The sequence below is a fragment of the Pseudomonas sp. GW821-FHT07G06 genome (genome assembly GCF_058986625.1).
Genome location: NZ_JBYSVW010000001.1, coordinates 55959 through 113629, shown reverse-complemented (window position 1 = coordinate 113629; position 57671 = coordinate 55959). Strand labels below are relative to the sequence as shown.

The window sequence follows — 57671 nt, the reverse complement described above, 5'->3', positions numbered from 1 at the left end:
CAACCAACCGATGAGCATTGCGATCATCGGTGGCGGGCAGAGCGCCGCCGAGGCCTTCATCGATTTGAACGACAGCTTCCCGTCGGTGCAGGTGGACATGATCCTGCGCGGCTCGGCACTCAAGCCGGCCGACGACAGCCCCTTCGTCAACGAAGTGTTCTCGCCGGAGTTCACCGACCTGGTGTTCCAGCAGCCTGACAGCGAGCGCGAGCGCCTGGTCAACGAGTACCACAACACCAACTATTCAGTGGTGGACATCGATCTGATCGAGCGCATCTACGGCATCTTCTACCGGCAGAAGGTCTCGGGCATCGCCCGCCATGCGTTCCATACCCTGACCACGATCGAAAGGGCCACCGCCAACGAGCACGGCGTCGAACTGGTGCTGCGCAACAACGCCACCGGTGAAGTCACGGTGCGTCACTACGACGCCGTGGTCCTGGCCACCGGTTACGAGCGGCAGATGCACCGCAAACTGCTGGCACCGCTGGAAGCGTACCTGGGTGACTTCGAAGTCGATCGCAATTACAAACTGATCACCGACGAGCGCTGCAAGGCCGGCCTCTACATGCAGGGCTTCTGCCAGGCCAGCCACGGGTTGAGCGACACCCTGCTGTCGATCCTGCCGATCCGTGCCGATGAGATTGCCGGGTCGCTGTATGAGCATGGCAAGCATCGCGGGCATGGGCGGTCGGTGGTGGATCTGTTGTTGGCCACGGCCAGCTGACTGTTGAAAAGATCGCAGCCTTCGGCAGCTCCTACAGGCCTACGCCATGCCCCTGTAGGAGCTGCCGCAGGCTGCGATCTTTTGCTTTTCCTGAACCCTTCCTGAAGAACCCCACGTTTCCCCCAGCAAGACTTTGTAACGGGTTTACTCTCCAAACATCGGGGCGTAAGCTTCGCGCGTTTTCATCCATTACGGAGACCCACAGTGGGTACTTGTTCGAGTGACAGTTGTCGGCCGGTCTCGGTAACCGGCATTTTCTCGGCAAGATAACGCGCAGTCTCCTGTGCCGTTGTCTCGCCGACAAGCGAGCAGCGGCATCCTGATCATGGCCAGTCCTGGCTGTGTCCCGACGTCCCTCTCATCGACACTGAACAGTGCGTGGTTTCGACTTTTTGTCGTGGCCGCCGCTCTATCGACACGCCTGTCATTAGTGACCGGCGCGCCAGGCCTTGCCTTGCCGGTTGTTCCGGCGGCAAAGGCATGGACCTGCCTGCTCGACGGTTTCCCGGCTGACCAAAGGGGCACCAGCCATGAAACTTACCCTCAAGGAATTCTTCGCAGGCTTCCTGCGTAACCGCCACATCGCCCGGCACTTCCGTCGCCTGGCGTTGCTGGAAACCTTCACCGACACCACGGTCAGCCGTGAAGTCCCGCCCACCCTGGCGCAAACCCTGGTAACCGCTGCCGGCAGCGACACCGGCCAGTTGCTCGACACACTCGGCTCTCACACCGATGGCTTGAGCGAACCTGAAGCCGATGCCCTGCGCGAGCGGTTCGGCCTCAATGAAGTCGAGCACGAACAACCGCTGCCCTGGTGGACGCACCTGTGGCACTGCTACAAGAATCCGTTCAACCTGCTGCTGACCTTGCTGGCGGTCATCTCCTGGCTGACCGAAGACATGAAAGCGGCCATCGTGATTTTCTCCATGGTGGTGCTCTCGACCTTGCTGCGTTTCTGGCAGGAAACCAAATCCAACCAGGCCGCCGATGCCCTCAAGGCCATGGTCAGCAACACGGCCACCGTGATGCGCCGGGACCTTGAGGAGCGCCGCGCGCAGCGCATCGAGTTGCCGATCAAACAACTGGTGCCGGGCGACCTGATCGTGCTGTCTGCCGGGGACATGATTCCCGCCGATTGCCGGGTGCTCAGTGCCAAGGACCTGTTCGTCAGCCAGGCGGCCATGACCGGTGAATCGATGCCGGTGGAAAAATTTCCCCGCCAGCAGGACCGCGACACGCTCAACCCGCTGGACCTGGACAACATCCTGTTCATGGGCACCAACGTGGTGTCCGGCACGGCCATGGCGGTGATCCTCACTACTGGCAACAGCACCTATTTCGGTGCCCTGGCCCAGCGGGTCGGTGCGACGGATCGCGCGCCGACTTCGTTCCAGACCGGGGTCAACAAAGTCAGCTGGCTGTTGATCCGCTTCATGTTCGTGATGGCGCCGCTGGTGTTGTTCATCAACGGTTTCACCAAGGGCGACTGGACCGAAGCGCTGCTGTTCGCGCTGTCGATTGCCGTGGGCCTGACCCCGGAAATGCTGCCGATGATCGTCACCTCGACCCTGGCCAAGGGCGCGGTGTTCCTGTCGCGCAAGAAAGTCATCGTCAAACGCCTCGACGCGATCCAGAACTTCGGCGCCATGGACGTGCTGTGCACCGACAAGACCGGCACCCTGACCCAGGACAAGATCTTCCTGGCGCGCAACGTCGACGTCTGGGGCAACGATTCCGATGACGTGCTGGAAATGGCCTACCTCAACAGCTACTACCAGACCGGCCTGAAAAACCTGCTGGATGTGGCGGTGCTCGAGCACGTCGAAATCCACCGTGAACTGAAAGTCGGCACGGCGTTTCGCAAGGTTGATGAGATCCCGTTCGACTTCACCCGCCGGCGCATGTCGGTGGTGGTCGCCGAGCGCGATCAACCGCACCTGCTGATCTGCAAGGGGGCGGTGGAGGAAGTGTTGGCGGTGTGCTCGCGGGTGCGTCACGGCGAAGTCGATGAGGCCTTGAGCGAAGAACTGCTGGCGCGCATCCGTCAGGTCACGGCCACCTTCAACGCGGAGGGCCTGCGGGTGGTGGCGGTTGCAGCGCGGCCGATGATCGAAGGCCGCGACACCTACAGCCTGGCCGATGAACAGGCCCTGACGCTGATCGGTTATGTGGCCTTTCTCGATCCGCCGAAAGAAAGCACCGCGCCGGCCCTCAAGGCGCTGGCGGCCCATGGCGTGGCGGTGAAAGTGCTGACCGGCGACAACGAGCTGGTGACGGCGAAGATCTGCCGCGAAGTCGGCCTGGAGCAGCAGGGCCTACTGATGGGCAACGACATCGAGCGCATGACGGATGCCGAGCTGGCGAAGGCGGTGGAGACCACCAACGTCTTCGCCAAACTGACGCCGTCGCACAAGGAACGCATCGTCCGTCTGCTCAAGGGTAACGGCCATGTGGTCGGTTTCATGGGCGACGGCATCAACGACGCCCCGGCCCTGCGCACGGCCGACATCGGTATTTCCGTGGACAGCGCCGTGGACATCGCGAAGGAGGCGGCCGACATCATCCTGCTGGAAAAGAGCCTGATGGTGCTGGAGGAGGGCGTGCTGGAAGGGCGCCGGACCTTCGCCAACATGCTCAAGTACATCAAGATGACCGCCAGTTCGAACTTCGGCAACGTGTTCTCGGTGCTGGTGGCCAGTGCGTTCATCCCGTTCCTGCCGATGCTGCCGATGCACCTGCTGGTGCAGAACCTGCTCTACGACATTTCGCAGATCGCCATTCCGTTCGATAACGTCGACGACGAGATGCTCAAGCAACCGCAGCGCTGGCAGCCGGCGGATGTCGGGCGCTTCATGCTGTTTTTCGGGCCGATCAGCTCGATCTTCGACATCACCACGTTCGCCTTGATGTGGTACGTGTTCGATGCCAACACCCCGGATCACCAGACCCTGTTCCAGTCCGGCTGGTTCGTGGTCGGGCTGCTGACCCAGACACTGATCGTGCACATGATCCGCACGCCGAAGATCCCGTTCCTGCAAAGCCGCGCGGCCATGCCGTTGCTGGTGATGACCGGGTTGATCATGGCCGTGGGGATTTTCCTGCCGATGGGCCCGCTGGCGCACTACTTCAAGCTGCAGGCGCTGCCGTCGCTGTACTTCGTGTTCCTGCCGGTGATCCTGCTGGCGTACATGGCGCTGACCCAGGCGGTGAAGGGGTTCTACATCCGACGGTTTGGCTGGCAGTAATGCTGCCAGATGTAGGAGCGAGCCTGCTCGCGATGGTCGTTAACGATAACGCGTGTTTACTGGCTAAACGCGGCGCTCTTGAGACCATCGCGAGCAAGCTCGCTCCCACAGTGGATCGTGTATTTTTCAAGGATTTCATCATGCAAGCCATCAGCAACCTCAACCTGACCTCCCTGCTCGACACCCTGGTCAGTCTCAGCGCGGCCTTCATCCTCGGTGGCCTGATCGGTTTCGAGCGCCAGTACCGGCAGCGCACCGCCGGCCTGCGCACCAACGTGCTGGTGGCGGTGGGCGCGGCGATTTTCGTCGACATGGCCAACCGGCTCGCCGGTGCCGAAGGCGCCGTGCGGGTCGTAGCCTACGTGGTTTCCGGTATCGGTTTTCTCGGTGCCGGGGTGATCATGCGCGAGGAGGGCAATGTGCGCGGCCTCAATACGGCCGCCACCCTCTGGACCTCGGCGGCGGTCGGTGCCTGCGCCGGTGCCGACCTGCTGGCCGAGGCTTTGCTCGGCACGCTGTTCGTGCTCGCGGCCAACACCTTGCTGCGGCCGATCGTCAACAACATCAACCGTCAGCCGCTGGATGTGATTTCGGCGGAAGTCACCAACATCGTCTATGTCATCGCCCGGCGTACGCAGCAAAAAACCGTGCTGGCCTTGCTCGAAGCCGAGCTGGAACGCAGCAACTACCCGGCCAGCGATGTCGATGTGCACGCTTTCGGCACGGATGAAATTGAAATCGAAGCCACCCTGGCGACCACCTCGGTCGATGGTGATGAGCTGGATGCGCTGGTGGCACGGATTTCGACCTCGACCCTGGTGGTGCAGGCGTTCTGGAGTCCGAGTACTACGGAGTGAAGACCAAGGTTTCCCCGGCAAGCGTCAGACTAACCGGCAATTCTTTAGGAATATTCCTACATAAACCTAGGGCGGTGTTCCGTAGGCTTTGCGACCTCTTGAAACCGACATCCTTTTGGAGGTCACCTTGCCGGATAAATCCTTGCGCATCCTGATCGCCGATGCGCAGCACTTCAACTGCCTGCGGATCGAGCGGCTGTTCAACCAGCTCGGCTACTTTCGGGTGGCACCGGTGCACAGCCTCGACGAGCTCCTTCCCCTGGTGGAGTACGCTGGCGAGCCTCTGGATCTGGTGCTCGTCAATGGGGCGATGGCCAGCGAAGGGCTGGACCTGCTCAGTTTCCTGGCCGACAACCCGCAGGTTCATCACGGGTTTATCTTCAATGAACAGCAGGCGCGGGTGCCGCCTGTCGCGGGCAAGGTCCAGGTCAGCCAGGCCGCTCTGCCTGACCTGGCGTCGATTACGCAGTTGATGAGCGCCATTGATTGTGGGTTACCGTTCGTCGGAACTGTCATTTCTGTCAGGTAGTTCTTTCCAGCCTTCCATGCAAAAGTCTATGCGCAGCGTTGTGCCCAGCTGCTGCGGTGCCTGGAGGGCATTTTTTTGCCCGATCGTGTTGTTTTGCACGGGAGTTGTCATGAAGTCAGCACTGATTGTGGAAGATCATCCGGTGGTTCGCTCCATGATCAAACTCGTACTCAAGGGCGAAGGATTCAAGCAGATTTACGAGGCCTCCCGTGGCGATGAGGTCCTGTCGTTGATCCGGGAGCATCAACCGGATGTCGTGCTGCTTGATCTGGGTCTTCCCGGTGTGGCGGGGCTTGAGGTGATGGATCGCATCAAGGCCGAAAACACCCGATGTCGTGTGGTGGTGTTCACCTCGCTGGAGGCGCAGTTTTATCAGGACCGCTGCATGCGTGCCGGGGCTGTGGCCTATGTATCCAAGAGCAAGGACCTGGATGACCTGAAGGCGGCGGTGAATTCGGTGATGGCCGGCTACACCTATTTCGCCCAGATCCCTTCGAGTTCCGTGGCGATGGGGGAGTTGCAACGCAGTGAAAAGCAGCTGATCGACAAGCTCTCCAATCGTGAACTGACCATTCTGCAGTACCTGGCCCGGGGTTCGAAAAACCTGGAAATCGCCGAGCTCATGCACCTGAGCTACAAGACCGTCAGTACCTACAAGACCCGACTCACCCTCAAGCTCAACATGAGCTCGTCGGTGCACCTGAGGGATTTCGCCCTGCGCAATCATCTGATCTGAATGAACCTTCTCCGACGGCTGGCGGGTTGGGTGCTGACGGGCCTTCTGCTTTGGGCACCGAGTGTCGGTGCGCAACAGTCGTTGACCTTGTTGGGACGCTCGAGTGCCGAAGGCCTGAGTGCCGGGTTGTCGGACACCGAGTTGCGCTGGCTGCAGCAAAAGGGCCGATTGGTGCTGGCTGTCTCGGCACCGGACTATCCCCCCTTCGAATTCAATACGGCGGGCAAGGTGTTCGAAGGCCTGACAGCCGATTACGCCGGGTTGCTCGAACAGTTGTTGAACGTCGTCGTAGAGGTGCACTGTTATCCGTCGCGAGCCGACGCGGTGCAGGCCATCAAGGAAGGGCGGGCGGACCTGCTGGGAACGGCCAATCGATTTGAAGCCGAAGATCCGCAGTTACAGATGTCCAGTGCGTATGCGGTCGATCAGCCGGTGCTGGTCACGCGTACCGATTTCCCTCCGGTGCTCGACCCGACGCTGGCCGGCAAGCGGTTGGTGATGCTGTATCACTACTTGCCCGAATACAGCGTGCAACAGTTCTACTCCAGGGCGCAGGTCCAGCTGTTTCCCTCGACACTGGCGGCGATGGGGGCCGTGGCTTTCGGCCAGGCCGATGTCTACCTGGGCGATGCGATCAATGCCCACTATCTGATCAGCAAGAACTACCTGAACAACGTGCAACTGACCGACTTCTCGCCCATGGAGTCCGGGCGTTTTGCCTTTGCGATGGCCCGCGACAACGATTCGCTGTTGCACATCGTCAACAAGGCCCTGGCGGCCATCACCACCAATGAGCAAATGAACATCCTGCGTCGTTGGGGGGCAAACGGGGTGTCTATCCCCGGCACCCAGTCATTGCAATTGAGTGTGGCCGAACAGCACTGGCTCGAGCGCCATCCGCGCGTGAGGGTCGCGATCAACGAAAATATCCCGCCGATTTCATTTATCGACAGCGAAGGCAAGTTTCGCGGCATCGGCGTCGATGTGCTGGCGAAAATCAGTGTGCGCACCGGGCTGCAATTTGACATCCGCGGCATGAAGTCGGTGGCCGAGATGATGACCGGCATCAGGAATGGGCAGATCGATGTGCTGGCCGGTATCGGCCTCAGTTCCCAGCGTGAAGATGAACTGCAGTTCACCCGGGCGTTTCTGAGCAGCCCTTCGGTACTGGTGACTCGCGTAGCCGCGGACAGTCCCAGGACGCTGGATGACATGGCGGGTAGGACGCTGGCGTTGACCCAGGGCAACATTGCCGGTGAGTACCTTCGCAAGCATCACCCGCTGATCCAGCTGGTGGACGCGCCACTGTCGACGGACGCCATGGAAATGGTCGCCCAGGGCAAGGCTCACGGCGGCATCAACTCGTTGATCAGCGCCCGTTACCTGATTTCCCGGCAGTATCGCGATCGCCTGCAAGTGACCAGCACTGTGGGCACCGACCCCGCCCGAAGCACCCTGGCGACCAGTCGCGAGGCTAGCGAGCTGCATTCGATCCTGGACAAGGCGCTGCTGAGCATCCCGCCCGAAGAAATCGACGAGCTGACCCAGCCCTGGCGCTACGACTCGATGGTCGAGCAGAGTTACTGGCTGCGACACCGACAGGCGATCGTGCAGGCGTTTGCGCTGGCGGGTGTCTTGCTGTTGCTCGCGTTGGCCGGGATCGTCTGGCAGCGGCGGCAGATTCGTCAGCGCCAGCAATTGCTCGGGCAATTGCAGGATGCCAAGGACGCGGCGGACGACGCCAACCGGGCCAAGACCACGTTCCTGGCCACCATGAGCCATGAGATCCGCACGCCGATGAACGCCTTGATCGGCATGCTCGAACTGGCGCTGAAGCGGGCCGATGAAGGGGTGACCGACCGTGCCGCCATCGAGGTGGCGTCCAACGCCGGGCAGCAGTTGCTGGATTTGATCGGCGACATTCTGGACGTCGCCCGGATCGAATCGGGGCATTTGTCGTTGGCGCCGGAGCGGGTCAATCTACACACGCTGGTGACGTCGGTCTGCCGGGTTTTCGAAGGGCTGGCGATCCAGAAGAATCTGCAATGGCGGGTCGAGCTCGCCGAACACAGTGACCGCGATGTGATGCTCGATCCCGTGCGCTTCAAACAAGTGCTGTCCAATCTGCTGAGCAACGCCATCAAGTTCACCCGTGAAGGCCAGGTGAGCCTGACACTGCGAGCGCGGCCGCAAGCTCCGGCGCATCTCGCCGTCAGCGTACGGATCGAGGACAGCGGCATCGGCATCAGCGCTATCGACCAGCAACGCCTGTTCAGTCCGTTCGTGCAGGCCGATAACAATCAGCAGACTGCCCGGCAAGGGTCCGGCCTGGGCCTGGTGATCAGTCGTACCCTGTGCGAAATGATGGGCGGGCAGTTGCATCTCGACAGTGAGCCCGGGCGCGGCACGCGGGTGGACATCAGCCTGGTGCTGCCCGCCCTGCAAGCGTTGCCCGCGGGGGAGATGCCCCAGGACTCGGCGCAGCTCACGACCCGGGCATTGTCGATCCTGGTGGTCGACGATTACCCGGCCAATCGCCTGCTGCTCTCGCGGCAGCTGAGCTATCTGGGCCACAGAGTGGTGCTGGCGGAGGATGGGGCGCAGGGGCTTGAACAGTGGCGCGGACAGAGTTTCGAACAGAGTTTCGAACTGGTCATTACCGACTGCAGCATGCCGGTGCTCAGCGGTTACGAATTGGCGGGCGCGATACGTGAGCAAGAGCGGGAGCAGGGGCTGTCGCCGACGCTGATCCTGGGCTTTACCGCCAATGCGCAGGCCGAGGAAAAAGCCCGGTGTCAGGCGGCGGGTATGGACGATTGCCTGTTCAAACCCATTCGCCTGGTGGATTTGCAGGCGTGGCTGGCCCAGCGGTTTTCCAGCGCATCCCCGGCGGCAAATGACGATCCAGGCTTGGCCGGGTTCGACTTGAGCGGGCTGGAGCGTTATGCGGATTCGGATCCTGAGCTGATCGATCAACTGCTGCACGATCTGGCGCTGACCAACCGCGAGGACCGCGTGCATTTGCTGGCCTTGCACACCAGCGGCAATCGCCCGGGTTTGCAGACGCTGGCACACCGGATCAAGGGCGGGGCGCTGATGGTGCGAGCGCTTGGCCTGGTTGAGTGTTGCGAACAACTGGAGCGGGCGTGCAATGACGGCCGCGCGGCACTGATCGACGCCGCCGTCGACCAGTTGCAACAAGCCATGGCCCGCCTGGACCAGCGTCTCGAGCAGGACTGAGGCTCAATCCCAGTTCGGGGCGATGCCTTTTGGACTGGTCAACCGGTGGCCGCGATCCAGTGTTGCGATCAAGGCCATGTCGGCCTCGCTCAGGGTCAACCCGCGAGCCTTCAGGTTGCTTTCGAGATTGGCCCGGCGAGTGGACGACGGGATCACCGAGTAACCCGATTGCATGGCCCACGCCAGGGTGACCTGAGCCGGCGTCGCTTGCAGGCGTTCGGCGATCTGCTGGATGAGCGGGTCCTTGAGGACTTCACCGTAAGCCAGGGTCATGTAGGAGGTGATGCCAATGCCCTGGCTCTGCGCGAACGCGACGACCTTGCGGTTTTGCAGGTACGGGTGCAGTTCGATCTGGTTCGTGGCGATGTGCTCGGCGCCGATGGCTGCAATCGCCTGTTTCATCAGGTCGAGAGTGAAGTTGGACACGCCGATCTGCCGGGTCAGGCCCATGCGTTTGGCTTCAAGCAGGGCGCCCATGAACGCTGCGACAGGCACTTGATCGTCCGGCGACGGCCAGTGGATCAGGGTCAGGTCCAGGTAATCGGTCTGCAGTTTGTCCAGGCTTTCCTTCAGGCTGTCGATCAGTCGATCACCGGACAGGTTGGCGACCCAGATCTTGCTGGTGATGAACAGGTCCTCCCGGGCGATGCCGCTGGCGGCGACAGCCTCGCCGACCTCGGCTTCGTTCTCGTAGATTTGTGCGGTATCGATCACCCGGTAACCGAGCGCCAGGGAGGTGCTCACCGAATCGATGACCACCTGGCCTTGCAAGCGAAACGTACCCAGACCGAAGGCGGGAATGGACATTGATGACTCCAGAGGTTGCAGTGGGAATGGGCGGCAGTATCCGCGCCTGCATCCGTGAGAAAAACCGCTGGATTGGCAAAGCAATGTTTACCGCAAATCAAGAATCATCGGCAGGTTGCGGCAATGATGGTGTTTGTCCCGGCCTCATCGCGAGCAGGCTCGCTCCCACATTGGATCTATATGCACTACAAATCCCCTGTGGGAGCGAGCCTGCTCGCGATAGCCATCACTCGGTCTAAAGACTCACCCCCGAGGCTCAAGAATCATGCAAGTGGTGGTCCCCGTCGCATACAACCGCCCATCCACATCATAAATCCGCCCCTCAGCCAGCGCCGTCGAACGCCCCAAGTGCACAATCTTGCCCTCGGCACGCACCGGTCCACTGGCATTGTTCAGCGCGCGGACGTAGCTGATGCGCAGATCCAGCGTGGTGTAACCCTGGCCTTTTTTCAGTTGCGTATGGACTGCGCAACCCATGCATGAATCCAGCAAGGTCGCGGCATAACCGCCGTGGACCGTGCCCAGCGGGTTGTAGTGCCGGGCATCCGGCGTGCCCTGGAAGATGAACAGCCCGGCCGACCATTCGATGGGGATGAAATCCATCAGCGTGCCAATCGGCGGGGAGGGCAATTCGCCGTTGCCGATGCCTTCGAAAAACTCGGCGGGGGACAACGCGCTGACCTCGGCCATGGACAGACTGCCGGGTCCGGCGAGGCGGGCGCGCATGGCCTGTTCCTGGGCGATCCATTGGGCGAGGGTGGCGTCGCGGTTGGGGCTTTGCATGAATAGGTCCTCGGGCGGTAGCGATATTATGGTTGTAATTTAAGATAATATTATGTCTGAAATAAAAACTACGCCAGTCCCATGTGTCGCCTGCCTCAAGCAATATCACTGCGGCTGAATTCCTCCCCGAGAAAATCGATCAACGTGCGCACCGACGGCAGCAACCCCCGACGCGAGGGGAAGATCGCATGGATCACACCGCTCTTCGGTGCCCAGCCCGGCACCAGTTCCACCAGTTGCCCGGCAGCGATTTCATCGCGCACCACCACGCTGGGCAGGTGCACGATGCCGATCCCGGCGACCGCCGCATGGCGCAAGGCCAACAAGTCATCGGTGACCATGCGCGGGGCATGCCGGATCATCGCCGTGCTGCCATCGGCGCCGAACAGTTCCCACTGATATTCGCGCTGCGCCGCGCCCCAGTGCAGGCTCGGCAGGCCGCTGAGGTCGGCCGGGGAGGCCGGTGTCGACAGGCGCGATAAAAAGGCCGGGCTGCCGACCACGCTCTGGGTGCTGTTGCCCAGCACCTTCATCACCATGTCGGTGTTTTCCAGGGGTGGAAAGCGTACCCGCAGGGCAATGTCGAAGCCTTCGTGAATCAGGTCGACCCGGCGGTTGGTGCTCTCGATGAACACTTCCACCAACGGGTACTTGAGCATGTAGCGGGTCAGCATCGGCCCGACCCAGGTGTTGAGCAGCGCCGTCGGGCAACTGATACGCACCATGCCCTGAGGCTCGGAGCGGTTGCGCTCGATCAGTTCGGCAGCGCTTTCCGCCTCCACCCGCATGGCCAGGCAGCGCTGGTAATAGGCCTGGCCGATTTCCGTCAATGAGCAATGCCGGCTGGTGCGGTGCAGCAGGCGCACGCCGAGGCGTTCTTCAAGCTCGGCAATGCGTCGGCTGAGCTTCGACTTGGGCATGTCCAGTGCCCGGCCGGCCGCAGCGAAACCGTGATGCTCCACCACCTGGGTGAAGTAGTAGAGGGTGTTGAGGTCTTCCACCATCGTTCTCCAAATAGAACGCTAAAGCTGATTTTTGCAGTCTAGCGCAGCAAAGGTCACGGTTTTAAGCTTTGTCCATGGCTTCACCCCCCTCATCAGGAGACACCATGAAAAACATCATCGGTATCTACACCAGTCCACGGACCCATTGGGTTGGCGACGGTTTTCCGGTTCGCACGCTGTTTTCCTACGACAACCTGGGCAAACACATCAGTCCGTTCCTGTTGCTCGATCACGCCGGCCCCGCTGAATTCACCCCGACCACCGAACGACGTGGCGTTGGTCAGCATCCTCATCGTGGCTTTGAAACCGTGACTATCGTTTACAAGGGCGAACTGGAGCACCGGGATTCCACCGGCAGCGGCGGCAAGATCGGCCCCGGCGATGTGCAATGGATGACCGCGGCCTCGGGGATCCTGCACGAAGAGTTTCACTCAGACGGTTTCGCCAAAAGCGGCGGCACCCTGGAGATGGTGCAACTGTGGGTCAACCTGCCGGCCAGGGACAAAATGGCCGACCCCGGCTACCAGACGATTCTCGATGCTGACATCCCGAGCATCGCCTTGAAGGACAACGCCGGCAGCCTGCGCCTGATCGCCGGTGAATTCGACGGCCACAAGGGCCCGGCACGCACCTTTACCCCGGTCGACCTGTGGGACATTCGTTTGAATGCCGGCAAGTCGCTCACCCTGGACCTGCATGAAGGGCGCAACACCGCACTGGTGGTCTTGCGTGGCACGGTTCAGGTCAATGGCCTGGAACCGGTGCGCCAGGGGCAACTGGCCCTGTTCGATCGCAAGGGCGATCAGTTGACCCTCGAAGCCAGCGAAGACTCGGTGGTGCTGTTGCTCAGCGGCGAGCCGATCGACGAGCCGATCGTCGGTCACGGGCCGTTCGTGATGAACACCGAGCAAGAAATCCACCAGGCCTTCGCCGACTTCCAGTCCGGACGCTTTGGCCGGATGCACGCTTAATTCGCAGCGCTTTAACACCCGACTCTACACAGGATGAGTAGGCCGGTTTTCAGGCCAGGGATGGCTGTTGCCCAAAAGAAAGAGGAAACGCACATGAGTACTGTCTACGCGGCCAACTTCAACGGCCAGAAACCGACCATCGATCCCAATGACAGCGCGATGCTGTTGATCGATCACCAGAGCGGACTGTTCCAGATCGTCAAGGACATGGACGTGCCGCAACTGCGCGCCAACGCCATTGCCCTGGCCAAGGCTGCAACCTTGCTGAAGATGCCGGTGATTACCACTGCCTCGGTTCCGCAAGGACCGAACGGGCCGTTGATCCCGGAAATCCACGAGGCCGCCCCCCATGCGCAGTACGTGGCGCGCAAAGGCGAAATCAATGCCTGGGACAACCCGGAGTTTCACGCGGCGGTCAAAGCCACCGGCAAGAAAACCCTGGTGATCGCCGGCACCCTGACCAGCGTGTGCCTGGCGTTCCCGTCCATCGCCGCCGTGCATGAAGGCTACAAGGTGTTTGCGGTGGTCGACGCCTCCGGCAACCACTCGAAACTGGCCACCGACCTGACCGTTGCCCGCCTGGCCCAGGCCGGGGTGGTGCCGATCGACATCATGGCGACGCTCTCCGAGCTGCAAGGCTCGTGGAACCGCCCCGATGCCGAACAGTGGGCCGCTGTCTACGCCCAGGCCATGCCGCATTATCAACTGCTGATCGAGAGCTACCTCAAGGCCCAGCAAGTGGCGAACGAACACGAGGTGCTGGATTCCCAGCGCTAACCGAATCGGCATCGATAACCTGCGAGGATTACTGCAATGACTACTTCCTACAAGCGTCTGGACAAGGACAACGCCGCCGTTCTGCTGGTGGATCATCAGACCGGCCTGTTGTCACTGGTCCGCGACATCGATCCTGATCGCTTCAAGAACAATGTGCTGGCCCTGGCCGACCTGGCCAAGTACTTCAAGCTGCCGACCATCCTTACCACCAGTTTCGAAACCGGCCCCAACGGCCCGCTGGTGCCCGAACTCAAGGCGCAGTTCCCCGACGCGCCGTACATCGCTCGCCCTGGCCAGATCAACGCCTGGGACAACGAAGACTTCGTCAAGGCGATCAAGGCCACCGGCAAGAAGCAACTGATCATCGCCGGCGTAGTGACCGAAGTCTGCGTGGCGTTTCCGGCACTGTCGGCGCTGGCCGAAGGCTTTGATGTGTTCGTGGTCACTGACGCGTCCGGCACCTTCAACGAATTGACCCGCGAATCGGCATGGAGCCGCATGACCGCCCAGGGCGCGCAATTGATGACCTGGTTCGGCCTGGCTTGTGAACTGCACCGCGACTGGCGCAACGATGTCGAAGGGTTGGGCACGCTGTTCTCCAACCATATTCCGGACTACCGCAACCTGATGACCAGCTACAGCACGCTGACCAACAGCAAATAACTTCGGCATCACACATCCCCCCTGTGGGAGCGAGCCTGCTCGCGATGACGGTAGACCAGACACTGTTGCAGTGACGGTCAGTCCGCCTTCGCGAGCAGGCTCGCTCCCACATTGGTTTTGTGGTGTTTTTGGGAGGGTGTTCATCCCGCCAAATCAATTGCTCCTACACTAGTGCCAATCCACGCTATCTTCGCGTCATTGGCCCTGGCTGGAGTTGCTTGATGCTGTCATTGCTCACTGAACACCCATTGATCTGCGCCATGGCGCTGATCCTGATCGATCTCGGGTTGTGGTACTTGCTCAGCGCCGCTGGCAGTGCCTGGCGGCTGTTGGTGCGGGTGGTGATTTTCTCGTTGTTCAGCCTCCTGTTGTTCAACGAAGGCCTGAACCCGATGGAGCCGCCACCCTGGGCCGATAACGTGCCGCTGCACCTGGCCGCCACCGGCTTGCAGATCGGCTGGTGGTTGTTCGGCGCGCGGACCCTGACCGTACTGATCGGCGCGGTGATGATGCAACGGGTCGGGCATACCGGGCGCTTGCTCCAGGATTTGCTCGGTGCTGTGATTTTCCTGATCGCGGTGATTGCGGCCCTGGCCTATGTGCTGGACCTGCCGGTCAAGGGCGTGCTGGCCACCTCCGGCGCGTTGGCGATCATCGTCGGTCTGGCCTTGCAAAGCACCCTCAGCGACGTGTTCTCCGGGATCGTCCTCAACACCACCAAGCCCTATCAACTCGATGACTACATCTCCATCGACGGCATGGAGGGCAAGGTGACCGACATCGACTGGCGCGCCACCCGCCTGCAGACCTCCCAGGGTTGCATGGCGGTGATTCCCAACTCGTTGGCGGCCAAGGCCAAGATCATCAATTTCAGCAGGCCGAACGACATGTTCGGTATTTCCGTATCCCTGGAAGTGAGCCCCCACGCGAGGCCGAACACGGTGATCGACGCGTTGGAGCGGGCCATGCAAGGTTGCCGTGCGCTGCTGGATACACCGTCGCCCAGCGTTGGTCTCAAAAGTGCCAGCAACACTGGCGCGGTCTACGAAATCAACGGTTTTGTCGCGTCGATGGACGAGAAGCGTTCAGTGCGCAACCAGCTGTACGACCTGGCCTACCGGCACTTGCAGGCCTCCGGGGTCAATTTGTTGTCGAGCGTGGAACCCAGCCCGCCGATCAACTCGACACGCAAACGGGCCTTGCTGGACAGCTCGCCGATTTTCTCCACCCTGCGTCAGGAAGAGAAAGACACGTTCAGCCAGAACATGACCCTGCAAACCTTTCGCGCCGGGGAGGTGATCCTGGAAGCGGAGGAGGTCAGCGATCACTTGTTCATTATCGAATCCGGCGTGATCTCGGTGACCTTGATGCGTCACGGAACACCCTACGAATCCGGACGCATGGGGCCGGGGGAGGTGATCGGCGAGGCGGGTATTCTCACCGACAGCGCGCTGCCTGCGCAGTTTACCGCCAAGACATTCTGCGGCCTGTACCGCATCGAAAAGTCCTACCTCAAACCGTGCCTGGATGCCCGTCACGACATCAACGATGCAATGAAAGCCTTGCTCGATTACCGGCTGCAAAAAGCCAAAATCCTCACTCAGGAGTTGCCGGTGGCGGTGGAGAAAAAGGGCTTTCTGCGCTGGTTGCGCAATCGGGTTTGAGCTCGGTGGTGAATGGCCGCTGCGCGGATCGCGAGCAAGCTCGCTCCCACATTTGAGTGCATTTCCCTGTGGGAGCGAGCTTGCTCGCGATGACGGCAGTGAATTCACCAAAAGTGAAGAGTGAAACCCATCACACCCGCGCCAATGGCCTCCTCGACTTCTGGAATATTGGCTATTTGTGTAAACCGGTCGAGGGACTAACGTAGCGACACACCCACTTGCCCTGGAGCACGTCATGCAACCCCGTATCGATTTCTACACTGCCAGCCCCGACGCCCTCAAGGCGATGATCGCCCTGGAAACAGCAGTGTCGAAGCTGCCGCTGGAAAAAAACCTGATTGAACTGGTCAAACTGCGCGCTTCGCAGATCAACGGCTGTGCCTTCTGCATCGACATGCACACCACCGATGCGATCAAGGGTGGCGAAACCCCGCGTCGTCTGTTCGCCGTGACGGCCTGGCGCGAGGCGCCGTTTTTCACCGATCGTGAACGCGCTGCGCTGCTGTGGACCGAATCCCTGACCCAGCTCAGCCTGACCCACGCCCCGGACGAAGACTACGAAGTGGCCAGCGCACAGTTCACGCCCAAGGAAATGGTCGACCTGACCGTTGCGATCTCCACCATCAACAGCTGGAACCGCCTGGCGGTCGGCTTCCGTAAAACGCCTCAGGCCTGATGTTGAGCAAACCGCCGATGCCTCAATGGGCATCGGCACTCGGCGCGGCCGGTGGTTGCACCTTGCGCATCAGGGGCACCATCGCCGTGGCGATGACGAAGCACACCCCGATCATCAGAAACGCGTCGCCATAGGTTTGTGTCTGGGCTTCGCGGTAGGTCAGCAACCATAGCTGATGCAGGCTGGCGGTGACCCCGGCGTCACCGCTCTGGCCGAGGGCGGCGAAATTGCTGCCGACCTGGGACAGCCATTGGTTGAGCGCCTCGTTGGTGCTGTTGAGGTTCTCCGCCAGGCGGGTGAAATGCAGGTTGGTGCGGTCGTTGAGAATGGTCGCACAGGCGGCGATACCGATAGCCCCGCCCAGGTTGCGCATCAGGTTGAACAGCCCCGAGGCATGTTTGAGCCGCGCCGGTGCCAGGCCGCCGAGGGTCAGCGTCACCGCGGGCGGCACCGCCAGTTGCTGGGCAATCCCGCGCAAGGCTTGCGGCAACATCAACTCCCTGGCTCCCCAGTCATGGGTGATCGGGCTGAAATCCCACATCGATAACGCGAACAGCCCGAGGCCGGTCATCATGATCCAGCGCAGGTCGACGCGGTTGGCAAGAAAGGCGTACAGCGGAATCGCCATGATCTGGAACACCCCGGTGGAGAAAACCGCCAGACCAATGTCCAGCGCTCCGTAGCCACGCACCCGGCCGAGAAACAGCGGCGTCAGGTAAATGGTGGCGAACAGGCCGATGCCGGTGACGAACGAGAAGAAGCAGCCCAGGGCAAAATTGCGATCCTTCAGGGCGCGCAGGTCGACAATCGGATTGGCCACATGCAGGGTCCGGCCGATGAACGCCAGCCCGGCCAGGCCGCTGATCCACGCGGTGGTCAGGATCGTGCGGTCGCTGAACCAGTTCCAGCGCGGGCCTTCTTCGAGGGTGTATTCCAGGCAGCCGAGGAACAGTGCCAGAAACACCATGCTCAAGTAATCCGCGCCTTTGAGCAGCGACAGTTCCGGCTGGTCGATTTTCACCAGCATCGGCACGGCCACGGCGACAAAGATGCCGGGGACCAGGTTGATGTAGAACAGCCAGTGCCAGGACGAGATGTCGGTGATCCAGCCACCGATCACCGGCCCCAGTGTCGGTGCCAGGGACGCCACTGCGCCTATGGTCGCGGCGGCGATCACCCGTTGCTTGCCGGTGAAGAACACGAAGGCCGTGGTGAACACCATCGGGATCATCGAACCGCCGAGAAAGCCTTGCAGGGCGCGGAAGGCGATCATGCTCTGAATGTTCCAGGCCACGCCGCACAGCAGGCTGGTCAGGGTAAAGCCGACCGCCGATGCGCAGAACAGCCAGCGTGTGGAAAACACCCGGGACAACCAGCCCGACAGCGGAATCACGATGATCTCGGCGATCAGGTAACTGGTTTGCACCCACGCGGTTTCGTCGGTGCCGGCGGAGAGCCCGCCGCCGATGTCACGCAACGAGGCCGAGACAATCTGGATATCCAGCAGCGCAATGAACATGCCGATGCACATGCTGGCAAAGGCGAAGACCTTGGTGGCCGTCGCCATGGTCGCGGCATTGAACGGTTGTGCCGGGGCGGCGAGGGCGCGGCTCATGGCGCGCTGGCCACGGCGGGCGCATCAGGCGCCTTGCGTGTGTCCACTTCAGCGGTCACCGACAACCCCGGACGCAGGTGGCCGAGCACACTGTCGGCCGGGTCGAGGTGAATCCGCACCGGCACCCGCTGCACGATCTTGGTGAAGTTGCCGGTGGCGTTTTCCGGTGGCAATACGCTGAATTGCGAACCGCTGGCAGGAGCGAGGCTGTCCAGGTGACCGTGGAACTCCTGCCCCGACAGCACGTCGGCCCGGATCACCACCCGTTGCCCCGGCACCATGTGCGCCAGTTGGTCTTCCTTGAAGTTGGCGTCGACCCACAGGCCGCTGGCCGGCACCACCGAGAGCAATTGCGAGCCGGCCTGGGCATAGGCGCCGACCCGTGCCCGACGGTTGCCGATCACGCCGTCGACCGGTGCCTTCAGTTCGGTGTAGCCGACATTCAATTGCGCCAGGTCGCGCTCGGCCCTGGCCTGGATCAAGGCGGCCCTGGCCTGTTGTTTCTGGGTGTCGATCACATTCAACTGGCGCTGCGCGGCCAGCAATTCCGCCTGGGCGCGGTTGCTTTGCGCCTGGGCGGTCTTGAACGTGGCGTTGGCCCGCTGGGCGCTTTCCACCGAGACGGCGTTGGTGGACACCAGTTTTTTGTAGCGGGCATCGTCATCCCGCGAACGGGTGGCTTCAGCACCGGCGGCGTCGATGCCGGCGCGGGCCTGGCCGATGACGGCCTGTTGCAGTTGTTCGGTGGCGTCGAGGTTGGCCAGCAAGGCTTCCTGGGCGGCCACTGCGCCTTCGGCCTTGGCCAGGTTGGCGCGGTAGTCGCGCGAATCGAGACGGATCAGCACATCGCCGGCCTTGACCTTCTGGTTGTCGGTCACCAGCACTTCGTCGATGTAACCCGCCACCTTTGGCCCGATCACCGTTACGTCACCGCCGATGTAGGCATCGTCGGTTTCTTCGATGAAACGCCCGGCCGTCCACCAATGCGCGCCATACACCCCGGCCAACACCAACGCTGCAATCCCCATTGTTGGCAGAAGCAGGCGCTTGAGCAGGGGGCGTTTTGCCGGTTGCACCGGGGCGTCCAGGTCGGGTTCTACGGTGGACATGCTGGTCATGGAGGGATACCTGTCGGGCGGCGTTTAATTATGATGCCTGTAATATGACGTATGTAATATTTTGTGGCAAATGGTTTTTTCTGCCGGTCGTCAGGTGCTTTGTTCAGAGAGAAGGAGATTCTGCATGCGCTAGAGAACCACTGTGGGAGCGAGCTTGCTCGCGATAGCGGTAGTCCAGTCAACAATGATGGTGCCTGACATGCCGCCATCGCGAGCAAGCTCGCTCCCACAGGGGATCGCGACTGATTTACTGGAATGAAAAAGGCCGGTGATCTGCGCGATCACCGGCCTTTTTTTGCGGCTATTGCTTAGACGCGTTCAAAAATCGCCGCAATGCCCTGGCCGCCGCCGATGCACATGGTCACCAGCGCGTAACGGCCGCCGGTGCGGTGCAGTTCGTGGATGGCCTTGGTGGCGATGATTGCGCCGGTCGCGCCCACCGGGTGGCCCAGGGCGATGCCCGAACCGTTCGGGTTGACCTTGGCCGGGTCGAGGTCCAGTTCCTGGCTGACGGCGCAGGCCTGGGCGGCGAAGGCGATGTTGGCTTCGATCACGTCGAGGTCGGCGACGGTCAGGCCGGCGCGCTTGAGCGCCAGGCGGGTGGCCGGGATCGGGCCCAGGCCCATGAATTCCGGTTCGACGCCGGCGTGGGCGTAGCTGACCAGGCGGGCCAGTGGCTTCAGGTTATTGGCCTGGACCGCGTTGCCGCTGGCCATGACCAGCGCGGCGGCGCCGTCGTTGAGGCCCGAAGCGTTGCCGGCGGTGACCGAGCCGTCCTTCTTGAACGCCGGCTTCATGGCTGCCAGCTGTTCCAGGGACGTGGCGCGCGGGTGTTCGTCGACGCTGAACAGTTTGACGCCTTTGCGATCCTGAATTTCCACGGTCGCGATCTGCTCGCTGAAGTAGCCGTTGGCAATCGCGTGGGCCGCGCGATTCTGGTCTTCCAGGGCCAGGGCGTCCTGCATTTCGCGGGTGATGCCGTTGCGCGCGGCGACGTTTTCGGCGGTGATGCCCATGTGGATGCCATGGAAGGGGTCATGCAGGATGCCGAGCATGTAGTCGATGACCTGGGCGTTGCCCATGCGCGAACCCCAACGGGCGGACGGCATCAGGTACGGGCCACGGCTCATGGATTCGGCACCGGCACCGACGACGATGTCGGCATCGCCGAGCATCAGGGTCTGGGCGGCGTTGATGATCGCTTGCAGGCCGGAACCGCAGAGGCGGTTGACGTTGTAGGCCGGGGTTTCCTTCGGGATGCCGGCGTTCATCGCGGCGACGCGGGAGATGTAGGCGTCGCGGGTTTCGGTCGGGATCACGTTGCCCATCACCAGATGGCCAACGAGCGCCGGGTCCACGGCGGCTCGTTCCAGGGCGGCTTTCACGGCCGTGGTCGCGAGGTCGGCCAGGGGCACGTCCTTGAGCGAACCGCCGAACGTACCGATGGCGGTACGGGCGGCGCTGACGACGTAGATTTCTGGAGTGTTCATGGATGGTTTCCTTTCGGTGGATTCTTGTCTGTACTGCGATTGAGCAGGGCGTTCAAGGCGTTTTTCGCCTCGTCGGTATTCAGGCGCTGGATGAACAGCGTGTTTTCTTCGCGCAGGGTGGCTTCCAGTTCCGGCAACGTCGCCTGTTTCATCAACTGCCGGGACTGGCGCAAGGCCTCCTGGGGCAGGGCCAAAAAGCGCTGGGCGATTTTTCTGGCCGCTGCCAGGCATTGCTCGCCATCATCGAAGGCTTCGTTGGCGATGCCCCAGTTCACCGCGTCGTTGCCGTCCAGGCCGTTGCCCAGCAGGAGCAGGCTCGCGGCACGGGCGTGGCCGAGTAGGCGTGGCAGCAACAGGCTGGCAGCGAATTCCGGGCACAGGCCGATGTTGACGAACGGCATGCGCAGCTTGGCGTTGCGGGTGACCAGCACCTGATCGCAATGCAGCAGCAACGTAGTACCAATGCCGATGGCCGCCCCGCAGACTGCCGCGATCAGCGGCTTTTGCAGGTGCGTGACGACTTTCATCAGGCGAAACGCCGGGGCGTCCAGATGCGTCGGCGGATGCTGGAGGAAATCCACCAGGTCATTGCCACTGGTGAAGCACACCGGGCCGCCGGTGAGGATGATCACGCCGGTCTGCGGGTCTTCGTCGGCGGCCAGCAACAGCTCGGCCAGTTGCGTGTACATGGCGTTGTTCAGCGCGTTGAGCTTGTCCGGGCGGTCGATGGTCAGCGTCAACACGCCGTCGCGTTGCTCGTGTTTGATCAAATCTGTCATCGCAGGCTCCGCAGGGTCGGTTCAGGCTGCCACTTTAAGCGCCGGACAAATCCCGATCTATGGCAAAACGGGTCAACTGCGCTGCCGCTTTTTGCCATGCCGGTGTGCCAAAAACGACACACACCCATTCGGGGTATGGTTCCGCCCGGCCAATCGACCAATAGTGGAGGCATCCGCTCATCCAGAGCCGAACTCGCTATAAGGTGCATTTGCTATGGGCAAGACACTGCTTAAGGTGATTTCCAGTCTGTTTGTTGTACCGCTGACCTTTCATGCCTACGCCGCACAAGTGGACGAGAGCAATACGCTGCGGCTCTATAACTGGGCGGATTACATCGGTGAAAAAACCATCGCCGACTTCGAAAAGGCCACCGGTATCAAGGTGGTCTACGACACCTTCGACTCTTATGAAACGGTGCAGGCCAAGTTGCTCACCGGCCATTCCGGCTATGACCTGATCGTGTTGAACGCCTCGCTCGCGCCCCCCCTGATCAAGGCCAAGGTGTTCCAGCCGCTGGACAAAAAACAGCTGCCGGGCTGGAGCAACCTCGACCCGCAAATCCTTGAGGATCTGCAGGGCTATGACCCCGGCACCCAGTACTCGGCGCCCTACACCTGGGGCAGCAACGGCGTGACCTACAACGTCGACAAGATCAAGGAGCGCATGCCGGACGCGCCGATCGGTTCGCTGGCGATGATCTTCGATCCGAAGATCGTCTCGCGCTTCGCCGACTGTGGCGTGACCCTGCTCGATGCGCCGACCGAAGTCATCCCCATGGCCTTGACGTACCTGGGACGCGACCCCAGGAGCGCCGCGCCGGAGGATTTGAAGGCCGCCCAGGACTTGCTGTTGTCGGTGCGGCCCTACATCCGCAAATTCGACTCGGTCAATTACCTGACCAGCCTGCCCAACGGCGATGTGTGCATGGCCATGACCTGGTCCGGCGACTACGCCACGGCCATGGCCCGCGCCGCAGAAGCCAAGAAGCAGATCAACCTGGCGTACTTCATCCCCAAGGAAGGCTCGCTGATCTGGTTCGACAACCTGTACATCCCGGCCGATGCGACGCACGTCGCCAATGCGCACAAATTCCTGGAATACCTGATGCAGCCGCAGGTGATGGCGGATGTGAGTGACTACATCAATTACGCCAACAGTAACGCGGCGGCCACGCCCCTGTTGAACGCCGAAGTGCGCGACAACCCGGCGATCTACCCCGATGCACAGACCCGCAAGCGCCTGTTCCCGCAGAAGACCCAGGACGCCAAGGACATGCGGGCGATTACCCGGGTCTGGAGCACCGTGAAAAGCGGCATCTGATTTGTTCGATCGTGAGTCATTTCGGTTAGAGGTTCATTTATGGCGACGCCAACACGCAGCGTTTTTTCCCCAGCGGACGAGTCCCGGCTGGTCAAGGCCGACAAGGCCCATCACATGCACGGCTACCACATGTTCGACGAACACGCCGAACAAGGCTCGTTGAACATCGTTGCCGGCGATGGTGCCTACATCTACGACACCCAGGGCAACCGCTTTCTCGATGCGGTGGGCGGCATGTGGTGCACCAACATCGGCCTGGGCCGCGAGGAAATGGCCGAGGCCATCGCCGATCAGGTGCGCCAGCTGGCCTATTCGAACCCGTTTTCCGACATGTCGAACAACGTCGCCATCCAGCTGTGCGAAAAACTCGCCAGCCTGGCCCCCGGCGACCTCGACCATGTGTTCCTGACCACCGGCGGCTCCACCGCCGTGGACACCGCTTACCGGCTGATCCAGTACTACCAGAACTGCCGTGGCAAACCGGAAAAGAAACACGTCATCGCCCGGTTCAACGCCTATCACGGCTCCACCACCCTGACCATGTCGATCGGCAACAAGGCCGCCGACCGGGTGCCGGAATTCGATTACGCCAACCCGCTGATCCACCACGTCTCCAACCCCAACCCGTACCGCGCGCCGGACGGCATGGACGAGGCGCAGTTCCTCGAGTTCCTGGTCAAGGAGTTCGAAGACAAGATCCTGTCGATTGGCGCGGACAAGGTCGCCGCTTTCTTTGCCGAACCGATCATGGGCTCGGGCGGGGTGATCATTCCGCCCCGGGGGTATCTCAAACGCATGTGGGACGTCTGCCAGCGCTACGACATCCTGTTCGTTGCCGACGAAGTGGTGACCTCGTTCGGGCGCCTCGGCAAGTTCTTTGCCTCCTACGATGTGTTCGACGTGCAGCCCGACATCATCACCACCGCCAAGGGCCTGACCTCGGCTTACCTGCCGCTGGGCGCGTGCATCTTTTCCGAGCGTATGTGGAAAGTCATCGCCGAGCCGGGCAAGGGCCGCTGCTTCACCCACGGCTTCACCTACAGCGGCCACCCGGTGTGCTGCACGGCGGCGCTGAAGAACATCGAAATCATCGAGCGGGAAAACCTGCTGGCCCATGTCGACACGGTGGGCGCTTATCTGGAAGAGCGCCTGGCAACCCTGCGCGACTTGCCGCTGGTGGGGGATGTGCGCTGCCAGAAACTCATGGCCTGCGTGGAGTTCGTGGCGGACAAACGCACCAAGGCGCTGTTCCCCGACGAGATCAACATTGGCGAGAAGATCCACGTGCGGGCGCAGGCCCGGGGTTTGCTGGTGCGGCCGATCATGCACCTCAACGTGATGTCGCCGCCGCTGATCCTGACGTTTGCCCAGGTCGATGAGATCGTCGAGACCTTGCGCGATTGCATTGTCGAAGTGGCCGCTGAGCTTCAGGCCAGCGGTCAGTATGGCGGCCAATGAACTCGCTAAACAGGCTTTTACCAAGGGCCTGCGCACCCGCTAGACTGCGGGGCATGAGCAAACCAGACGATGATACGCTGATCGCGATGCCCTTCGGGGCGTTGCACAAATGGCATGGGGGAATGCGCGAGGCATTCGCCCATGTCGATGAGCCTGACGCCCTGCAGTACCTGGCGTCAGCGTTGGCGCAGCTGGTGTCCGTGGAGTCGATGATGATCAGCCTGGAGCGCAAGGACCGCGCACCACAGCTGCTGCATCAGCGCGGGATTGCCCAGGAGTATCAGGTCTCGATTCTTGAGCGCTATTTTTCCGGGGGCTATTTGCTCGACCCGTTCTGCCTTGCGGTGGAGCAGGGGTTGGCGCAAGGCTTCTATCACCTGGAGGAAATCGCCCCGGACAACTTCTTCGACAGTGACTACTACAAATCCTATTACCTCAAGGCGGGCTGTTCGGAAGACAGCTACTACATCGTCGATACCGGCAATGACACGAAGATCTCCGTCAGCCTCTATCAGGGTTTCGGCGGTGAATGCCTGAGCGATGAACAGTTGAACCTGCTGCGCGCCGTCGAACCGCTGGTGCGTGAATTCATCAGCGAATTCAGCCAGCGTGGACTGCTGCGCAGTGCCGGGATCGAGCGTGATGACGAGCAAGGCCTGCACGACGATCTCAAGCATCGCGTGCAGGCGGCGTTCGAGAACTTCGGTTGTGAATTGCTCACCGAGCGCGAGCGGGAAGTGGCGCACATGGTGCTGCGCGGGCATTCGGTGAAGTCCACGGCCAGCCAGATGAACATCTCGCCGGAAACCGTGCGCATGCACCGCAAGAACCTGTACCTGAAGCTGGAGGTGGGTTCGCAGTCGGAATTGTTTGCGCTGTTTATCGAGTGGTTGCGCAAGCACTGACTTTTCAGGTTTCCCAATAACCTGTGGGAGCGAGCTTGCTCGCGATGAGGCCGGTACAGCCAACATCAATGTCGCCAGTCAGGACGCCATCGCGAGCAAGCTCGCTCCCACAGTGGTTCGAGGTTGGCTTACAAATTAATGGGCATCCCTGAAACCCTTTGGGAGCTGCCGCAGGCTGCGATCTTTTGATCTTCTACTCAGACGGATCGACTCGATCCAACGCCCGATTGACCGCCAACTCCCCCAACATGATGACTTGCGCAATACCCAACAGCGTATTGCGATTCGATCCCTCCGTTCGATCCGCCAGATCCATGGTCATGACATTGGCTGAAGCCAGCGATTCGCACGCATGGGTCAGGAGGCTTTCGGTATCGAGTTCAGGGTTAACGAAAAACATCGTGCACAGTTTGCGTGGAGTGGTCTGTATGTCGGCGAATGAGGGGGTGCGCTCGGAAGGTGTTTCCGAATAGTTGTTCGGCGGATTCGGTGTGGGTTTGATCATAAATGCTTCCCTTTAATAGTAGGGCCGCACCATTTCGCGACTAAACGTAGGGGTGGCGGCTGTGCGCAAGTTAGTCGACCGGCAAGGAAAGCAAAAACCGGCGCGTCCGAAGACGCCAAGCGCACAGCCACCATCGAGCGCAGGCTGATACCTGACTGATGATACTCATGCGACCGCTTAACCTTGCCCGGGCGACTAAACCCGATCACTGACAATCAGTGACACGAATCAAGTTACCGAGCGGCCCCAAGGCGCACAAGCCGGCGGATTCTGGGGTATGTGTAGGCAACGACGCAAGGCGCTGTGGCTTTCGGGAAGTAACCTCGCGGCCTTTTAAACAAGCAGTAACTTGCCCATAAAAGCGCCGTGAATAAAGGCCCGCAAACCCCTCGCCACCTGGCATTGGCCGCAGCCGCAGTCATGCCCAAATTGATCTCATCAAGCCGGTGGTACGTCAGTGAGACACGCATCAAAAGTCAAAAGATCGCAGCCTGCGGCAGCTCCTACAGGGGGGGGCGTACACCCGGATGTACCCGATCCCTGTAGGAGCTGCCGAAGGCTGCGATCTTTTGCGCTTGACCCTTACTCTTCGCGCTTGACCACCAGCGTCAAAATGTCATAACTCGCCACCAGCTCACCCAACTGGTTGGTGACCTCCACATCCCACGCCACCACCCCTTGCGGTATCCCCTGCGGGCTTTTCTTGCCCTGGTCGATCTTGCGTTTGCAGGTCAGGCGCGCCTGGATGGTGTCGCCGATGCCTACCGGGTTGATGAAGCGCAGGGTGTCCAGGCCGTAGTTGGCCAGCACCGGGCCGACGCCGGGGGAGACGAACAACCCGGCCGCCGCCGACAGTACGAAATAACCGTGGGCAATACGCTTGCCGAATTGCGATTCCTTGGCCGCGATGTCGTCGAAGTGCATGTAGAAGTGGTCGCCCGACAGGCAGCCGAAGTTCACCAGGTCCGCTTCGGTGACGGTGCGGCGGTGGGTCAGCAGCGACTCGCCGATCTGCAGGTCCTGGAAATGGCGACGGAACGGATGCACGTCGGTTTCGATGACCTTGGCGCCGCGTACGTATTCGCCGGTGACCGCCGCCAGCATGGTCGGCGAACCTTGCACCGCCGCGCGTTGCAGGTAGTGTTTCACCGCGCGCAGGCCGCCGAGTTCTTCACCGCCGCCGGCACGGCCCGGGCCGCCGTGCTTGAGTTGTGGCAGTGGCGAGCCGTGACCGGTGGATTCGCCGGCGCAGTGGCGATCCAGCACCAGCAGGCGCCCGTGTAAGGCTGCCGCCACCGGAATCGCCTTGGCAGCGATCTGCGGATCCTTGGTCACCAGACTGGCCACCAGGCTGCCTTTGCCGCGCGCGGCCAGGGCCAGGGCTTCGTCGAGATCGTCGTAGGCCATCAGGGTGCTGACCGGGCCGAACGCTTCGATGTCATGGGCACCGCCCTCGGCATGCGGGTCACGGGCCTGCAACAGGGTCGGGGCGAAGAACGCGCCTTTGTCGACATGTTCACCACGCGGTTCGAAACCGTCGCGGGCGCCGAACAGCATGTCGCTGCTCTGCAACAGGGCTTCCAGGCGCTCGGCCACGTCTTTCTGCTGATCGTGGGAAGCCAGTGCGCCCATGCGCACGCCTTCCACCGACGGGTCACCGACCACCACTTTGGCCAGACGATCACGCAGGCGCGTGGCGACTGCGTCCATGTGTTTGGCCGGCACGATGGCGCGGCGGATGGCGGTGCATTTCTGCCCGGCCTTGGTGGTCATTTCCCGGGCGACTTCCTTGATGAACAGCTCGAACTCTTCGTCGTCCGGGGTCACGTCCGGGGCGAGGATCGCGCAGTTCAGCGAGTCGGCTTCGGCGGTGAACGGCACCGAGTTGCGGATCAGGTTCGGATTGACCCGCAGCTTGGCCGCGGTGTCGGCGGAACCGGTGAAGGTCACCACGTCCTGGCCCTGCAGGCGGTCGAGCAGGTCGCCGGTGCCGCCGATGATCAGTTGCAGGCTGCCCGCCGGGAGCAGGCCGGATTCATCCATCAGGCGCACCACGGCTTCGGTCAGGTAGCTGGTGGCGCTGGCCGGTTTGACGATGCACGGCATGCCGGCGAGGAAGCTCGGCGCGAACTTCTCCAGCATGCCCCAGATCGGGAAGTTGAAGGCATTGATGTGCACGGCCACGCCACCGCGTGGCACGAGGATGTGGGTACCGGCGAAGGTGCCCATTTTGCTCAGTTGCAGCGCCGGGCCTTCGTGGACGACGTTGCCCGACGGCAGTTCCCGCGAACCGAGGCTGGCGTAGGTGAACAGTGTGCTGTTGCCGCCCTCGATGTCGATCCAGCTGTCGGCACGGGTCGCGCCGCTGTGGTGGGAGATCGCGTAGAGCTGTTCCTTGCGCTCGCTCAGGTACAGGGCCAGGGCCTTGAGACGCTGGGCGCGCTGCTGGAAGTCCAGCGCCATCAAGCCGCTGATGCCCTGGCGACGGCCGTGCTCGATGGCTTCGGCGAAGTCCGGGCGTTCTTCGTGGGTACGGGCGATTTCATGGCCGTCGATGGCGCTGCGCAGGATTTGTGCGCCGTGTTGGCCGATCCAGCGGCCGGCGATGAAGCTTTGCAGAGTTGCAGGTGAAGAGGACATCACGATTGCTCCAGGTGATGAGGGGTTGTGGCGCGGCCGCGACCGCGCCCTTTCGGAATTACCAAAGCGCCAGGGTGTAGCCGACGATCAAGCGGTTTTCATCGAGGTCGGTCGTCAAGCCGTTGCCGGAACGGAAGGTCACGTTGCGCCAGCGCAGGCTGACGTTCTTGAGCACACCGCTCTGGATGACGTAGCTGATATCGGTGTCGCGCTCCCATTCGCGACCGTTGTCGACGCTGCCCGCCTTGACGTGGCGGCCGTCGGTGTAACGGGTCATGAAGGTCAGGCCGGGAATGCCTTGCGCCGCGAAGTCATAGTCGTAACGCAGCTGCCAGGAGTCCTCCTCGGCGCGGGTAAAGGTGTTGAACGTCACCAGGTTGACCACGTAGGGGTCACCGCCGTTGAGGAACGGAAAGGCGCTGTCGCCGGACAGTTGCTGGTAGGCGGCGCTGACCTTGTGGGCGCCGTGGGATACCGTGAACATGCTGTTGAAGTTGCGGTTGTCGATGCGCCCGGCGCGTTCGGCGCCGTCGCCCCGGCTGTCGAAGTAGCGCACATCGCTGCGCAGGTTGAAGCCGTTGCCCAGCGCTTGCGTATGCAGCAGTCCGGCGAATTGCTGGCGGTAGATCTGGTCGAGCTTGCCGTAGTAGTAGCTCAGGTTCAGTTGCGGACTGAACGCGTAGCTGCCGCCGCCGAAGTCGAAGTGGTCGGCGGTGGCGGCGCCGAAGCCGATGTCATCGTTGCTGGAGGAGTCCCGCAGGTTGGCCTTGGTCAGGCGTCCGGCATTCACCGTCAGGCCGTCGATTTCCTGGCTGGTCAGCAAGCCACCTTCAAAGGTCGAACCCAGCAGGCGCGTGTCGTTGTAAGTCGCCACGGGCAACAAGGGCTGCAAGGTGCCGAGTTTCAACACGCTTTTGGACACTTTCAATTTGCCGGTCAGGCCCAGTTCGCTGTACTCGTCGTCGGGCTCATGGCTCTGCGGGCCAAACGGCAGCAGCCCGGTGCCACGGCGATCGGGGCTGGAGTCGAGCTTGAGTCCCAGCTCCCCCAATGCGTCGAGACCGAAACCGAAGGTGCCATCGGTGAATCCGGATTCGACACGCGCAGTGAAACCCTGGGCCCATTCCTCGGCCTTGGATTGCGGCGCGTTGTCCTGACGGAAATCGCGATTGATGTAGTGGTTGCGCATATCAATGCGGGCCTTGCTGTCGCCGATGAAGTCGGCCATGGCGCTGGGGGCGAACATGGGCAGGCTTAATGCGGCGGCCAGCGAAAACAGTGATTCACAAGGTGCGTTACGTGCGGGCTTCATTATTTTTATTCCCTGCCAATATTCAGTGTTTGCTGGCGCCGGTGGCACCAATGCCGGTCATCGAACGGATGAACTGCGCCAGATAACGACCGCGCTCGAGGGCTGCACGGGGCGAGGTGTCGGTGACGGAAAACAGCCATGCACTGAAGAACGCCAGGCTCATGGAAAACAGCGCCGGGTTGGAATACGGGAACAACGCCTTGTCGTGATGCATCACGTTGACCCACACCGCCGGGCTCAGCACCAGCAGGACAATCGCCGAGACCAGGCCGGACAGACTGCCGAGGACGGCGCCGCGGGTGGTCAGGCCTTTCCAGTACATCGAGAGGAACAGCACCGGGAAATTCACCGACGCGGCGATGGCCAATACCAGGCCCGAGAGGAAGGCAATGTTCTGCGACTCGAACAGCAGGCCGAGGATGATCGCCAGCACACCGATGCACAGGGTGGCGATTCGCGACACGCGCATTTCCTGCTGTTCCGTGGCCTGGCCCTTGCGCATCACGCAGGCATACAGGTCATGGGACACCGCCGAGGCACCGGACAGGGCCAGCCCGGCAACCACCGCCAGAATGGTGGCGAAGGCCACCGCCGAGATGAAACCGAGGAACAGGTTGCCGCCTACCGCCTGGGCCAGGTGCACGGCGATCATGTTGCCGCCGCCGATGATCGCGCCACTGGCGTCACGGAACGCCGGATCGGTGCCGACCATGACGATGGCGCCGAAGCCGACGATGATCAGCAGCAAGTAGAAGTAGCCGATGAAACCGGTGGCGTAGAACACGCTTTTACGCGCTTCCTTGGCATCGCTGACGGTGAAGAAACGCATCAGGATATGCGGCAGGCCGGCGGTGCCGAACATCATGCCCAGCCCTAAGGAAATCGCATCGACCGGGTTAGACAGCAAGCCGCCGGGGGCCATGATCGCGTTGCCCTTGGCATGCACGGCGGTGGCGCCGGCAAACATGGCCTCGGTGCTGAAGCCGAAGTGCTTGAGCACCATGAACGCCATGAAGCTGGTGCCGAACAACAGCATCACCGCCTTGATGATCTGCACCCAGGTGGTGGCGAGCATGCCGCCGAAGGTCACGTAGAACACCATCAGCACGCCGACCAGCATCACCGCATAGAGGTAGTCGATGCCGAACAGCAACTCGATCAGCTTGCCGGCGCCGACCATCTGTGCCACCAGGTACATCAGCGCTACGGTCAGGGTGCCGAAGGCCGAGGTCAGGCGCACCGGGGTCTGTTCCAGGCGATAGGACACCACGTCGGCAAATGTGTACTTGCCCAGGTTGCGCAGGCGTTCGGCAATCAGGAACAGGATGATCGGCCAGCCGGCCAGCACGCCCAATGCGTAGAGCAGACCGTCGTAGCCATTGAGGAACATCATCGCGGATATGCCGAGGAACGAGGCGGCCGAGATCATGTCGCCGGCAATCGCCAGGCCGTTCTGGAAACCGGTCATGCCGCCACCGGCGGTGTAGAAGTCGGCGGCGGAGCGGGTGCGAAGTGCCGCCCAGCGCGTCACACCGAGGGTGAACAGGACGAACACCAGGAACATGCCGATGGCGTTCCAGTTCAGCGGCCGGGAGACGCCGTCGGCAGCCACCGCGATATCAGTGACCACCACCAGCGGCAGCAGGAACAAGGCGAGAAGGCGGTTCATCGGGCGCACTCCTGCTTGAGTTTTTCATTCAGCGGATCGATCACGTTGTTGGCGCGATAGACATAGAAACCGGTCAGCGCGAAGGCCAGCCCGACGATCACGACACCCACCAGCATGCCCACGGTGGTCACGCCGCCGCTCAGGGATTGGCCGAGGGTAGAAGGGGAGAAAGCCACCAGCAGCACGAAGCCGTAATAGATCACCAGCATGGCCAGGCTCAGTGACCAGTACAGCTTCTGTTTGCGACGAACCAGCTGGATGAAATCCGGGTGCTGGCGGATGAGTTCTATTTCCTGGGGTGTCATGACGCGCGCTCCTTTGTTGTTTTTGTTTTGGGTGAAACGATGTAATCGGCTCTATCACCGGACCCCTGTGGGAGCGAGCCTGCTCGCGAAGACGGCGTATCAGGCTCCATCAATGTCGGATCTGATGGCCTCTTCGCGAGCAGGCTCGCTCCCACAAGATTGGGTGTGAATCGGATATCAAAGCTGATCGAAATCCAGCACCACCTTGTCGCTGATCGGGAACGCCTGGCACGACAGCACGTAGCCGGCGGCCACTTCGTAGTCTTCCAGGGCGTGGTTGCTGTCCATTTCCACTTCGCCTTCGATGACCTTGCACTTGCAGGTCGAGCACACGCCGGCCTTGCACGAGTAGGGCAGTTCCGCACCTTGCTCGTTACCGGCGTCGAGAATGCTCTGGCTGTTGCGTGGCAGGTCGAAGGCCAGGGCACGGCCGTCGCTGATCACGGTGATCTGGCTGACCGCCGCATCGACCTGGCGGGCGGCTTCACGGGCGGCGCGTTTTTGCTCACTGCCGGCGGCGGCGAACAGTTCGAAATGGATGCGCTCAGGTGGCATGCCCTTGGCCTTGAGGCTGTCGCGCACGGTCTCGGTCATTTCCTGCGGGCCGCAGATAAACGCCGCATCGAGCGCCTTGACGTCGAGCCAGCGGGTGAACAGCTGCTCGCACTTCTCGGCGTTGATCCGGCCGTTGTACAGGTCGACGTCCTGCTGCTCGCGGCTGAACACGAAGATCAGGTTCAGGCGTTGCAGGTAGCGGTTCTTCAGGTCTTCCAGTTGCTCGCGGAACAGCGCGCCGGAGCTGGAGCGGTTGCCGTACAGCAGGGTGACGCGGCTGTGGGGTTCGGTTTCCAGGGTGGTCTTGATGATCGACAGGATTGGCGTGATCCCGCTGCCCGCGGCTACAGCCAGGTAGTTGCCGTGGCGAGCCGGGTCGAGTTCGACGCAGAAATGCCCGGCCGGTGGCATCACTTCCAGGGTGTGCCCGGCCTTGAGTTGTTCGTTGGCAAACGCCGAAAAGCGTCCACCGGCCACACGCTTGACCGCGATACGCAGTTCACCGTCGTTGACCCCGGTGCAGATCGAATAGGAGCGGCGTACTTCTTCGCCGTCCAGTTGGGTGCGCATCACCAGGTGCTGGCCCTGGGTGAAGTGGAAGCTGTCTTGCAGGTGCTGCGGAATCTCGAAGGCGATGGACACCGCGTCACGGGTCTCGGCGCGCACGTCCTTGATGGTCAGGCTGTGAAATTTGCTCATTGTTGTTCTCCAGCTGGGACGGCCGATTCGCCGCTCAGATGCACTTGAAATAGTCGAACGGTTCCCGGCAATCGACGCAGCGGTACAGGGCCTTGCAGGCGGTGGAGCCGAACTCGCTGAGGACCTCGGTGTGGGCGCTGCCGCATTGCGGGCACACAACCTGCGGGCTTTCACCGAGCAGGCTGCGCTTGCTGGTGCTGCCCTCGGGCGGCGCGATGCCGTAGGCGCGCAGGCGTTCACGGCCGCTGGCGCTGATCCAGTCGGTGGTCCAGGCCGGGGTCAACTTGCGCTCAAGCTGCGGCGCCTTGAACCCGGCGAGTTCCAGGGCTTCACGGATATCGCTCTCGATCACTTCGGTGGCCGGGCAACCGGAGTAGGTCGGCGTGACCACCACGTGAAGGTGGCCGGCCTGCCAGTCCAGGTCGCGGACGATGCCCAGGTCAACCACGCTGACCACCGGCACTTCCGGGTCCATGACCTCTGCCAGAATCGCCCAGGCGGCAGCCAGGTCGGTCGGCCCCGCCGGCCGGGCGCCGAGGTCGCTGGCGATCAGCTCACCAGGTTGCATCGGGGTACGCTCGTGGCAGGCACTGCATTTCGGCCAGCAGGATGCCCAGGTGTTCGCTGTGCAGGCCCTTGCGGGCATTCAGGTAGAAATAGTTCGGCGCGGCGGGCACGGGCAGGGTGGCGCTGGTGAAAATCTGCTCGACCTTGGCCTGCCACTGGGCGGCCACGCTGGCGATGTCCGGGGTGATGCCGGCGTCGCACAGGCGCTGTTCGCTGTCGTCGGCGGCGATCAGTTCGACGGTGAAGCGCCAGACTTCAGGGATGGCCGCGAGCATGCGCTTGTGGCTTTCCTCGGTGCCGTCGCCCAGACGCTCGATCCACTCGCCGGAGCGGCGCAGGTGATAGGTCACTTCCTTTGCCGCCTTGGCGGCGATCCCGGCGATGCGTTCGTCGCTGGACTGGCTCAGGCCCTGCAGCACCGGCAAATGCCAGGCGTCGTAGAGGAACTGCTTGAGCATGGTCACCGCGAAGTCGCCGTTGGGTTGTTCCACCAGCAGCAGATTGCGGTAAGCGCGCTCGTCGCGACGGAACGCCAGGTGATCGGCGTCGCGGCCGTCGTCCAGCAGTTCGGCGGCGTACTCCAGCCAGTTGCGCGCCTGGCCCACCAGGTCGAGGCCGACGTTCATCAGCGCCAGTTCTTCTTCCAGTGCCGGGGCCTTGCCGCACCACTGGCACAGGCGTTGGCCCTGGATCAGGGCGCTGTCGCCGAGGCGCAGCAGGTATTCGATCAGATCAGTCTTGTTGTCCATGGTCGACCTCACATGTGCCCGACTTCGGCCGGCAGCTCGTAGAAGCTGGCGTGGCGATAGACCTTGTCGTCCGACGGGTCGAACAGCGGGTCTTTTTCATCCGGCGACGAGGCGGTGATCAATGCCGAAGGCACCACCCACAGGCTCACGCCTTCGCTGCGACGGGTGTAGAGCTCGCGCGCGTTTTCGATGGCCATGGTGGTGTCGGCGGCATGCACGCTGCCGACGTGCTTGTGGTTCAGGCCGTGCTTGCTGCGCACGAAGACTTCGAAGAGGGTCCACTCGGACATGATATCTACTCCACATTGAGGCTCTGTAGGAGCGAGCTTGCTCGCGATGTACCCGCGAGCACCGCGGGGTGTCAGGCAGCCAGCGTTAACGTTGACGACCATCGCGAGCGAGCTCGCTCCTACAGGGGGTACGGTTGTCTTAGGCTGCGTTCTTGTTTTGTTTTTTGCGGGCGTGGGCGACGGCGGCTTCACGGACCCAGGCGCCGTCTTCGATCGCCTTGCGGCGGGCGGCGACGCGTTCCTGGTTGCACGGGCCATTGCCCTTGAGCACTTCGTAGAATTCGTTCCACTGGATTTCGCCGAAGTCGTAGTGGCCGCGCTCGGCGTTCCACTTCAGGTCCGGGTCGGGGCAGGTGCAGCCCAGCAGTTCCAGCTGCGGGATGGTCTGGTCAATGAAGCGCTGGCGCAGTTCGTCGTTGCTCTGGCGCTTGATTTTCCAGGCCATGGACTGGGCGCTGTTCGGCGAGTGTTCGTCGCTTGGGCCAAACATCATCAGCGACGGCCACCACAGGCGGTTGATCGCGTCCTGGACCATGTCTTTTTGCGCCTGGTTACCGTGGCGCATCATGGTCAGGAGGATTTCGTAGCCCTGGCGCTGGTGGAAGCTCTCTTCCTTGCAGATACGGATCATCGCCCGGGAATACGGGCCGTAGGAGGTGCGCTGCAGCACCACCTGGTTGACGATCGCCGCGCCATCCACCAGCCAGCCCACCGCGCCCATGTCGGCCCAGTTCAGCGTCGGGTAATTGAAGATGCTCGAGTACTTGGCCTTGCCGCTGTGCAGTTTGGCGATCTCTTCATCACGGTCGGCGCCGAGGGTTTCCATGGCGCTGTACAGGTACAGGCCGTGGCCGGCTTCGTCCTGGATCTTGGCCATCAGTTGCAGTTTGCGTTTGAGCGACGGCGCGCGGGTGACCCAGTTGCCTTCGGGCAGCATGCCGACGATTTCGGAGTGGGCGTGCTGGGAAATCTGCCGGATCAGGGTCTGGCGGTAGGCATCTGGCATCCAGTTCTTGGCTTCGATCTTGATTTCTGAATCGATTTTTTCCTGGAAGGCGCGTTCCTGGTCGGACATTTCCGAGAGGTCCTTGATGCGCTTTACGCCTGTTTCTACGAGCTGTGCGTACATTTTTGAGTTCCCGCCTTGAATCTGTTCTGGGGCATGGGGACTTTATAAGCGATACAGAATTTAATATCAAACACAAAATGACGTGTCGTATTTGTTTTTTGTATCGCTTTGGATGGGTGGGCGCTTTTTGGGGTAACGGCCACCTGTGGGAGCGAGCCTGCTCGCGAAGGCGGCCTGACAGCCGACCTGTCTTTTGTTGACCGCGTACATATCCATTGCTGCGGTAATGTCGGCTGGCGGTTTCGCCCTTACGGCGAGTCCCTTTGGCAAACGCCGGAGTGCCGGCCCAGCCCAAAGGAACCAAAGGTCTCGCCCCTTACGTACGGCCCCTCGCTAAGGCTCGGGGTTCCTTCGCTCCGGCATTCATCCGGGGGCATTGCGCGCCCATCCCCGGATGAACACCTCCACTCAGCCTGCCGAGGGGGCGGGTAGATCAAGATCAAGAGCTGCAGGCGAGCTAACGCTCGGCCTGTTGAGTGGTGAAGAGCGTCTGTGTATGCCGCTCTGTCTTTGCTTTTCTGTGGGAGCGGGCTTGCCTGCGATGGCGGACTACCGGCCGGCAGAAACCTTGCTGATGTACTCAGTTCCTGTGGGAGCGAGCTTGCTCGCGATGGCGGCCCGAAAGCCGACTGGAATTTTGTGGATGTATCACCTCCAAAAGATCGCAGCCTCGTTGCACTCGACAGCTCCTACAGGGGAATGCGCATGCATCAGAACCAGGCCGGCCGGTAGGCCGCCTCGGACGCTGTTGCGGTGTACGCCCCCTCGTGAGGCCGAGCGCAGGTTCTGCGCAGTGGGCAACCCGGCATGGATGCCGGGTTAGCCGCCCCCGGCCATGGATGGCCGATGGCGGCGGGCCCACGGAGCTGGACCGGAGCGAGGGCATGCCGAGCCACGGCGAGGCACCGAATGTCCGGGGCAAGAGCGTTTGGTTACTTTGCGCTTTTCAAAGTGACCCGCTGTAAGAGCGGAACCATAGGAGGCCGTTACCGAAGAAACGGATATGTACGCAATCAACAAAAGATAGGCCGGCAGTCAGGCCGCCTTCGCGAGCAGGCTCGCTCCCACAGGAATAGGGCTCGACTCCAGAGTCGGTAAAGCCCGGCAAAAAAAAAGCCCCGCAATAAGCGGGGCCATAAAGGGTGCAGCAGTCATGCTTTAGGACGTTTATCCAACACGTGGCAAGCCTTGCCCTCCGACCGTTTGATCGAATGAAACGGCTGCAAAACAACCCGCGAACTGATCCCGATATACGTCTTGATGTGTTTGCTCAACTCCCCGCAAACAGCCTTCTGCTGTTCATCGGTCAGGTGCTGGTGCTCAGCCTTCAACTCGACATGCACATCGACACTGTCCAGGTTGCCATTGCGATACAGATGGATCTCGTAGCACTCGGCGAGTTGTTTGACTTTGAGAACCTGTTCCTCGATCTGTGTCGGAAACACGTTGACTCCGCGGATGATCAGCATGTCGTCGCTGCGTCCGGTGATCTTGTCGATGCGGCGCATCGGTCGTGCCGTACCCGGCAGCAGGCGCGTCAGGTCGCGGGTGCGGTAGCGGATCATCGGCAGGGCTTCTTTGCTCAGGGAGGTGAACACCAGTTCGCCCATCTGACCGTCCGGCAATACTTCGCCAGTGACCGGGTCGATGATTTCCGGGTAGAAGTGGTCTTCCCAGATGGTCGGGCCGTCCTTGGTTTCGGCGCATTCCATGGCGACGCCCGGCCCCATGATTTCCGACAGGCCGTAGATGTCCAGGGCGGTGATGCCCAGGCGCGCTTCGATGGCGCTGCGCAGTTCGGCGGTCCAGGGTTCGGCGCCGAAGATGCCCAGGCGCAGGGCCAGTTTGTGCGGGTCGATGCCCTGGCGCTCGATTTCGTCGGCGATGTTGAGCATGTACGACGGCGTGACCATGATGATGTCCGGCTGGAAATCCTTGATCAGTTGCACTTGTTTTTCGGTCTGGCCGCCGGACATCGGGATCACCGTGCAGCCCAGGCGTTCGGCGCCGTAGTGCGCGCCGAGGCCGCCGGTGAACAGGCCGTAGCCATAGGAGATGTGCACCTTGTCGCCACGGCGGCCACCGGCGGCGCGGATCGAGCGGGCCACCACGTTGGCCCAGGTGTCGATGTCGTTCTGGGTGTAGCCGACCACGGTCGGTTTGCCGGTGGTGCCGCTGGACGCGTGCAGGCGCACGATGTCGTTCATCGGCACGGCAAACATACCGTAGGGGTAGTTGTCGCGCAGGTCGGACTTGGTGGTGAAAGGGAATTTCGCCAGGTCGTCGAGGGACTTGATGTCGTCCGGGTGTACGCCCAGCGCATCGAAGCGCTGACGGTACAGCGGCACGTTGTTGTATGCGTGGTTCAGGCTCCAGCGCAGGCGCTCCAGCTGATGCTGGCGCAGCTCGTCGATGCTGGCGGTTTCCAGCGGGTCCAGCACAGGGTTCAGCACGGCTTGGGCAATTGGCATGTTCATGTGTTCACTCGAATTGTTTTTGTGTTCCAGCCCTTTTGCACAAGGACTTTGAGTGCATGCCCCAAGGATACCTCTCGGCTCCTCGGGAATCGCGATTCTTTAGTGGGATAGACGCTCGATGATCAGCGCGATCCCCTGGCCGACGCCGATGCACATGGTGCACAGGGCGTAGCGGCCGTTACGCTCCTCAAGCTCATGCAGGGCGGTGGTCACCAGTCGCGCGCCGCTCATGCCCAACGGGTGGCCGAGGGCGATGGCGCCGCCGTTGGGGTTGACCCGCGGATCGGTGTCGCTCAGGCCAAGCTCGCGCAGCACCGCCAGACCCTGTGCGGCAAACGCTTCGTTGAGCTCGATCACGTCCATGTCGGCCAGGCTCAGGTTGGCCACTTCCAGCACCTTGCGCGTGGCCGGCACCGGGCCGATGCCCATGATCCGTGGTTCGACGCCGGCGGTGGCCATGGCCACGACCCGGCCACGGGCGGTCAGGCCGTGGCGCTTGGCGACTTGCGGGCTGGCCAGCAGCAGCGCGCAGGCACCGTCGTTGACCCCGGAGGCGTTGCCGGCGGTGATGCTGCCGCCTTCGCGGAACGGCGTGCCCAGTTTGGCAAGCTGTTCGAGCGTGGTGTTGCCGCGTGGATGTTCGTCGTGCTCGACCACTTTGGCCGGGCCTTTGCGCTGCGGGATTTCCACGGCGACGATTTCTTTCGCCAGGCGCCCGTTGGCCTGGGCGGCCGCTGCGCGCTGCTGGCTGCGCAGGGCGAAGGCGTCCTGGTCGGCCCGGGAGATGTTGAACTGTTCGGCGACGTTCTCCGCGGTTTCCGGCATGGAGTCGATGCCGTAGGCCTGTTTCATCAGCGGATTGACGAAGCGCCAGCCGATGGTGGTGTCGAAGATTTCCGCCGAACGGGAAAACGCCTGCTCGGCCTTGCCCATCACCAGCGGCGCGCGGGACATCGACTCGACACCGCCGACCAGCATCAACCCGGTTTCGCCGCTGCGAATCGCCCGGGCAGCCGTGCCCACTGCGTCCAGCCCGGAGCCACACAGGCGATTGAGGGTGGTGCCGGGCACGCTGACCGGCAACCCGGCCAGCAGGGCCGACATGCGCGCGACGTTGCGATTGTCTTCGCCGGCCTGGTTGGCGCAGCCGTAGATCACGTCGTCGACCGTGTTCCAGTCGACTTGCGGGTGGCGGCGCAGCAGTTCGCGCAGCGGCACCGCGCCGAGGTCGTCGGCGCGCACGCTGCTCAGGACCCCGGCGTAGCGGCCTATCGGGGTGCGGACGGCGTCGATGATCAGGGCGTCATTCATTCGGGTTCTCCTGCGTCAGCACCGGGCCGCGCACTTTGTAGGATTTGCCATGGAACAGGGCGATCAACTGGCCCTGCTGGTTTTCGATGCGTACGTCGTAGTTGCCGGTGCGCCCGGAACGGCTCTGCTCGATGCAGTCGGCATTGAGCGTGTCACCCAGGCGGGCCGGGGCGATGTAGTCGATGCTGCAACCGATGGCCACGGTGGCTTCGTTGTAGCTGTTGCAGGCAAAGGCGAACGCCGAATCGGCGAGGGCGAACAGGTAGCCGCCGTGGCAGGTGCCGTGGCCCTGGACCATGTCGGCGCGCACTGTCATGCCCACTCGCGCGCAACCGGGGCCGGCCGAGAGCAGGCGCATGCCCATGGCCTGGCTGGCGGCGTCGCGCTGGAACAGAGATTGTGCGCATTCACTGGCCAAGGTCATGGCTTCATGGTTAGTCATGGAATGTTCTCCCTTCGGCGACGCGACGGCGCAGCAGCAGCGACGGCCGGTAGCGTTCTTCGCCATAACTGGCTTGCAGGTTTTCCAGCGTTTGAAGAATGTGCGACAGGCCAATGGCATCGGCCCAGGCCAGCGGACCCTGTGGATAATTGACCCCGGCGCGCATCGCCAGATCGATGTCGGCGGCCGAAGCCACGCCCTGCAGCAGGGCGTCGGCGGCTTCGTTGGCGAGCATCGCCACGGTACGCAGGACGGCGAGGGCCGGGCTGTCGCTGAGCAGGCTGACCTTGAGGCCGGCCCGTTGCAGCAGGGCCACGCCTTGTTCGAGGGCCTGCGGATCGATGCCTGCCGCATGGCTGATGGCGATGCGTTTGGCATTGGCGTAATCGAACGCCAGATCCAGCAGGATCAGGTTGCGCAGCCCGTCTTCGCGAGCCCGCTGACAGGCCATGCGCCCATCACTCAAGGCCAGCACGGCATCACCGACTCGCAGCAAGCCCTGACCATCACGCTGGACGATCTCGACGCCTTGTTCATGCAAGCGTGCGAGCAAGCCTTGAGCGATACCGAGGTTGCCTTCCACGGCACAGACCTCGACTTTCGCATCGCTGCTGATTTCTGCGGCTTGCGGACGTTCCGAACCTTGGGCGTAGCAGTAGAAACCCTGGCCGCTCTTGCGTCCCAGACGCCCGCCGTCCACCAGTTCTTTCTGGATCAACGACGGCAGGAAGCGCGTGTCCTGGTAATAAGCGTCGAACACCGAACAAGTCACGGCATAGTTGACGTCATGGCCGATCAGATCGGTCAGCTCGAACGCGCCCATGGCAAAGCCGCCGGCTTCGCGCATCAACGCATCCAGGGTCGGGCAGTCGGCCGCGCCTTCCTGCAGCATCCGCAGGCTTTCGGCATAGAACGGCCGGGCCACGCGGTTGACGATGAAGCCCGGCGTCGAACGGGTGTGCACCGGTTTTTTGCCCCAGGCCTTGGCAGTGTCGTACAGGCACTCAGCCAGGACGGGATCGCTGGCCAGGCCGGAGACGATTTCCACCAGTGCCATGACCGGCGCCGGGTTGAAGAAGTGCAGGCCGAGCAAGCGTTCTGGATGCTCAAGCTGCGCGGCGATGCTGGTGATCGACAGCGACGAGGTGTTGCTGGCGAGAATGCAGTGCTCGCCGCAGATGCCTTCGAGCTGGCGGAACAGTGCACGCTTGACCTCGAGGTTCTCGACGATGGCTTCGATGATCAGCTCGCAATCGGCCAGGGCTTCGATGGCTTCCACCGCTTGCAGGCGGGCAATGGTTGCGCTGCGTGACTCGGCGGACAGCTTGCCGCTTTCGACCCGTTTGCCCAGTTGTCGATCGATGCCTTCAATGGCCTGCGCCGCCGCGCCGGGACGGTTGTCCAGCAGCAACACCGGATGGCCGGCCTGGGCCGCGACCTGGGCGATGCCGGCACCCATGGCCCCGGCGCCGATCACGGCGATACGTGCAGAGGTGTTCAATGCGGTCATGACTCAGCGCCCCTTGAAGCTTGGGGTGCGTTTTTCCATGAAGGCGCCGACGCCTTCGCGATAATCCTCGCTGCGCCCGGCCAGGCGTTGCAGGTCGCGTTCCAGTTCCAGCTGTTCGTCGAAGCTGTTGCTCAGGCTGGCGTTGAGGCTGCGTTTGATCAGCGCCAGGCCGTAGGTGGGTTGAGTGGCGAGGTGGCGAGCCAGTTTCAGCGCTTCGTCGCGCAGGTCGGCGTCGTCCACGCACTGGTAGATCAGGCCCCATTGTTCGGCCTGTTCGGCGCTCAGGCGATTGCCAAGCAAGGCCAGGGCCTTGGCTCGGGCCATGCCGACCAGGCGCGGCAAGGTCCAGGTGCCACCGGAATCGGGAATCAGGCCGATCTTGCAGAACGCTTGGATGAAACTGGCCGAACGCGCCGCCAGCACCAGGTCACAGGCCAGCGGAATGTTGGCGCCGGCGCCGGCGGCGACGCCGTTGACTGCACAGATCACCGGCAGCGGCAGGTCGCGCAACTGGCGGATCAGCGGGTTGTAGAACTTCTCGATGGATTCGCCCAGGTCCGGCACGGCACTGCCCGGTGCGACATTGCGGTCGCTCAGGTCCTGCCCGGCGCAGAAGCCGCGACCTTCACCGGTCAGTAGTAAAACGCGCACGTCCGGGTTCTGCCGCACTTGCTTGAGAGCTTCTTTCACTTCGCCGTGCATCTGGGTGTTGAAGCTGTTGAGCTGGTCTGGCCGGTTGAGGCTGAGCAGGGCGACGCCGGCGTCGATGGAAAACAGGATGTGTTCGAAGTTCATGGTCTGGGCGTTCTCTTGGCAGTCGTTCGAATTCGTTGGATTACTGGCCGGTGAAGGTCGGTGCGCGTTTTTCCTGGAAGGCCGCAATGCCTTCGTCGCGGTCGCGGGTGCCGGCCAGCACGGTGAAGGCGTGGCGCTCGAAGCGCAGGCCGCTGGCCAGGTCGGTGTCCATGGCCTTGAGCAGCGCTTCCTTGGCCAGGCGAACGGCCAGCGGTGCCTTGGTCGCAATGCTGCGGGCGATGTGCAGGGCGCGCTCGACAGTGAACTCCGGCTGAGTCACTTCGCTGACCAGACCGGCGCGCTGGGCCTGGCGGGCGTCGATCGGCTCGCCGGTGAGGACCATCTGCATGGCCATGGATTTGCCGACGGCGCGCAACAAGCGTTGGGTGCCTCCGGCGCCGGGCATGATCCCGAGGTTGATTTCCGGTTGGCCGAAGCGCGCGTCTTCGCCGGCAATGATGATGTCGGCGTGCATCGCCAGTTCGCAGCCACCGCCGAGGGCGAAGCCGTTGACCGCGGCGATCAGCGGTTTGCTGAAACGGGTGATGGTTTGCCACGAGGCCTGGCGCGGATCGTCGAGGATACCGACCAGGTTGCGTTCGGCCATTTCCTTGATGTCGGCGCCAGCGGCGAAGGCCTTGCGGCTGCCGGTGAGGACCACGGCGCGGGTGTCGGGGTCGGCTTGCGCGGCGTTCAGTTCAGCGGCCAGCTCGCCCAGCAATTCGGTGGTCAAGGCGTTCAGGGCTTGCGGGCGCTGCAGGGTAATCAGGCGGACGCCAGGCTCGATCAATTCGACGGCAAGGGTCAGAGGCATGGCGGATGCCCTCAGGGTGCACGCTCGGCGTGGTGCCGGCTCGTTATTGGATCGGCCTCAGGGGCCGGTTTTGCCCAAGTATAGCTACAACGTGATACGCAAATGCAATATGAAAATAGATTTAATGTGTCTTAATTGTGTGGTTTTTGATTTTTCGTCTTCCTGGTATAGGGGCTCTGATAGCGGGTTTTTCCTTGAATTCATTGGGTTTTGTAGCGTTTTTAGGGGCGCGTCCAGTGTCGTCGAAACGGTACGTTTCAAGTGATACGGTTTTTAGTCTTTGTGCTGGTAAAAGTGATGTGATACAAAATAGGCCATTATTTGCATCGCTTTACGAAGGAACCTGCCATGACCTGCTACAGCCTTGATGGCCTGACTCCGGTGGTTGACCCGAGCGCTTACGTGCACCCGTCTGCCGTATTGATCGGCGATGTGATCATCGGCCCGCATTGCTATGTCGGTCCGCTGGCCAGCCTGCGCGGGGACTTCGGGCGGATCGTGCTGGAGGAGGGCGCCAACCTGCAGGACACCTGCGTGATGCACGGCTTCCCCGACAGCGACACGGTGGTGGAGCGCAACGGCCACATCGGCCACGGCGCGGTGCTGCACGGGTGCCGGATCGGTGCCGATGCGCTGGTGGGCATGAATGCAGTGGTGATGGACAACGCCCGGATCGGCCCGCGCTCCTTCGTGTCGGCGGCGGCGTTCGTCAAGGCCGGTTTCGAATGCCCGGAACAGTCGCTGGTCATGGGCGCACCGGCCAGCATCAAGCGCAGCCTCAGCGATCAGGAAGTGGCGTGGAAACAGGCCGGCACCCGGGAGTATCAGCAACTGGCCCAGCGTTGCCTTGAGCAGATGCAGGTGTGCGAACCGCTGAGCGAACCGGAACCGGATCGCCCGCGTATCAGTGACAGTGGCCTTCGACCGAAAAGCAGCTGATCCCCTGTGTAGGAGCTGCCGAAGGCTGCGATCTTTTGATTTTGTTTTTTTGAAAAATCAAGATCAAAAGATCGCAGCCTTCGGCAGCTCCTACGGAGTTTCGGTATATTCCTTTTCTTTTTTTGCACGGAACGCCCATGTCGTCCCTGACTCCCTTGAACCACCTGATTACCCGCTTCCAGGAGCAGACGCCGATCCGCGCCAGTTCCTTGATCATCACGTTGTACGGGGATGCCATCGAACCCCATGGCGGCACCGTGTGGCTGGGCAGCCTGATTCAGTTGCTCGAACCCATCGGCATCAACGAACGGCTGATCCGCACTTCGATTTTCCGCCTGACCAAGGAAGGCTGGCTGACCGCCGAGAAAGTCGGTCGTCGCAGTTACTACAGCCTGACGGGCACCGGCCGTCGCCGTTTCGACAAGGCCTTCAAGCGGGTCTACAGCACCACGATGCCGGCCTGGGATGGTTCCTGGTGCCTGGTGATGCTCTCGCAACTGACCCAGGACAAACGCAAACAGGTGCGCGAGGAACTGGAATGGCAAGGCTTCGGCGCGATTTCGCCGGTGGTGCTGGCCTGTCCGCGCAGCGACCGGGCCGACGTCAACGCGACCCTGCTCGACCTCGGCGCCCAGGAAGACACCATCGTCTTCGAAACCACCGCCCAGGATGTACTGGCCTCCAAGGCCCTGCGCCTGCAGGTGCGCGAGAGCTGGAACATCGAGGAGCTGGCCGCGCATTACAGCGAGTTCATCCAGTTGTTCCGGCCGCTGTGGCAAGCCCTGCGCGAGCAGGAAAACCTGCAACCGGCCGACTGCTTCCTGGCGCGGGTGCTGTTGATTCACGAGTACCGCAAGCTGCTGCTGCGCGACCCGCAACTGCCGGACGAGTTGCTGCCCGGCGACTGGGAAGGCCGCGCCGCCCGCCAGTTGTGCCGCAACATTTACCGTTTGATCTACGCCAAGGCCGAAGAATGGCTGAACGCTGCGCTGGAAACGGCCGACGGCCCGTTGCCGGATGTCGGTGAAAGCTTCTATCGGCGTTTTGGCGGACTGAAGTAGCACGTCATTGTTCAGGGAGTGGTGCGGTTCAGGAGACTTGAAGCATCCGGTGTCGTGTGGATTGACGTAGACAATAAAAATAAGCCTGCGTGAGGCCTGACATGATTTCTACAACAGCACAGCGCCAGGATGGGTTCGACCAGTGGATCCATCAGATCAACCAGATCTGTGGCGCCTTCAACGCACAACCCCTGGGCAGCGAATTTGCCGGGCGCATCCGCGAATACCAGAGCGATGCGCTCAAACTCAGTTTCGTCGACGTGTGCCAGGCGCGTTTGTACCGGACGCCCCAGGAAGTCGCGGCGGGCGAGGGCGGCAAGTACTTCGCGGTGTTCCAGCTCGACGGCACGGCGGGCATGGCCCAGGGCGACGACAAGGTCTTGCTGTCCCCCGGCGATATCACGCTGATCGATGCCTCCCGCCCCAGCGATTTCACCTACGGCGAAAACTCCCGGCAGTTGTCGCTGATCCTGCCATATCAACTGGTCGAGCAAACCCTGCGCTTCAACCCGGTCAAGTGCGGCCACCGGATCGCCGCGACCTCGCCCATCGCCATGCTCTCGCATCGGCTGATCCTCGACGCCACCCGCCAGCAGCACCTGACCCGCCAGGAAAGCGAAGCGACCCTGGAGGCGATCGTCAGCCTGCTGCGCCCGGCGATCAGCCAGGTTGACGATTGCACCGATGCCCATGAGCGGATCTTCCGCAAGACGCTCACCTGCATCGACGAAAACATTCGCTCCGAAGACCTGTGCCCGGAATGGCTGGCGCGGGAAGTCGGCATGTCCACACGTGGCCTGTACCGGATGTTTGCCAAGAAGGGGTTGGTGGTGGCGCGCTACATCAAGAACCGTCGCCTGGACCTGTGCGCCGAATCCCTGCGCCAATCGGGCAAGGAGCAGAAGTTGTCGGTGCTGGGGTATTCGTGGGGGTTTTCCGATTCGAGCTACTTCTCTACCGCGTTCAAATCGCGTTTCGGCATTGCGCCGGGGGAGTATCGCAAGCGGTATGCCTGATGAATTTTCATGAACACCGAATAACCCTGTGGGAGCGAGCTTGCTCGCGAAGGCGTCGTGTCAGTCGACATCAATGTCAATGACATACCGCTTTCGCGAGCAAGCCCGCTCCCACAGGTATTGCGTACGACCTGGTTACTTCGGTGTGCTGAGGTTCAACGTCGGCGTTTCATCGAAGAAGTTCCACGGATGCTTCTGCTGGGTGCGTAGGATGCTTCCGAGTGTTGGTGCACCTAGCCTGTAGGACCGTTTGTTATTTTGTCGGCACCCAGTTCCGCGGCTGCTTTTTGACAGGGTTAAACCGTTCGGATCGAGCGCTACACCAGAGCGCAAACCCTGCTTGTTTAAAAGTCCTCAAGGTTACTTCGCGAAAGCCACAGCGCCTTGCGTCGTTGCCTACACATACCCCAGAATCCGCCGGCTTGTGCGCCTTGGGGCCGCTCGGTAACTTGCTCCGCGTCACTGATTGTCAGTGATCGGGTTTAGTCGCCCGGCTAGTTTTCCTCGGTTGCATCAGTGTCATCCAGTCAGGCATCCGCCTGCACTTGATGGTGGCTGTGCGCATGGCGTCTTCGGGCGCACCGGGTTTTGGGAAACTTTACCGGTCGACTAACTTGCGCACGGCCACCACCCTTTCGTTTAGTCGCGAGATGGTTGTGGCCCTTACTGGAGAAAATTCCCATGTTCAAGGTCACACCGAATCCGCCCGACGCCCCTCACGAACCCGCCGACCCCATTCCCTCAGCCGCCAACATCATGGCCACCCCGCGCAAACTCAGCACGATGTTCATCGTCAACCCGGAACTCGATACCGCAACCCTGCTGGCCCATGCCTGCGAGTCACTGGCATCGGCCAACGTCATGACCATGGATCTGGCGGATCGAACGCAGGGGACAAGTCGCAATACCTTGTTGGGCATCGCGCAAGTCATCCTGTTGGCGGAGCTGGCGGTGAACCAGACGCTGGACCGGATTGATGCGCTTGGGTAAGAGGATCAACGATCGGGATGAGGCCTGACACGCTGATGGAATTACCTGAACACTGATTAACCCTGTGGGAGCGGGCTTACTCCGGGCGGCGTTCCGACGAAGGCGTCGTGTCAGTCGACATCAATGTCAATGACACGACGCCTTCGCGAGCAAGCCCGCTCCCACAGGTATTGTGTTTATCGTTTACTTCTGTGAGCTGAGGTTCAACGTCGGCGTTTCATCAAAGAAGTTCCACGGCTTCAACAGCACATGCACCCACTCGGTCGGCATGATCGGCCATTCCTCGGCGCGGGCGATGTGGGTGGTGCCGGTGGTCAGCCAGACCACGTCGTCGGTGTTCTCGATGGAGTGGTTGTCCTGGGTGAACTGCCCCAGGCCCGAGTCCTTGTCCGAGCGGTTCGGGTACTTGCCTTCCGGGTATTTTTCCTCGGGGTTGTATTGGGTCACCCACAGTTGCTTGTCCATGAAACTCAGGCGGTGGTAGAGCCATTCGTCCTTGCCGAAGTTGGCGCCCTTGGCCACCGGGTGGGTGCCGCCGGCGTACGGAATCAGTTGATAGGAAACCGGGTTGCCGACCTTGTTCTCCTTGCTGAAGTTGGTCAGCAGGCGCACGGTCGACGGGTCGAATTTCTGCGCCGCCTGTTGCTCGGTGCCGACTACCCGGGTTTCGGTCTGCATGGTGCTGGTGCGCGGGCCGCCACGGTCGTTGGGCAGCACCACCGGGTTCACTTCCACCAGTGAGTTCTGCTCGCCGTCCACGTCCATGTCGAGGCGGAAGTTGTAGATGTGCTGGTGCGTGGTGCCGACGATGTTGTGATCGAGCAGGGTGCCGTAGCGCGTGTCTTCCCTGGCGGTGTCTTCGTGCATGGTTTTGGACTTCACGCCCTTGACCGCTTCGATGCCGGTGGCGCCGGCGTCGATGCCGATGGTGCCGTTCTGCTGGAAGACCCAGTCGAAGATGTAGTCGTAGTTGCCGACGGTGCTGATCCAGCGCACCACCAGTTCACGGCGCTCGGTGCTGAGATTGGGCTGGCCCATTTCCTGGTGTTTGTATTCGGGGCCGGCGTAGCGCTCGAACACCGCCATGGCGCGGGGGATAGCGGTCGGTGCGCCGGTGTAGTCGGCGATGGTGGCGTCCAGCAGCACGGCGTTTTGCGGGGCGTCCTTGCCGCGGGCAATCGGCGAGGTCAGGGTGCCCATGCCGTAGTCGCCGGAGTCGAGGTAGGCCTTGAAGTACCAGCCGACATCCGGGTCGCCGTAGGGCACGATCATGCCGCCCAGCGAGCCTTCGTACATGATCTTGCGTTTCTTGCCCTTGTCGTCGTAGGTGACGGTGGACAGGATCGGTCCGACCCGCGAATCGAGGCGAACGTGGAAGTCCCAGTTCTGCCAGTGAATGCTGTTGCCGCTGATGGTGTAGTTCTTGCCCTCGGGCTCGATGATTTCCAGCGGTTTGACTGCGACGCCCTGGCGTCCGCGCCCGTCATACGGCGTCGGTTTCATCGGCACCGGGATCAGCGCGTCGTCTTCGATCTTGATCAGCTTCTTCTGTTCCAGGTCGACAATCGCCACCAGGCCCTCGATCGGGTGCGCCCAGTAGTTGCCGTCACCGGTGTTGAGGTAGCTGACGATTTTCAGCAGGCGCTTGTCCTGCGCCAGGCCGTCCTTGCCGTCGAAGTAACCGACGGTCAGTGGCGTCGCCACGACCTTCTTCACGTCGTTGATGCCGCGCTTGGCCAGGGCCTGGGCGTATTCCGGGCTGCTCTCGACGGCCGATTGCACCGTTGCGAAGTCGTCCAGCAAGACCATGCCGTGGGCACCTTCGATCGGCTTCCAGGACTTGAGTGTCTTAGTGTCGAGATCCACCAGCGCTTCGATCACGTGTTTGCCGTCGAGCACCACGATCGAGGCCTCGCGCGGCTGGGCGACGTTCTGCCCGGTGAGGGCGAAGTTCCACACCTGATCCTTGGGCGGCGCCTTGACCGAGACTTCGGTGAAACGGAAGCCGGGCTTGTAGTTGTCCGATTTCTTGACGATGTCCACGGCTGTGGTGATTTCGGCGGCGCTCAGGGGATTGAGCGGGTTGGGGCGGGTCTCGACGACGAAGGTCTTGTCCAGCCCGGACTGGAACACCTGGTTGATGAAGTCGGTGGACATGAACGCCTTATGGTCCTTGAACACCACCGGCACCGTCAGCTCTATGCGCTTGCCGTTGAGCATTGCCACTTTGCTGTCGGGCTTGACCTTGAGATAGACCCCGTCCTTGGCAATGGTGAACAGGTTGGCGTAGTCGTCCCATTTCACCGTGGCACCAAAGGCCTCCAGACCCTCTTGCAGCGGCACCATGTCGGCATGACCGCCGTGGGCCTGGGCATTGCCCGCCCAGTAAGGCAGGCCGAGCGTGCCCAGCGTGATAGCCAGGGCGAGGCGGGCCAGCGGTTTTCTGTTTCGCAATGCAAGGGAGGTGAACATTCTGGGTTCCTTCGGAAAAGCCGATAACAGCCATGCCCGCACTTTGCTACAGCCGGTGAATGGCTGCATTGGGAATCCTGCCAAAAACCTTTGGATCTGTGCCTGATTGCGCGCAGTGGGGCGGATTCTGACTGCTTTGCTATAAGTCGTCGTACAACAATGAAGGGTCGATGACCCCCTTTCAAAACTGACAAGGGAGCGAGCGGCGCGTCGCGGTGCCTGGGTCCAAGAGCCCGTTTAACGGGGTTATTCGATTATATATCGCATTTTCAGGACGGTCAGGCCGTTCAGGTCTAAGGAGTTTTCTTGTTGACAGTGGCCCATGGGACTGGCTATAAATCGCTTAAGTCATACGACGACATATGACATGCACGTCCAAATTAAAAATAAAAAGAGTGTCGACCTCAACATGAATCCAATCGCCTCCCTCTCGCCCCTGAAGTTCCCGTGTTCATTCATCGGCTTCTATGTGCACACACCCTTGCGCCCGTTACCTGAGACAACCCGTCACTGACTCGCGTGAGAAACGCAGGCTGAGCAATCGGTCCCCGTTTCTCAGTGAGTTGTCTGATGAGTTGTCCGAAATCAGTTGGCCCAATCCCTCGGCGGAATATGGCCCGTTTCGTCGTGGACTGATGCATTGAAGTGAAGCCCGGCGGCCCAATCGATCTCGTTTTACACCGAGAGATCATCACCCAAAATCTACAATAAAGTGATGCCATGAACTTGAACGAGCCCATTACTGCGCAACGCGTCAGCCAGTCTGTCGGTAAATACCGATGGACCATTTGTGCGTTGTTGTTTTTTGCAACCACCGTCAATTACCTCGATCGCCAGGTGCTGAGCCTGCTGGCGCCGGATCTGTCGAGGCAATTTGGCTGGAGCAACACCGATTACGCCAACATTGCCGCCGTCTTCCAGTTCACCTACGCGATTTCCATGCTGTTCGCGGGCCGTGTAGTGGACAAGATCGGCACCAAGGCCGCTTTTGTGGTGGCGATTTGCATTTGGTCGACCGGCGCCGTCATGCACGCCTTTGCAGAACCCATGGGCGAGGGTATTGCCGCCATCTGTAGCGCGCTGGGTATTGCGGTCATCCCGGTCTCGATCGCCGGCTTCATGCTGTCGCGCGCCGTGCTGGCGGTCGGTGAATCGGCCAACTTCCCGACCGCAATCAAGGTCACCGCTGAGTATTTCCCGAAGAAGGAACGCTCCTTCGCCACCGGCATCTTCAACTCCGGGGCCAACGTCGGCGCGATTCTGGCACCCATTTCGGTGCCGCTGATCGCCGGCCTGTGGGGCTGGCAGACAGCGTTCATCGTGATCGGCATGCTGGGTTTCATCTGGATGGGCGTATGGCTGGTGTTGTACGACAAGCCGGAGGAACAGAAGCGCCTGTCGGCGGAGGAACTGGCGCACATCCGCAGTGATTCCCCCGCCAGCGCCGCTGTGCAGACGGGCGTCGGCAAAAAGGTTTCGTGGTTCCAATTGCTCAAATACCGTCAGACCTGGGCGTTCGCCTTCGGCAAGTTCATGACCGACGGTGTGTGGTGGTTCTTTCTCTTCTGGCTTCCGACCTACCTGTCGGAGCAGTACGGCCTGAAAGGCGCAGCCATCGTGGTGCCACTGGCCGTGCTGTACAGCATGACCATGGTCGGCAGTATTGGCGGCGGCTGGTTCCCCAGCTATTTCATGGCACGTGGCGACAAGCCGTATGACGGCCGCATGAAAGCCATGCTGGTGATTGCCGTTTTCCCGTTGGTCGTGCTGCTGGCGCAGCCATTGGGGCACATCAGCGTCTGGGTACCGGTGTTGCTGATTGGTGTGGGCGCGTCGGCGCATCAGGCCTGGTCGGCCAACATCTTCACCACGGTGTCCGACATGTTTCCGCAAAAGACCGTCGCGTCCGTGGTCGGCATTGGCGGCATGGCGGGTGGGTTGGGCGGCGTCCTGCTGACCAAGATCGGTGGCTGGGTGTTCGACTACTACAAATCGGTGGGTGAAATCCGCACCGGCTACATGATCATGTTCGCCGTCTGCGCGCTGGCCTATCTGGTGGCGTGGAGTGTGATGAAGATGCTGGTGCCTCGCCACAAGGAAATTACCGACCTCTGAGTGACGGCTTCGAGGGTACCTGCAAGACGGACTAACCCGTCGGATTGAACAAGGCCGCTGAGCAATCAGCGGCCTTTTTGCGTTCCCTGTAGGAGCTGCCGAAGGCTGCGATCTTTTGATCTTTGATTTTTGCAAGAAAGATCAAAAGATCGCAGCCTTCGGCAGCTCCTACAGGGACCGTGTTTGAGGTGGGAAGCGATTGCTTTGGTTTAATAAGAAGCATTACTATTCACGCCCCGTTTCCACAGCACACCGCAATGACCCTCAAGCTGCCCCGCAGACACGGCTTTTTCGAGCATTACGAAGAGTTGGTTGGTACCTGGACCCGTCGCCTGAGGAATCGTCAGCAGGCCGAGGACCTGGCCCACGATACCTTCGTGCGGGTGCTTGAGTCCGATTCGGCGCGGGTGGAACAGCCTCGGGCGTATTTGCACCAGACCGCGCGCAACATTGCCGTGGATGGTTATCGGCGTGAGGACCGGCGGGGCGCCATGGAGTCAGAGGCGATCGATCTCAGTGAGTCGCCGACCGGCGACCCGGAGCATTTCATGCACGCGATCCAGCTGGCTGATTCCATCGAACGGGCGCTCACCGAGTTGCCGGTCAACTGCCGCAAGGTGTTTGTCTGGCAGAAAATCGAGGGCCTGACCCAGGCCGAAATCGCCGAACGCCTGGGGCTGTCCAAGAACATGGTGGAAAAGTATATGATCCGCACGCTTCGGCACCTGCGCGATCGCCTGGACGGGTTGCAGTCATGATGCGCTGCGGCCACGAACCTACCCGTAGGAGCTGCCGAAGGCTGCGATCTTTTGATCTTCGGCAACGCCAAGATCGCCAAAAGATCGCAGCCTTCGGCAGCTCCTACGCCAAGCAGATGCGGTGTGATGTCTTTTCCCCGGCCCAACAGGAACTTCCATGATGGATACTCGTGATTGTGCGTGCGGGCAAACAACGGTTCGCGATGACGCGGCACTATGGTTTGTACGTTTGCAGGAGCCTGTCGTCGATGTCGAAGTGCGTCGCCGGTTTCAGGCCTGGCTGGACGAACACCCCCAACACCGAAACGAATTCGACGTGCTCCAGGGTTTGTGGCGCGCCGCCGATTTGCTGCCGGCGGCGCGTTTGCGTGCCTTGTGTGACACCCCGCCAGCCCTGAAAAAACCTCGTCCGGTGCTGCGTTACGCGGTCGCCGCCAGCGTGCTCGCGGTGGCGCTCGGCCTGGGTCTGTTCAGCAGCCTGAATCATCCGGCGCCTTACACCGCCGAGTTTTCAACGGCCCTGAATGAGCGCCGCCATGTGGCGTTGCCGGATGGCTCGGCGGTGGATCTGGACAGCCGCAGCCGGATTCAGGTGCGTTTTGAAAAGGGTCAACGCCACGTTGAGCTGAGTGAAGGCGAAGCGATGTTCAGCGTCGAGCACGACACCCGCCGACCCTTTGTGGTCGCGGCGGGCAGTGGCAAGGTCACGGTCACCGGCACCCGGTTCGACGTACGCCGTGGCGCCAGCGAAACCCGGGTGGTGGTGGAGCAGGGCACGGTCAAGGTCCAGGGGCGCGAGGCTGCCGATCACGATTTCATCCATCTGACCGCAGGCCTGGGCACCCACGTCGATGCCCAAGGCAAGGTCGCGGCCGCCTATGCCGTCAACCCGGCGGAAATGACCGCCTGGCGCAGCGGCAAACTGGTGTTCAACAACGCCAGCCTGGCCGACGTCGCCGAGCAGGTCTCACGTTATCGGGAGAAGCCGCTCAAGGTCGCCAGCGCAGCGGTCGGCGATCTGCGCCTGACCAGCGTGTTCAAGTCCGACAACACCGACGCACTGCTCAAGGCCTTGCCGAGCATTCTGCCGGTGGCCGTGCGCACCCTTGGCGATGGCAGCCAGGAAATAATTTCAAAATAAAATTCAGGTTTTTTTCGAGTTCATCGTCTTCCTGTTCAACTGCAACTGGTTTGCATTAACAAGCGCACACTTTTGCGATCCACAGGATTACGTTCGACGTGAAAAACTCCACCGCTAAAAACAACAAATTCCCCTGGTTGCCGCTGGCGCTCGCCCTGGCGGTCAACGTTGCACTGCCCCAGGCCTTTGCCGCCGACGGCATCCGCATCCCGGCGCAACCCTTGGGACAAGCCTTGAGCCAGTTGGGCCAGCAAACCTCACTTCAGGTGTTCTTCAGCCCTGAACTGGTCGCCGGCAAACAGGCTCCGGCGGTGGAAGGCAATATTTCCCCGGAAGACGCACTGCGCCAGTTGCTGCAAGGCAGCGGCCTGCAATACCAGATCGATGAAGGTTCGGTGACCCTGATGCCGGCACCGACTTCGGCGGCCAACGGCCCGCTGGAGCTGGGCGTGACCGACATCAAGGTGGTGGGCGACTGGCTCGATGACGCCGATGCCGCCTTGGTGCAGAACCACCCTGGCGCACGAACGGTGGTGCGCCGCGAAGCCATGGTCGAGCAGGGCGCGATGAACGTCGGCGAGGTGTTGAAACGGGTTCCCGGCGTGCAAGTACAGGACGCCAACGGCACCGGTGGCAGCGACATTTCCCTCAACGTCGGCGTGCGCGGCCTGACTTCGCGCCTGTCGCCTCGCTCCACCGTGCTGATCGACGGCATCCCGGCGGCGTTCGCGCCCTACGGGCAGCCACAACTGTCCATGGCACCGATTTCCTCCGGCAACCTCGACAGCATCGACGTGGTACGCGGTGCCGGCTCCGTGCGCTACGGACCGCAAAACGTCGGCGGTGTGATCAACTTCGTGACCCGCGCGATCCCGGAACAGGCCTCCGCGGAAATCGGCACCACCCTGGAAACGTCGCAGCACGGTGGCTGGAAACACATCGACACGGCGTTCATGGGCGGCACCGCCGACAACGGCATGGGCGTGGCGCTGTTGTACTCCGGCGTGAACGGCAACGGTTACCGTGAAAGCAACAACGGCAACGACATCGACGACGTGATCCTCAAGACCCATTGGGCGCCGACCGATGTCGACGATTTCAGCCTCAACTTCCACTACTACGACGCCAAGGCCGACATGCCCGGCGGCCTGACCCAGGCGCAGTACGACGCCGACCCGTTCCAGTCGGTGCGCGACTACGACAACTTCAGCGGCCGTCGCAAGGATGTGTCCTTCAAGTGGGCGCGGCAGATCGACGATCGCACCCAGGCCGAAGTGCTGACTTACTACACCGACAGTTTTCGTGGCAGCACCATCGCCTCGCGTGACCTGAAGACACTCAACTCCTATCCGCGCAGCTACTACACCTTCGGTATCGAACCACGGGTCTCCCATGTGTTTGATGTGGGCCCGACCACCCAGGAAGTCAGCGTCGGTTATCGCTACCTGAAGGAAGCCATGCACGAAGAGGCCAGCCGTGTGGCGCTGGTCAACAACGAGCCCGTCGTGCGTCCGGGGTCGGACGGCCATGTCTATCAGGACCGTACCGGTGGAACCGAGGCCAATTCGGTCTACGTCGACAACAAGATCGATGTGGGCAACTGGACCGTCACCCCGGGTATTCGCTTCGAGCACATCAGCACCGACTGGCATGACCGTCCGGTACTCGATACGGCCGGTAAACGGGTGCCGGAGAAAAAGCGCAGCATCGAAAGCAACGAGCCGCTGCCGGCCCTGAGCGTGATGTACCACATGTCCGAGGCCTGGAAGCTGTTCGCCAACTACGAAACCTCGTTCGGCGCGCTGCAGTATTTCCAGCTGGGGCAGGGCGGTATCGGTAATGAGCCTGCCAACGGCCTGCAGCCGGAAAAGGCCAAGACCTACGAAATCGGTACGCGCTACAACGATGACGTGTGGGGCGGCGAGGTGACGCTGTTCTACATCGACTTCGACGACGAACTGCAATACATCAGCAATGACGTGGGCTGGACCAACCTCGGCGCGACCAAGCACCAGGGCATCGAAACCTCGGTGCACTACGATATGGCGGCGCTGGACCCACGCCTCGACGGCCTGACCGCCAACGCCGGTTTCACCTACACCCGCGCCACTTATGAAGGTGAAATCCCGGGCTTCAAGGGCCGTGACCTGCCGTTCTATTCCCGTCAGGTGGCCACCGCCGGCCTGCGTTATGACATCAACCGCTGGACCTGGAACCTCGATGCGTTCGCCCAGTCGAAACAGCGCTCGCCGGGCACCGGGGTGAACGCCGACGGCAGCTTCAACGGCAACTACATCACCGAAGGCTCCGCCGACGGCCAGTTCGGCGACATTCCGGGTTACGTGACCTGGAACGTGCGTAGCGGCTATGATTTCGGCCCGCAGGTGTCGAACCTGAAACTGGGGGCCGGGGTGAAAAACATCTTCGACAAGCAGTACTTCACCCGCTCCAGCGACAACAACTCGGGCATGTACGTCGGCGCGCCGCGGACGTTCTTTGTGCAGGCCAGTGTCGGGTTCTGATAGACCGAGTGGACCCCATCGCGAGCAGGCTCGCTCCCACAATGACCGCATCGTTAACAAATCATGTGTACGACGCCAACCCTGTGGGAGCGAGCCTGCTCGCGATGCTTTTCAGACTTTCAACACCCTCCCGCCAATGGCCACCGCCACCAGCAGCACCGCCATCAACCCGAAGGCAAAACTCAAGCTGGCGCCATGGGCGACAAAGCCGATCAGCGCAGGCCCTGCGAGTATTCCCGCATAACCCAGGGTGGTAATGGCCGGCACGGCGATGCTCTCGGGCATGACCGTCTGCTTGCCTACAGCGGTGTACAACACCGGCACGATGTTCGAGCAACCGGCGCCCAGCAGCGCGTAACCCACCAGCGCCGCCTCCCAACTCGAGGCGAACGTCGCCAGAAACAAGCCCGCGGCCGCCGTCAACCCGCCGAACACAATCACCCGTGTCGCGCCCAACCGCCGTACGATTTTGTCACCGGTCAAACGCCCGGCCGTCATGGTCAAGGCAAACGCCGCATAGCCGAGGCCCGCATACGCCGTGTCGATGCCACGTTCCTGTGCCAGGAATACCGCGCTCCAGTCCAGCGCCGCGCCTTCGGCGAGGAACACGATGAAGCACATGCCACCGATAAACAGGACGATGCCATGGGGCACTGCGAACGCCGGCCCTGAGCTCTCACTGCCGTAGGGCAACAGATGCGGCACGGCCCTGGCCAAGGCGATCAGCAGCATCACGATCACCACCAGCGTGGCCCCCAGCGGCGAAATCCCCAGACCAAGCAAGCCGCTGACGCCTGCCGCACCGACAATCCCGCCGAGGCTGAACAGGCCGTGGAAACCCGACATCATGTTTTTGCCGCTGGCGCGCTCGACGATCACCGCTTGCAGGTTGACGGTCGAATCCACCGTGCCGAGGCCCGCGCCGAACATGAACAGCGCCGCGATCAAGGCCGGAATCGATGACACCGTGGCCAGCAGCGGCAGGGCGGCACAGATCAGCAAGGTCCCGCCGGTCGTCACCCGCCGGCAGCCGAAACGCGTGGCCAGGATCCCGGCCATCGGCATCGCCAGGATCGAACCCACCCCCAGACACAGCAGCAACAGACCCAGGGTGCCTTCATCCAGCCCGGCCCGGGCCTTGGCATAGGGCACCAGCGGCGCCCACGCGGCGATGCCGAACCCGGCGATGAAAAAGGCGATGCGCGTGGACATCTGTTCCAGGCGGCCGGGAACGAAGGTGGTCTGGCTGTTGAGGCTGGTCATATCAATCCCTGGCAAAAAACGTCACGTCCTCAACGGACAGTGGTCGACCGGCGAGGGTTCGATCAGTGCCCGGAAAGTTTTACGGTCAAACAGGGCGACATCGTTGCACAGCGCCGCTGTTTTTCGCGATATGTTGAGCCATTCCAATGACACACGGAGGGCGCCATGGCGCAGAGGTACGATGCACGGGGCAATATTTACATCGTGGTTGCGCCCGAAGAATTGCGCCGTCAGGGCATCGACTTGCCCGATCAGGCCAG

At 61.8% G+C, this 57671-nt stretch carries 48 protein-coding genes (2 of these 48 cut by a window edge); 23 read left to right on the top strand and 25 right to left on the bottom strand.

All coding sequences use genetic code 11. From position 1 onward, the window contains the following. The 6 genes from AC3WJW_RS00485 to AC3WJW_RS00460 form a co-directional block, all read left to right on the top strand. Positions 1–727: the 3' portion of a lysine N(6)-hydroxylase/L-ornithine N(5)-oxygenase family protein gene (locus AC3WJW_RS00485; protein ID WP_493724763.1), read on the top strand. It extends 611 nt beyond the left edge of the window; the window shows 727 of its 1338 coding nt (coding positions 612–1338); the start codon falls outside the window, past its left edge; its stop codon occupies positions 725–727. 530 nt (positions 728–1257) lie between these two features. Further along, entirely contained in the window at positions 1258–3972 is a 2715-nt protein-coding gene (mgtA, locus tag AC3WJW_RS00480) for a magnesium-translocating P-type ATPase (RefSeq protein ID WP_493724762.1), read from the top strand. 140 nt (positions 3973–4112) lie between these two features. Continuing rightward, on the top strand, positions 4113–4829 hold the full coding sequence (locus AC3WJW_RS00475; protein WP_493724761.1) for an MgtC/SapB family protein: 717 nt from the start codon (positions 4113–4115) through the stop codon (positions 4827–4829). A gap of 127 nt (positions 4830–4956) precedes the next feature. Continuing rightward, entirely contained in the window at positions 4957–5358 is a 402-nt protein-coding gene (locus AC3WJW_RS00470; protein WP_493724760.1) for an ANTAR domain-containing protein, read from the top strand. A 109-nt stretch (positions 5359–5467) separates the two neighbouring features. Beyond that, positions 5468–6094, top strand: coding sequence for a response regulator (locus AC3WJW_RS00465; RefSeq protein WP_493724759.1), 627 nt, complete (start codon positions 5468–5470; stop codon positions 6092–6094). Continuing rightward, a complete protein-coding gene (locus AC3WJW_RS00460; RefSeq protein ID WP_493724758.1) occupies positions 6095–9334 on the top strand; it encodes a transporter substrate-binding domain-containing protein in 3240 nt (1079 codons plus the stop codon). A gap of 3 nt (positions 9335–9337) precedes the next feature. Here the strand turns inward: AC3WJW_RS00460 and dkgB are convergent, their stop codons facing one another. The 3 genes from dkgB to AC3WJW_RS00445 all read right to left on the bottom strand — a co-directional run bounded on the left by dkgB (position 9338) and on the right by AC3WJW_RS00445 (position 11928). Beyond that, a complete protein-coding gene (gene dkgB / locus AC3WJW_RS00455) occupies positions 9338–10141 on the bottom strand; it encodes a 2,5-didehydrogluconate reductase DkgB (protein WP_493724757.1) in 804 nt (267 codons plus the stop codon). Positions 10142–10384: 243 nt separating this feature from the next. Beyond that, positions 10385–10924: a PaaI family thioesterase gene (locus AC3WJW_RS00450; RefSeq protein ID WP_102699257.1), complete on the bottom strand. Its 540-nt coding sequence runs from the start codon at positions 10922–10924 to the stop codon at positions 10385–10387. 95 nt (positions 10925–11019) lie between these two features. Beyond that, positions 11020–11928 carry a LysR family transcriptional regulator gene (locus tag AC3WJW_RS00445; protein WP_095968029.1) on the bottom strand — a complete coding sequence of 303 codons (909 nt, stop codon included), beginning with the start codon at positions 11926–11928 and terminating at the stop codon, positions 11020–11022. 104 nt (positions 11929–12032) lie between these two features. Between AC3WJW_RS00445 and AC3WJW_RS00440 the strand changes: the two genes are divergently transcribed. From AC3WJW_RS00440 to AC3WJW_RS00420, 5 genes are all read left to right on the top strand, one after another. Further along, on the top strand, positions 12033–12899 hold the full coding sequence (locus tag AC3WJW_RS00440; RefSeq protein ID WP_493724756.1) for a pirin family protein: 867 nt from the start codon (positions 12033–12035) through the stop codon (positions 12897–12899). A gap of 93 nt (positions 12900–12992) precedes the next feature. Then, on the top strand, positions 12993–13676 hold the full coding sequence (locus tag AC3WJW_RS00435) for an isochorismatase family protein (RefSeq protein WP_493724755.1): 684 nt from the start codon (positions 12993–12995) through the stop codon (positions 13674–13676). A 36-nt stretch (positions 13677–13712) separates the two neighbouring features. Then, positions 13713–14339 carry an isochorismate family cysteine hydrolase YcaC gene (gene ycaC / locus AC3WJW_RS00430; RefSeq protein ID WP_419709301.1) on the top strand — a complete coding sequence of 209 codons (627 nt, stop codon included), beginning with the start codon at positions 13713–13715 and terminating at the stop codon, positions 14337–14339. A 221-nt stretch (positions 14340–14560) separates the two neighbouring features. After that, complete coding sequence (locus AC3WJW_RS00425) at positions 14561–16003, top strand: mechanosensitive ion channel domain-containing protein (protein WP_493724754.1); 1443 nt, start codon at positions 14561–14563, stop codon at positions 16001–16003. Between the two features lie 235 nt (positions 16004–16238). Beyond that, positions 16239–16679: a carboxymuconolactone decarboxylase family protein gene (locus AC3WJW_RS00420; RefSeq protein WP_493724753.1), complete on the top strand. Its 441-nt coding sequence runs from the start codon at positions 16239–16241 to the stop codon at positions 16677–16679. Between the two features lie 22 nt (positions 16680–16701). On the opposite strand, the gene AC3WJW_RS00415 is transcribed toward AC3WJW_RS00420, so the two are convergent. The 4 genes from AC3WJW_RS00415 to AC3WJW_RS00400 form a co-directional block, all read right to left on the bottom strand. After that, positions 16702–18294, bottom strand: a complete 1593-nt coding sequence (locus tag AC3WJW_RS00415) for a DHA2 family efflux MFS transporter permease subunit (protein WP_493724752.1) — start codon at positions 18292–18294, stop codon at positions 16702–16704. After that, the gene (locus AC3WJW_RS00410) at positions 18291–19412 is read right to left on the bottom strand and encodes an HlyD family secretion protein (protein ID WP_493724751.1); all 1122 of its coding nucleotides are present in this window, start codon (positions 19410–19412) and stop codon (positions 18291–18293) included. Before AC3WJW_RS00410 ends, AC3WJW_RS00415 begins: the two co-directional genes overlap by 4 nt. Positions 19413–19720: 308 nt before the next feature. Further along, complete coding sequence (locus AC3WJW_RS00405; protein ID WP_095968036.1) at positions 19721–20902, bottom strand: acetyl-CoA C-acyltransferase family protein; 1182 nt, start codon at positions 20900–20902, stop codon at positions 19721–19723. Further along, a complete protein-coding gene (locus AC3WJW_RS00400; protein WP_493724750.1) occupies positions 20899–21681 on the bottom strand; it encodes an enoyl-CoA hydratase-related protein in 783 nt (260 codons plus the stop codon). The genes AC3WJW_RS00405 and AC3WJW_RS00400 overlap by 4 nt, the downstream gene beginning before the upstream one ends. 214 nt (positions 21682–21895) lie before the next feature. On the opposite strand from AC3WJW_RS00400, the gene AC3WJW_RS00395 reads away from it, so the two are divergent. The 3 genes from AC3WJW_RS00395 to AC3WJW_RS00385 are packed head-to-tail and all read left to right on the top strand — an operon-like array spanning position 21896 to position 25365. Then, the gene (locus tag AC3WJW_RS00395) at positions 21896–23002 is read left to right on the top strand and encodes a polyamine ABC transporter substrate-binding protein (protein ID WP_492584144.1); all 1107 of its coding nucleotides are present in this window, start codon (positions 21896–21898) and stop codon (positions 23000–23002) included. A gap of 39 nt (positions 23003–23041) precedes the next feature. After that, positions 23042–24460, top strand: coding sequence for an aminotransferase (locus tag AC3WJW_RS00390; RefSeq protein WP_493724749.1), 1419 nt, complete (start codon positions 23042–23044; stop codon positions 24458–24460). Beyond that, positions 24457–25365: a helix-turn-helix transcriptional regulator gene (locus AC3WJW_RS00385; RefSeq protein ID WP_493724748.1), complete on the top strand. Its 909-nt coding sequence runs from the start codon at positions 24457–24459 to the stop codon at positions 25363–25365. Before AC3WJW_RS00390 ends, AC3WJW_RS00385 begins: the two co-directional genes overlap by 4 nt. 193 nt (positions 25366–25558) lie before the next feature. Here the strand turns inward: AC3WJW_RS00385 and AC3WJW_RS00380 are convergent, their stop codons facing one another. The 16 genes from AC3WJW_RS00380 to paaF all read right to left on the bottom strand — a co-directional run bounded on the left by AC3WJW_RS00380 (position 25559) and on the right by paaF (position 43134). After that, positions 25559–25870, bottom strand: a complete 312-nt coding sequence (locus AC3WJW_RS00380) for a DUF6124 family protein (protein WP_493724747.1) — start codon at positions 25868–25870, stop codon at positions 25559–25561. A 582-nt stretch (positions 25871–26452) separates the two neighbouring features. Continuing rightward, positions 26453–28510 (bottom strand): phenylacetic acid degradation bifunctional protein PaaZ, encoded by a 2058-nt coding sequence (gene paaZ / locus AC3WJW_RS00375; protein ID WP_493724746.1) that lies wholly within the window; start codon positions 28508–28510, stop codon positions 26453–26455. A 58-nt stretch (positions 28511–28568) separates the two neighbouring features. Further along, positions 28569–29822: an OprD family porin gene (locus AC3WJW_RS00370; protein ID WP_493724745.1), complete on the bottom strand. Its 1254-nt coding sequence runs from the start codon at positions 29820–29822 to the stop codon at positions 28569–28571. A gap of 22 nt (positions 29823–29844) precedes the next feature. Further along, entirely contained in the window at positions 29845–31491 is a 1647-nt protein-coding gene (locus AC3WJW_RS00365) for a cation acetate symporter (RefSeq protein ID WP_493724744.1), read from the bottom strand. Beyond that, complete coding sequence (locus tag AC3WJW_RS00360) at positions 31488–31796, bottom strand: DUF485 domain-containing protein (RefSeq protein WP_007978006.1); 309 nt, start codon at positions 31794–31796, stop codon at positions 31488–31490. Before AC3WJW_RS00360 ends, AC3WJW_RS00365 begins: the two co-directional genes overlap by 4 nt. A 177-nt stretch (positions 31797–31973) precedes the next feature. Continuing rightward, positions 31974–33050: a 1,2-phenylacetyl-CoA epoxidase subunit PaaE gene (gene paaE, locus AC3WJW_RS00355; protein ID WP_493724743.1), complete on the bottom strand. Its 1077-nt coding sequence runs from the start codon at positions 33048–33050 to the stop codon at positions 31974–31976. A 34-nt stretch (positions 33051–33084) separates the two neighbouring features. Then, positions 33085–33618 (bottom strand): 1,2-phenylacetyl-CoA epoxidase subunit PaaD, encoded by a 534-nt coding sequence (gene paaD / locus AC3WJW_RS00350; protein ID WP_102702827.1) that lies wholly within the window; start codon positions 33616–33618, stop codon positions 33085–33087. Further along, positions 33605–34366 carry a 1,2-phenylacetyl-CoA epoxidase subunit PaaC gene (paaC, locus tag AC3WJW_RS00345; protein ID WP_493724742.1) on the bottom strand — a complete coding sequence of 254 codons (762 nt, stop codon included), beginning with the start codon at positions 34364–34366 and terminating at the stop codon, positions 33605–33607. Before paaC ends, paaD begins: the two co-directional genes overlap by 14 nt. A gap of 8 nt (positions 34367–34374) precedes the next feature. Beyond that, a complete protein-coding gene (gene paaB, locus AC3WJW_RS00340; RefSeq protein WP_007943393.1) occupies positions 34375–34656 on the bottom strand; it encodes a 1,2-phenylacetyl-CoA epoxidase subunit PaaB in 282 nt (93 codons plus the stop codon). A gap of 139 nt (positions 34657–34795) precedes the next feature. After that, complete coding sequence (gene paaA, locus AC3WJW_RS00335) at positions 34796–35785, bottom strand: 1,2-phenylacetyl-CoA epoxidase subunit PaaA (RefSeq protein WP_218479320.1); 990 nt, start codon at positions 35783–35785, stop codon at positions 34796–34798. 1151 nt (positions 35786–36936) lie between these two features. Then, positions 36937–38262, bottom strand: a complete 1326-nt coding sequence (gene paaK / locus AC3WJW_RS00330) for a phenylacetate--CoA ligase PaaK (RefSeq protein WP_493724741.1) — start codon at positions 38260–38262, stop codon at positions 36937–36939. A 99-nt stretch (positions 38263–38361) separates the two neighbouring features. Further along, positions 38362–39573 (bottom strand): 3-oxoadipyl-CoA thiolase, encoded by a 1212-nt coding sequence (gene pcaF, locus AC3WJW_RS00325; protein ID WP_493724740.1) that lies wholly within the window; start codon positions 39571–39573, stop codon positions 38362–38364. Beyond that, entirely contained in the window at positions 39566–40015 is a 450-nt protein-coding gene (gene paaI / locus AC3WJW_RS00320; RefSeq protein WP_102702677.1) for a hydroxyphenylacetyl-CoA thioesterase PaaI, read from the bottom strand. The genes pcaF and paaI overlap by 8 nt, the downstream gene beginning before the upstream one ends. Then, positions 40008–41525: a 3-hydroxyacyl-CoA dehydrogenase PaaH gene (paaH, locus tag AC3WJW_RS00315; RefSeq protein ID WP_493724739.1), complete on the bottom strand. Its 1518-nt coding sequence runs from the start codon at positions 41523–41525 to the stop codon at positions 40008–40010. The genes paaI and paaH overlap by 8 nt, the downstream gene beginning before the upstream one ends. Before the next feature lie 3 nt (positions 41526–41528). Then, positions 41529–42320: a 2-(1,2-epoxy-1,2-dihydrophenyl)acetyl-CoA isomerase PaaG gene (gene paaG, locus AC3WJW_RS00310; RefSeq protein ID WP_007972022.1), complete on the bottom strand. Its 792-nt coding sequence runs from the start codon at positions 42318–42320 to the stop codon at positions 41529–41531. Positions 42321–42360: 40 nt separating this feature from the next. Beyond that, entirely contained in the window at positions 42361–43134 is a 774-nt protein-coding gene (paaF, locus tag AC3WJW_RS00305) for a 2,3-dehydroadipyl-CoA hydratase PaaF (protein ID WP_429383478.1), read from the bottom strand. Between the two features lie 348 nt (positions 43135–43482). Between paaF and paaY the strand changes: the two genes are divergently transcribed. The 4 genes from paaY (at position 43483) to AC3WJW_RS00285 (ending at position 47140) form a co-directional block, all read left to right on the top strand. Next, a complete protein-coding gene (gene paaY / locus AC3WJW_RS00300; RefSeq protein ID WP_102702674.1) occupies positions 43483–44073 on the top strand; it encodes a phenylacetic acid degradation protein PaaY in 591 nt (196 codons plus the stop codon). A gap of 137 nt (positions 44074–44210) precedes the next feature. Beyond that, a complete protein-coding gene (gene paaX, locus AC3WJW_RS00295; RefSeq protein WP_493724738.1) occupies positions 44211–45134 on the top strand; it encodes a phenylacetic acid degradation operon negative regulatory protein PaaX in 924 nt (307 codons plus the stop codon). 101 nt (positions 45135–45235) lie between these two features. Continuing rightward, positions 45236–46150 (top strand): transcriptional regulator FeaR, encoded by a 915-nt coding sequence (gene feaR / locus AC3WJW_RS00290; RefSeq protein ID WP_493724737.1) that lies wholly within the window; start codon positions 45236–45238, stop codon positions 46148–46150. Between the two features lie 681 nt (positions 46151–46831). Next, positions 46832–47140: a DUF6124 family protein gene (locus AC3WJW_RS00285; protein WP_493724736.1), complete on the top strand. Its 309-nt coding sequence runs from the start codon at positions 46832–46834 to the stop codon at positions 47138–47140. A 183-nt stretch (positions 47141–47323) separates the two neighbouring features. Here AC3WJW_RS00285 and tynA read toward each other — a convergent pair whose 3' ends face one another. Continuing rightward, entirely contained in the window at positions 47324–49612 is a 2289-nt protein-coding gene (gene tynA, locus AC3WJW_RS00280; protein ID WP_493724735.1) for a primary-amine oxidase, read from the bottom strand. Between the two features lie 720 nt (positions 49613–50332). Between tynA and AC3WJW_RS00275 the strand changes: the two genes are divergently transcribed. The 4 genes from AC3WJW_RS00275 (at position 50333) to AC3WJW_RS00260 (ending at position 56148) form a co-directional block, all read left to right on the top strand. After that, on the top strand, positions 50333–51727 hold the full coding sequence (locus AC3WJW_RS00275) for an MFS transporter (RefSeq protein WP_493724734.1): 1395 nt from the start codon (positions 50333–50335) through the stop codon (positions 51725–51727). 257 nt (positions 51728–51984) lie between these two features. Then, positions 51985–52485 (top strand): sigma-70 family RNA polymerase sigma factor, encoded by a 501-nt coding sequence (locus tag AC3WJW_RS00270; RefSeq protein ID WP_008021652.1) that lies wholly within the window; start codon positions 51985–51987, stop codon positions 52483–52485. Between the two features lie 157 nt (positions 52486–52642). Next, complete coding sequence (locus tag AC3WJW_RS00265) at positions 52643–53626, top strand: FecR family protein (protein WP_493724733.1); 984 nt, start codon at positions 52643–52645, stop codon at positions 53624–53626. A gap of 98 nt (positions 53627–53724) precedes the next feature. Further along, positions 53725–56148, top strand: a complete 2424-nt coding sequence (locus AC3WJW_RS00260; RefSeq protein WP_493724732.1) for a TonB-dependent siderophore receptor — start codon at positions 53725–53727, stop codon at positions 56146–56148. Between the two features lie 111 nt (positions 56149–56259). Here AC3WJW_RS00260 and AC3WJW_RS00255 read toward each other — a convergent pair whose 3' ends face one another. Continuing rightward, positions 56260–57411: an MFS transporter gene (locus AC3WJW_RS00255; RefSeq protein ID WP_407801266.1), complete on the bottom strand. Its 1152-nt coding sequence runs from the start codon at positions 57409–57411 to the stop codon at positions 56260–56262. 165 nt (positions 57412–57576) lie between these two features. Here AC3WJW_RS00255 and AC3WJW_RS00250 point away from each other — a divergent pair, with 165 nt between their 5' ends. Continuing rightward, positions 57577–57671, top strand: the 5' end (the start) of a protein-coding gene (locus tag AC3WJW_RS00250; RefSeq protein WP_493724731.1) for a diaminopimelate epimerase. The gene runs 898 nt beyond the window's last position; only the first 95 of its 993 coding nucleotides appear in the window; its start codon is at positions 57577–57579; its stop codon lies beyond the right edge, outside the window.

Excerpts from the sequence above, each read along its gene's own strand:
- paaY (WP_102702674.1), top strand. The coding sequence starts at position 43,483 with ATGACCTGCTACAGCCTTGATGGCCTGACTCCGGTGGTTGACCCGAGC.
- AC3WJW_RS00405 (WP_095968036.1), bottom strand. The coding sequence starts at position 20,902 with ATGAACACTCCAGAAATCTACGTCGTCAGCGCCGCCCGTACCGCCATC.
- tynA (WP_493724735.1), bottom strand. The coding sequence starts at position 49,612 with ATGTTCACCTCCCTTGCATTGCGAAACAGAAAACCGCTGGCCCGCCTC.
- AC3WJW_RS00255 (WP_407801266.1), bottom strand. The coding sequence starts at position 57,411 with ATGACCAGCCTCAACAGCCAGACCACCTTCGTTCCCGGCCGCCTGGAA.
- AC3WJW_RS00370 (WP_493724745.1), bottom strand. The coding sequence starts at position 29,822 with ATGAAGCCCGCACGTAACGCACCTTGTGAATCACTGTTTTCGCTGGCC.
- AC3WJW_RS00420 (WP_493724753.1), top strand. The coding sequence starts at position 16,239 with ATGCAACCCCGTATCGATTTCTACACTGCCAGCCCCGACGCCCTCAAG.
- AC3WJW_RS00445 (WP_095968029.1), bottom strand. The coding sequence starts at position 11,928 with ATGGTGGAAGACCTCAACACCCTCTACTACTTCACCCAGGTGGTGGAG.
- AC3WJW_RS00380 (WP_493724747.1), bottom strand. The coding sequence starts at position 25,870 with ATGATCAAACCCACACCGAATCCGCCGAACAACTATTCGGAAACACCT.
- AC3WJW_RS00465 (WP_493724759.1), top strand. The coding sequence starts at position 5,468 with ATGAAGTCAGCACTGATTGTGGAAGATCATCCGGTGGTTCGCTCCATG.
- AC3WJW_RS00270 (WP_008021652.1), top strand. The coding sequence starts at position 51,985 with ATGACCCTCAAGCTGCCCCGCAGACACGGCTTTTTCGAGCATTACGAA.
- paaA (WP_218479320.1), bottom strand. The coding sequence starts at position 35,785 with ATGTACGCACAGCTCGTAGAAACAGGCGTAAAGCGCATCAAGGACCTC.
- paaG (WP_007972022.1), bottom strand. The coding sequence starts at position 42,320 with ATGAACTTCGAACACATCCTGTTTTCCATCGACGCCGGCGTCGCCCTG.
- AC3WJW_RS00285 (WP_493724736.1), top strand. The coding sequence starts at position 46,832 with ATGTTCAAGGTCACACCGAATCCGCCCGACGCCCCTCACGAACCCGCC.
- paaI (WP_102702677.1), bottom strand. The coding sequence starts at position 40,015 with ATGACTAACCATGAAGCCATGACCTTGGCCAGTGAATGCGCACAATCT.
- AC3WJW_RS00410 (WP_493724751.1), bottom strand. The coding sequence starts at position 19,412 with ATGACCAGCATGTCCACCGTAGAACCCGACCTGGACGCCCCGGTGCAA.
- paaH (WP_493724739.1), bottom strand. The coding sequence starts at position 41,525 with ATGACCGCATTGAACACCTCTGCACGTATCGCCGTGATCGGCGCCGGG.
- AC3WJW_RS00275 (WP_493724734.1), top strand. The coding sequence starts at position 50,333 with ATGAACTTGAACGAGCCCATTACTGCGCAACGCGTCAGCCAGTCTGTC.
- AC3WJW_RS00415 (WP_493724752.1), bottom strand. The coding sequence starts at position 18,294 with ATGAGCCGCGCCCTCGCCGCCCCGGCACAACCGTTCAATGCCGCGACC.
- AC3WJW_RS00450 (WP_102699257.1), bottom strand. The coding sequence starts at position 10,924 with ATGCAAAGCCCCAACCGCGACGCCACCCTCGCCCAATGGATCGCCCAG.
- AC3WJW_RS00390 (WP_493724749.1), top strand. The coding sequence starts at position 23,042 with ATGGCGACGCCAACACGCAGCGTTTTTTCCCCAGCGGACGAGTCCCGG.
- paaB (WP_007943393.1), bottom strand. The coding sequence starts at position 34,656 with ATGTCCGAGTGGACCCTCTTCGAAGTCTTCGTGCGCAGCAAGCACGGC.
- AC3WJW_RS00385 (WP_493724748.1), top strand. The coding sequence starts at position 24,457 with ATGAACTCGCTAAACAGGCTTTTACCAAGGGCCTGCGCACCCGCTAGA.
- AC3WJW_RS00440 (WP_493724756.1), top strand. The coding sequence starts at position 12,033 with ATGAAAAACATCATCGGTATCTACACCAGTCCACGGACCCATTGGGTT.
- dkgB (WP_493724757.1), bottom strand. The coding sequence starts at position 10,141 with ATGTCCATTCCCGCCTTCGGTCTGGGTACGTTTCGCTTGCAAGGCCAG.
- AC3WJW_RS00265 (WP_493724733.1), top strand. The coding sequence starts at position 52,643 with ATGATGGATACTCGTGATTGTGCGTGCGGGCAAACAACGGTTCGCGAT.
- paaX (WP_493724738.1), top strand. The coding sequence starts at position 44,211 with ATGTCGTCCCTGACTCCCTTGAACCACCTGATTACCCGCTTCCAGGAG.
- feaR (WP_493724737.1), top strand. The coding sequence starts at position 45,236 with ATGATTTCTACAACAGCACAGCGCCAGGATGGGTTCGACCAGTGGATC.
- AC3WJW_RS00460 (WP_493724758.1), top strand. The coding sequence starts at position 6,095 with ATGAACCTTCTCCGACGGCTGGCGGGTTGGGTGCTGACGGGCCTTCTG.
- paaE (WP_493724743.1), bottom strand. The coding sequence starts at position 33,050 with ATGAGCAAATTTCACAGCCTGACCATCAAGGACGTGCGCGCCGAGACC.
- paaK (WP_493724741.1), bottom strand. The coding sequence starts at position 38,262 with ATGAACATGCCAATTGCCCAAGCCGTGCTGAACCCTGTGCTGGACCCG.
- AC3WJW_RS00395 (WP_492584144.1), top strand. The coding sequence starts at position 21,896 with ATGGGCAAGACACTGCTTAAGGTGATTTCCAGTCTGTTTGTTGTACCG.
- AC3WJW_RS00475 (WP_493724761.1), top strand. The coding sequence starts at position 4,113 with ATGCAAGCCATCAGCAACCTCAACCTGACCTCCCTGCTCGACACCCTG.
- ycaC (WP_419709301.1), top strand. The coding sequence starts at position 13,713 with ATGACTACTTCCTACAAGCGTCTGGACAAGGACAACGCCGCCGTTCTG.
- AC3WJW_RS00435 (WP_493724755.1), top strand. The coding sequence starts at position 12,993 with ATGAGTACTGTCTACGCGGCCAACTTCAACGGCCAGAAACCGACCATC.
- AC3WJW_RS00360 (WP_007978006.1), bottom strand. The coding sequence starts at position 31,796 with ATGACACCCCAGGAAATAGAACTCATCCGCCAGCACCCGGATTTCATC.
- pcaF (WP_493724740.1), bottom strand. The coding sequence starts at position 39,573 with ATGAATGACGCCCTGATCATCGACGCCGTCCGCACCCCGATAGGCCGC.
- paaD (WP_102702827.1), bottom strand. The coding sequence starts at position 33,618 with ATGCAACCTGGTGAGCTGATCGCCAGCGACCTCGGCGCCCGGCCGGCG.
- AC3WJW_RS00365 (WP_493724744.1), bottom strand. The coding sequence starts at position 31,491 with ATGAACCGCCTTCTCGCCTTGTTCCTGCTGCCGCTGGTGGTGGTCACT.
- AC3WJW_RS00400 (WP_493724750.1), bottom strand. The coding sequence starts at position 21,681 with ATGACAGATTTGATCAAACACGAGCAACGCGACGGCGTGTTGACGCTG.
- AC3WJW_RS00425 (WP_493724754.1), top strand. The coding sequence starts at position 14,561 with ATGCTGTCATTGCTCACTGAACACCCATTGATCTGCGCCATGGCGCTG.
- paaF (WP_429383478.1), bottom strand. The coding sequence starts at position 43,134 with ATGCCTCTGACCCTTGCCGTCGAATTGATCGAGCCTGGCGTCCGCCTG.
- paaC (WP_493724742.1), bottom strand. The coding sequence starts at position 34,366 with ATGGACAACAAGACTGATCTGATCGAATACCTGCTGCGCCTCGGCGAC.
- mgtA (WP_493724762.1), top strand. The coding sequence starts at position 1,258 with ATGAAACTTACCCTCAAGGAATTCTTCGCAGGCTTCCTGCGTAACCGC.
- paaZ (WP_493724746.1), bottom strand. The coding sequence starts at position 28,510 with ATGTCCTCTTCACCTGCAACTCTGCAAAGCTTCATCGCCGGCCGCTGG.